The sequence below is a fragment of the Novacetimonas sp. GS1 genome (assembly GCF_036686925.1).
GTDB classification, from domain to species: domain Bacteria; phylum Pseudomonadota; class Alphaproteobacteria; order Acetobacterales; family Acetobacteraceae; genus Novacetimonas; species Novacetimonas hansenii.
In genome coordinates this window covers 597,672-655,342 of record NZ_VSZP01000001.1, presented here as the reverse complement: position 1 = coordinate 655,342, position 57,671 = coordinate 597,672, and the positions used below count along the sequence as shown (strand labels likewise).

At 61.0% G+C, this 57,671-nt stretch carries 49 protein-coding genes, 1 tRNA gene and 1 pseudogene (1 of these 51 only partly in view); 28 read left to right on the top strand and 23 right to left on the bottom strand.

Going from position 1 to position 57,671, the window contains the following annotated elements; genetic code table 11:
• Nucleotides 1–1,155 carry the 5' portion of an MFS transporter gene (locus FYB92_RS02960; protein ID WP_225578742.1) on the bottom strand. 213 nt of this gene lie to the left of the window's left edge, so only the first 1,155 of its 1,368 coding nucleotides appear in the window; its start codon is at nt 1,153–1,155; the stop codon falls past the left edge of the window.
• A gap of 63 nt (nt 1,156–1,218) precedes the next feature.
• The gene (gene panB, locus FYB92_RS02955) at nt 1,219–2,034 is read right to left on the bottom strand and encodes a 3-methyl-2-oxobutanoate hydroxymethyltransferase (protein ID WP_003621464.1); all 816 of its coding nucleotides are present in this window, start codon (nt 2,032–2,034) and stop codon (nt 1,219–1,221) included.
• A gap of 706 nt (nt 2,035–2,740) precedes the next feature.
• Here panB and FYB92_RS02950 point away from each other — a divergent pair.
• Together FYB92_RS02950 and FYB92_RS02945 are read left to right on the top strand one after the other, a co-directional pair.
• The gene (locus tag FYB92_RS02950) at nt 2,741–3,646 is read left to right on the top strand and encodes a formyl transferase (protein ID WP_040510996.1); all 906 of its coding nucleotides are present in this window, start codon (nt 2,741–2,743) and stop codon (nt 3,644–3,646) included.
• Nucleotides 3,647–4,303: 657 nt separating this feature from the next.
• Nucleotides 4,304–5,575: a hypothetical protein gene (locus tag FYB92_RS02945; protein WP_371861423.1), complete on the top strand. Its 1,272-nt coding sequence runs from the start codon at nt 4,304–4,306 to the stop codon at nt 5,573–5,575.
• A 116-nt stretch (nt 5,576–5,691) separates the two neighbouring features.
• Here FYB92_RS02945 and FYB92_RS02940 read toward each other — a convergent pair whose 3' ends face one another.
• Complete coding sequence (locus FYB92_RS02940; protein WP_003621458.1) at nt 5,692–6,357, bottom strand: hypothetical protein; 666 nt, start codon at nt 6,355–6,357, stop codon at nt 5,692–5,694.
• Between the two features lie 472 nt (nt 6,358–6,829).
• Between FYB92_RS02940 and FYB92_RS02935 the strand changes: the two genes are divergently transcribed.
• Nucleotides 6,830–8,917: an AAA family ATPase gene (locus tag FYB92_RS02935; protein WP_332828143.1), complete on the top strand. Its 2,088-nt coding sequence runs from the start codon at nt 6,830–6,832 to the stop codon at nt 8,915–8,917.
• 411 nt (nt 8,918–9,328) lie between these two features.
• Here FYB92_RS02935 and FYB92_RS02930 read toward each other — a convergent pair whose 3' ends face one another.
• A complete protein-coding gene (locus FYB92_RS02930; RefSeq protein ID WP_332828142.1) occupies nt 9,329–10,240 on the bottom strand; it encodes a phosphatase PAP2 family protein in 912 nt (303 codons plus the stop codon).
• Nucleotides 10,241–10,506: 266 nt separating this feature from the next.
• Here FYB92_RS02930 and FYB92_RS02925 point away from each other — a divergent pair, with 266 nt between their 5' ends.
• The gene (locus FYB92_RS02925) at nt 10,507–11,343 is read left to right on the top strand and encodes an IS5-like element IS1031D family transposase (RefSeq protein WP_086558118.1); all 837 of its coding nucleotides are present in this window, start codon (nt 10,507–10,509) and stop codon (nt 11,341–11,343) included.
• Between the two features lie 337 nt (nt 11,344–11,680).
• Complete coding sequence (locus tag FYB92_RS02920) at nt 11,681–11,926, top strand: hypothetical protein (RefSeq protein WP_225578740.1); 246 nt, start codon at nt 11,681–11,683, stop codon at nt 11,924–11,926.
• A 347-nt stretch (nt 11,927–12,273) separates the two neighbouring features.
• Here FYB92_RS02920 and FYB92_RS02915 read toward each other — a convergent pair whose 3' ends face one another.
• Both FYB92_RS02915 and grxB read right to left on the bottom strand, forming a co-directional pair.
• Nucleotides 12,274–12,612, bottom strand: a complete 339-nt coding sequence (locus FYB92_RS02915; RefSeq protein WP_075632251.1) for a hypothetical protein — start codon at nt 12,610–12,612, stop codon at nt 12,274–12,276.
• A 140-nt stretch (nt 12,613–12,752) separates the two neighbouring features.
• A complete protein-coding gene (gene grxB, locus FYB92_RS02910) occupies nt 12,753–13,397 on the bottom strand; it encodes a glutaredoxin 2 (RefSeq protein WP_332828141.1) in 645 nt (214 codons plus the stop codon).
• A 569-nt stretch (nt 13,398–13,966) separates the two neighbouring features.
• On the opposite strand from grxB, the gene FYB92_RS02905 reads away from it, so the two are divergent.
• The 4 genes from FYB92_RS02905 to FYB92_RS02890 are packed head-to-tail and all read left to right on the top strand — an operon-like array spanning nt 13,967 to nt 16,706.
• Nucleotides 13,967–14,119 (top strand): hypothetical protein, encoded by a 153-nt coding sequence (locus FYB92_RS02905; RefSeq protein ID WP_225578739.1) that lies wholly within the window; start codon nt 13,967–13,969, stop codon nt 14,117–14,119.
• A complete protein-coding gene (locus FYB92_RS02900; RefSeq protein WP_371861425.1) occupies nt 14,098–14,907 on the top strand; it encodes a metal ABC transporter ATP-binding protein in 810 nt (269 codons plus the stop codon). The genes FYB92_RS02905 and FYB92_RS02900 overlap by 22 nt, the downstream gene beginning before the upstream one ends.
• Nucleotides 14,904–15,776: a metal ABC transporter permease gene (locus FYB92_RS02895; protein WP_040512646.1), complete on the top strand. Its 873-nt coding sequence runs from the start codon at nt 14,904–14,906 to the stop codon at nt 15,774–15,776. Before FYB92_RS02900 ends, FYB92_RS02895 begins: the two co-directional genes overlap by 4 nt.
• A 15-nt stretch (nt 15,777–15,791) precedes the next feature.
• The gene (locus FYB92_RS02890; protein ID WP_332828140.1) at nt 15,792–16,706 is read left to right on the top strand and encodes a metal ABC transporter solute-binding protein, Zn/Mn family; all 915 of its coding nucleotides are present in this window, start codon (nt 15,792–15,794) and stop codon (nt 16,704–16,706) included.
• A gap of 58 nt (nt 16,707–16,764) precedes the next feature.
• Here FYB92_RS02890 and FYB92_RS02885 read toward each other — a convergent pair whose 3' ends face one another.
• The 3 genes from FYB92_RS02885 to FYB92_RS02875 form a co-directional block, all read right to left on the bottom strand.
• A complete protein-coding gene (locus FYB92_RS02885; RefSeq protein WP_062809580.1) occupies nt 16,765–17,199 on the bottom strand; it encodes a hypothetical protein in 435 nt (144 codons plus the stop codon).
• Between the two features lie 320 nt (nt 17,200–17,519).
• Nucleotides 17,520–17,654: a hypothetical protein gene (locus FYB92_RS02880; protein WP_264986172.1), complete on the bottom strand. Its 135-nt coding sequence runs from the start codon at nt 17,652–17,654 to the stop codon at nt 17,520–17,522.
• Nucleotides 17,655–17,771: 117 nt separating this feature from the next.
• Nucleotides 17,772–18,233: a hypothetical protein gene (locus FYB92_RS02875; protein WP_139313029.1), complete on the bottom strand. Its 462-nt coding sequence runs from the start codon at nt 18,231–18,233 to the stop codon at nt 17,772–17,774.
• A 161-nt stretch (nt 18,234–18,394) separates the two neighbouring features.
• Between FYB92_RS02875 and FYB92_RS02870 the strand changes: the two are divergent.
• Nucleotides 18,395–18,686, top strand: a pseudogene (locus FYB92_RS02870) (integrase); the annotation flags it as partial.
• Nucleotides 18,687–18,752: 66 nt separating this feature from the next.
• Nucleotides 18,753–19,903, top strand: a protein-coding gene (locus tag FYB92_RS02865; RefSeq protein ID WP_237915129.1) for an IS3 family transposase whose coding sequence is annotated in 2 segments (ribosomal slippage) — nt 18,753–19,011 and nt 19,011–19,903 — 1,152 coding nt in all. Because the reading frame shifts where the segments join, the coding sequence is not laid out codon by codon here.
• A 394-nt stretch (nt 19,904–20,297) separates the two neighbouring features.
• Here FYB92_RS02865 and FYB92_RS02860 read toward each other — a convergent pair.
• Complete coding sequence (locus FYB92_RS02860) at nt 20,298–21,752, bottom strand: restriction endonuclease (protein WP_332828139.1); 1,455 nt, start codon at nt 21,750–21,752, stop codon at nt 20,298–20,300.
• 448 nt (nt 21,753–22,200) lie between these two features.
• Here FYB92_RS02860 and FYB92_RS02850 point away from each other — a divergent pair, with 448 nt between their 5' ends.
• Nucleotides 22,201–22,671, top strand: coding sequence for a tyrosine-type recombinase/integrase (locus FYB92_RS02850; protein ID WP_332828138.1), 471 nt, complete (start codon nt 22,201–22,203; stop codon nt 22,669–22,671).
• Between the two features lie 205 nt (nt 22,672–22,876).
• Here FYB92_RS02850 and FYB92_RS02845 read toward each other — a convergent pair.
• Nucleotides 22,877–22,953: transfer RNA gene (locus FYB92_RS02845), tRNA-Arg, on the bottom strand.
• Between the two features lie 58 nt (nt 22,954–23,011).
• Nucleotides 23,012–24,118, bottom strand: a complete 1,107-nt coding sequence (locus tag FYB92_RS02840; protein WP_075595782.1) for an alpha/beta hydrolase — start codon at nt 24,116–24,118, stop codon at nt 23,012–23,014.
• Between the two features lie 70 nt (nt 24,119–24,188).
• On the opposite strand from FYB92_RS02840, the gene FYB92_RS02835 reads away from it, so the two are divergent.
• From FYB92_RS02835 to FYB92_RS02820, 4 genes are read left to right on the top strand one after another with little or no spacing between them, the layout of a single operon-like run.
• On the top strand, nt 24,189–24,404 hold the full coding sequence (locus FYB92_RS02835) for a zinc-finger domain-containing protein (RefSeq protein ID WP_062809584.1): 216 nt from the start codon (nt 24,189–24,191) through the stop codon (nt 24,402–24,404).
• A gap of 15 nt (nt 24,405–24,419) precedes the next feature.
• A complete protein-coding gene (gene polA / locus FYB92_RS02830) occupies nt 24,420–27,206 on the top strand; it encodes a DNA polymerase I (protein ID WP_332828136.1) in 2,787 nt (928 codons plus the stop codon).
• The gene (locus FYB92_RS02825; protein WP_003621426.1) at nt 27,206–27,826 is read left to right on the top strand and encodes an SCO family protein; all 621 of its coding nucleotides are present in this window, start codon (nt 27,206–27,208) and stop codon (nt 27,824–27,826) included. Before polA ends, FYB92_RS02825 begins: the two co-directional genes overlap by 1 nt.
• A complete protein-coding gene (locus tag FYB92_RS02820) occupies nt 27,823–29,490 on the top strand; it encodes an ABC transporter substrate-binding protein (RefSeq protein ID WP_003621424.1) in 1,668 nt (555 codons plus the stop codon). The genes FYB92_RS02825 and FYB92_RS02820 overlap by 4 nt, the downstream gene beginning before the upstream one ends.
• Before the next feature lie 544 nt (nt 29,491–30,034).
• Here FYB92_RS02820 and FYB92_RS02815 read toward each other — a convergent pair.
• Both FYB92_RS02815 and FYB92_RS02810 read right to left on the bottom strand, forming a co-directional pair.
• Complete coding sequence (locus tag FYB92_RS02815) at nt 30,035–30,484, bottom strand: DUF2501 domain-containing protein (protein ID WP_062810045.1); 450 nt, start codon at nt 30,482–30,484, stop codon at nt 30,035–30,037.
• A 322-nt stretch (nt 30,485–30,806) separates the two neighbouring features.
• A complete protein-coding gene (locus FYB92_RS02810) occupies nt 30,807–33,005 on the bottom strand; it encodes an EAL domain-containing protein (protein ID WP_332828135.1) in 2,199 nt (732 codons plus the stop codon).
• 300 nt (nt 33,006–33,305) lie between these two features.
• Between FYB92_RS02810 and FYB92_RS02805 the strand changes: the two genes are divergently transcribed.
• Nucleotides 33,306–35,042, top strand: a complete 1,737-nt coding sequence (locus tag FYB92_RS02805; RefSeq protein ID WP_332828962.1) for an ABC transporter ATP-binding protein/permease — start codon at nt 33,306–33,308, stop codon at nt 35,040–35,042.
• A 361-nt stretch (nt 35,043–35,403) separates the two neighbouring features.
• Here FYB92_RS02805 and FYB92_RS02800 read toward each other — a convergent pair whose 3' ends face one another.
• Nucleotides 35,404–36,360 carry a DMT family transporter gene (locus FYB92_RS02800; RefSeq protein WP_003621418.1) on the bottom strand — a complete coding sequence of 319 codons (957 nt, stop codon included), beginning with the start codon at nt 36,358–36,360 and terminating at the stop codon, nt 35,404–35,406.
• A gap of 112 nt (nt 36,361–36,472) precedes the next feature.
• Here FYB92_RS02800 and FYB92_RS02795 point away from each other — a divergent pair, with 112 nt between their 5' ends.
• Both FYB92_RS02795 and FYB92_RS02790 read left to right on the top strand, forming a co-directional pair.
• Nucleotides 36,473–36,940 (top strand): Lrp/AsnC family transcriptional regulator, encoded by a 468-nt coding sequence (locus FYB92_RS02795; protein WP_003621417.1) that lies wholly within the window; start codon nt 36,473–36,475, stop codon nt 36,938–36,940.
• A 110-nt stretch (nt 36,941–37,050) separates the two neighbouring features.
• On the top strand, nt 37,051–37,959 hold the full coding sequence (locus tag FYB92_RS02790; protein WP_247066297.1) for an ion channel: 909 nt from the start codon (nt 37,051–37,053) through the stop codon (nt 37,957–37,959).
• 86 nt (nt 37,960–38,045) lie between these two features.
• On the opposite strand, the gene FYB92_RS02785 is transcribed toward FYB92_RS02790, so the two are convergent.
• A complete protein-coding gene (locus tag FYB92_RS02785; protein WP_040512631.1) occupies nt 38,046–39,512 on the bottom strand; it encodes a deoxyribodipyrimidine photo-lyase in 1,467 nt (488 codons plus the stop codon).
• Nucleotides 39,513–39,689: 177 nt separating this feature from the next.
• On the opposite strand from FYB92_RS02785, the gene FYB92_RS02780 reads away from it, so the two are divergent.
• From FYB92_RS02780 to FYB92_RS02760, 5 genes are all read left to right on the top strand, one after another.
• Nucleotides 39,690–40,037, top strand: coding sequence for a DUF3147 family protein (locus FYB92_RS02780; RefSeq protein ID WP_003621414.1), 348 nt, complete (start codon nt 39,690–39,692; stop codon nt 40,035–40,037).
• Between the two features lie 281 nt (nt 40,038–40,318).
• Complete coding sequence (locus FYB92_RS02775; RefSeq protein WP_155734243.1) at nt 40,319–40,471, top strand: hypothetical protein; 153 nt, start codon at nt 40,319–40,321, stop codon at nt 40,469–40,471.
• Nucleotides 40,468–41,223, top strand: coding sequence for an SDR family NAD(P)-dependent oxidoreductase (locus FYB92_RS02770; protein ID WP_003621413.1), 756 nt, complete (start codon nt 40,468–40,470; stop codon nt 41,221–41,223). Before FYB92_RS02775 ends, FYB92_RS02770 begins: the two co-directional genes overlap by 4 nt.
• Before the next feature lie 58 nt (nt 41,224–41,281).
• Nucleotides 41,282–41,617, top strand: coding sequence for an antibiotic biosynthesis monooxygenase (locus FYB92_RS02765; RefSeq protein ID WP_003621412.1), 336 nt, complete (start codon nt 41,282–41,284; stop codon nt 41,615–41,617).
• Nucleotides 41,618–41,759: 142 nt separating this feature from the next.
• Nucleotides 41,760–42,968: an SMP-30/gluconolactonase/LRE family protein gene (locus tag FYB92_RS02760; protein ID WP_408902194.1), complete on the top strand. Its 1,209-nt coding sequence runs from the start codon at nt 41,760–41,762 to the stop codon at nt 42,966–42,968.
• Between the two features lie 391 nt (nt 42,969–43,359).
• On the opposite strand, the gene fumC is transcribed toward FYB92_RS02760, so the two are convergent.
• The 5 genes from fumC to FYB92_RS02735 form a co-directional block, all read right to left on the bottom strand.
• Entirely contained in the window at nt 43,360–44,808 is a 1,449-nt protein-coding gene (gene fumC / locus FYB92_RS02755) for a class II fumarate hydratase (RefSeq protein WP_332828134.1), read from the bottom strand.
• A 106-nt stretch (nt 44,809–44,914) separates the two neighbouring features.
• The gene (locus tag FYB92_RS02750) at nt 44,915–47,311 is read right to left on the bottom strand and encodes a TonB-dependent siderophore receptor (protein ID WP_075624633.1); all 2,397 of its coding nucleotides are present in this window, start codon (nt 47,309–47,311) and stop codon (nt 44,915–44,917) included.
• A 764-nt stretch (nt 47,312–48,075) separates the two neighbouring features.
• A complete protein-coding gene (virB10, locus tag FYB92_RS02745; RefSeq protein ID WP_332828133.1) occupies nt 48,076–49,104 on the bottom strand; it encodes a type IV secretion system protein VirB10 in 1,029 nt (342 codons plus the stop codon).
• On the bottom strand, nt 49,101–50,015 hold the full coding sequence (locus tag FYB92_RS02740; RefSeq protein WP_141312824.1) for a TrbG/VirB9 family P-type conjugative transfer protein: 915 nt from the start codon (nt 50,013–50,015) through the stop codon (nt 49,101–49,103). The genes virB10 and FYB92_RS02740 overlap by 4 nt, the downstream gene beginning before the upstream one ends.
• Nucleotides 50,015–50,221, bottom strand: coding sequence for a hypothetical protein (locus FYB92_RS02735; RefSeq protein WP_110550095.1), 207 nt, complete (start codon nt 50,219–50,221; stop codon nt 50,015–50,017). Before FYB92_RS02735 ends, FYB92_RS02740 begins: the two co-directional genes overlap by 1 nt.
• A 125-nt stretch (nt 50,222–50,346) precedes the next feature.
• Between FYB92_RS02735 and FYB92_RS02730 the strand changes: the two genes are divergently transcribed.
• From FYB92_RS02730 to FYB92_RS02720, 3 genes are all read left to right on the top strand, one after another.
• Nucleotides 50,347–51,168 (top strand): lytic transglycosylase domain-containing protein, encoded by an 822-nt coding sequence (locus FYB92_RS02730; protein ID WP_332828132.1) that lies wholly within the window; start codon nt 50,347–50,349, stop codon nt 51,166–51,168.
• A gap of 135 nt (nt 51,169–51,303) precedes the next feature.
• On the top strand, nt 51,304–51,843 hold the full coding sequence (locus FYB92_RS02725; RefSeq protein ID WP_003621403.1) for a DUF1269 domain-containing protein: 540 nt from the start codon (nt 51,304–51,306) through the stop codon (nt 51,841–51,843).
• A gap of 476 nt (nt 51,844–52,319) precedes the next feature.
• On the top strand, nt 52,320–53,477 hold the full coding sequence (locus FYB92_RS02720) for an L-dopachrome tautomerase-related protein (protein WP_332828131.1): 1,158 nt from the start codon (nt 52,320–52,322) through the stop codon (nt 53,475–53,477).
• A gap of 68 nt (nt 53,478–53,545) precedes the next feature.
• On the opposite strand, the gene FYB92_RS02715 is transcribed toward FYB92_RS02720, so the two are convergent.
• Nucleotides 53,546–53,977: an Rrf2 family transcriptional regulator gene (locus tag FYB92_RS02715; protein ID WP_062809591.1), complete on the bottom strand. Its 432-nt coding sequence runs from the start codon at nt 53,975–53,977 to the stop codon at nt 53,546–53,548.
• 552 nt (nt 53,978–54,529) lie between these two features.
• Here FYB92_RS02715 and aroA point away from each other — a divergent pair.
• On the top strand, nt 54,530–55,792 hold the full coding sequence (gene aroA, locus FYB92_RS02710) for a 3-phosphoshikimate 1-carboxyvinyltransferase (RefSeq protein ID WP_075632371.1): 1,263 nt from the start codon (nt 54,530–54,532) through the stop codon (nt 55,790–55,792).
• Between the two features lie 122 nt (nt 55,793–55,914).
• Here aroA and FYB92_RS02705 read toward each other — a convergent pair whose 3' ends face one another.
• Nucleotides 55,915–57,597 carry a SulP family inorganic anion transporter gene (locus FYB92_RS02705; RefSeq protein WP_075595747.1) on the bottom strand — a complete coding sequence of 561 codons (1,683 nt, stop codon included), beginning with the start codon at nt 57,595–57,597 and terminating at the stop codon, nt 55,915–55,917.
• Between the last annotated feature and the right edge of the window lie 74 nt (nt 57,598–57,671).

Below are 57,671 nucleotides of genomic sequence, written 5' to 3'. Positions count from 1 at the left end.
CAGTTTCGACGCCGTGGAGTTGAGCGCCCATGCCAGCCCCGCCGTACGCACGCCGCTGGTGCGGGCGCCCTGCTCCACATATTCCGCCAGCAGTGCGAAGCAGGCCGGATTGCACAGGCCAAGGCACAGGCCAAACAGGCACATCGCCACCACCGTTACCGGCCATGATGGCGGGCACATCCATGCCAGCGCCAGCCACGTCCCGCACAGGCACGTCCCCACCCCCATCAGGCGCCGGTTGCCGCACCGCCGGGCAAGGGCCGCGCCACATACGCTGCCGCACAGGCCCAGCACATTCATCGCGCCCAGTATCCAGCCCGCGTCATGGTCACTGCCGCCAAGCACGAAGCGCACGTAATAAACCAGCGCACCAAACATGAAGGTCGATCCCAGCATGACGAGGATCATCGCCCCCGTCAGGCGCAACCACCCGCCATTGCGCAAAAGCGCACGCGCCAACACGCGCACGGGCTGCCGGTCGCGGTGCGCGCGGGCGCGTTCGTGGCACAGCGTGGCCACAAGCCCCAGCAGGGCGGCGACCACCACCGCAACCATGACCATGAACAGCATGAAACCATGCCGCCGGTCGCCATGGCCCAGCCAGTCCACGGCAGGCAGTGTCAGCACCGCAATCAGCAGCGTACCGCACCCTGCCCCCACCATGCGCGCGCTGGCAAGGCGCAGGCGGATGGCGGGATCATCCGAAATCAGGCTGGTCAGCGCGCCATAGGCTGTGTTGGACACGCTATAGGTCACGCACAGGCCCATATAGGTGAGACAGGCCCAGACATAACGTGCAATCCCCCCCGGGCCGCCAAACGGCACAAAGGTCAGCACGATCATGGCGGCAAACGGCAAAAGCCCGATACGCAACAGCGGCAGCGCCTGACGTCCCGCCGGGCGCCGGTCGATCACCACCCCCACCACCGGGTCGGCCACGATGCTGATGGCGCGCGCGCACAGCAGGATCACCGCCACACAGGCCGGTGGGAACAGGCAGATGTCGGTATAGAAATATTCCAGGTAGCTGAGCATCAGCCCCCAGATGATGTTGAACGCCAGGTCCCCCGCGCCGAACGCCAGCAGTTCACGTCGGCCAAACGCGGGCGTTCGCGCCGCATCCGCCATGGCAGGGGAAAGGGGAAGGAGCTGCACCACACCGTCTCTGCTTCAGCAAGGTATCAGCATGGCATGCTTCCCCCCACCCGTCGATCCTCCTTACCCGCGTGTGCCGAAACACTGCGCATCGGTGGGAAAGCGGCGGTTACGCACGTCATCGGCATAACGGCTGGCGGCGTCCTCGATCACGGACCCCACCTCGGCATAGCGCCGGACGAAGCGGGGGGTGAAATCCCCGAACGCCCCGACCAGATCATCCACCACCAGCACCTGTCCGTCGCAGGCCACCGAGGCCCCGATGCCGATGGTCGGCACCGAAAGTTCACGCGTAATGGCGCGCGCCACGGGTTCGACCGTGCCCTCGATCACAATGGCGAACGCCCCGGCTGCGGCAATGGCGTGGGCATCTGCCGTGACCTTCGCCGCCTGAAGCGCATCACGCCCCTGCGTACGGAAACCGCCCGTGGCGTTGACCGCCTGCGGCATCAGCCCGATATGCCCGCATACCGGCACACCGCGCTGTGTCAGGAAACGCACCGTGTCCGCCATTTCCGCACCCCCTTCAAGCTTCACCGCACCGCAGCCCGTCTCTGCCATGATGCGTGCGGCATTGCGGAATGCCTGCGCAGGGGATTCCTGGTACGATCCGAACGGCATGTCCACCACCACCAGCGCACGCTGCGACCCGCGCATGACCGCGGCGCCATGGGCGATCATCATATCCATCGTAACGCCAACCGTACTCGGCAGGCCATAGACCACCATGCCCAGGGAATCCCCCACCAGCATGACATCCACATGCGCATCAAGCCGCTGCGCCATGGATGCGGTATAGGCCGTCAGCCATACGCCCGGCACCTCGCCCTTGGTCACGTCACGGATGGTACGGCGACGTGTCTGTGTGGTGGTACTCAATCAAGCCTCCTGCCAAAGGGGCGCAAGGAAACCCGGCAGGGCCCGCGCCACTGCACCCGGATATCGCAGCACGAACGTCCTTGTAAACATACGCGAAAACATACGGGCGATGGCAGGGGGCGGGGGCAGGAGGCGGGAGCGGTCGCGCGGGGACAAGCGCCAAGGCTTTCGAATCCCCATGCGAATCCCCATGGCACGTTCCCGTCCCCCATGACGGGATGGCGTCATCGACATCCCCGATGCAGATATGTCCGAGATACCCTGAATAAAGCGACCCGGCCCCCAGCAGCGCCCTTCCCCCAAGGCCCTTTCGCGGTTTTGTCCCTGCCCGACCTCCATGCACAGGGCCACGGCCATGACCACGGCGGGGAAACGCATGACCGCCCCCCCTGACGCACCTGCCTTTTGCCGGACATGGCCTCTGCGCCTTGCCGGTGCGCGGAGGGTGAAATATGTGATAACCGGACATGCGATCCGCGCCAGTCGGCAGTCCGGGCCTTTGGTCGGAACTATGATCAGGGCAAGCGCCCGGAACAGCCGCGCCGCATATCCGGTGCAGGCAGGTCCATGCCCCGCACACCCGCCGCGTGCGGGAAATGACCCGGACACACAACGCCATCGCACAGGGCGCAGAAGGCAGGACGCAGGACGCAGGACGCAGGACGCAACGGTGCCTTCACCTGTCATTTCATGAAAGGACACGACATTGGGACTGGGACGCACCGACATCTGGCGCACAGGGATCATCCATGCCCCCATGACGCAGGTACTGCGCGATGGCGTGGGCGCGCATCCGGTTACATGGATCGACAATCCTGGCCCATTCCGCTTTATCGCCGACCCGTTTGGCATCTGGCGGGGCGACCGCCTGTATGTCTTTGCAGAAGCATATGATTACCGCGTGAAGATCGGGCGCATCGACGTGTTCGTGTTCAACCGCGCGCTGACGCTGCTGGAACATTGCCCGGTTCTGGTCGAACCGTGGCACCTGTCCTATCCCGTGATCGTGCCCGACATGGACGGCACAATTTACATGATGCCCGAATCCGGCCGTTCGGGACGACAGACCCTGTACCGCGCCACCGATTTTCCCTATCGCTGGGAACTGGTGGAGATGTTCGAATTCCCCGGTGCCGCCGTCGATGCCTCCCCCATTTTCCATGACGGACGGTGGTGGATATTCCACGCCCCATGGGGCAATTCCCCCATCGACCGTATCAGTGAACTGCACGTTGCATGGGCCGAACGCCTGATGGGGCCATGGCATCCGCATCCGGGCAATCCCGTGCGCCGCGACATCCGCAGCACCCGCCCCGGCGGCACCCCCATCATGACGGATAACGGGCTGGTACTGCCAACGCAGGAATGCGCCGCCACCTATGGCGGGGCGATCACGCCACTGCATATCACCACCCTGACACCCCAGCGATTCGAGGCCAGGGCCGCGCCGTCCCTGCACGCGCCCGCGGCCTTCGCCCCGTTTACTGACGGGTTGCATACGCTGTCGGCCGCAGGGGATGTGACGCTGTTTGACGCCAAACATACCGATCCCTCCATCGTGCGACGCGCGCTGGTTGATCTTGACCGCCTGCTGCTACGTCGCAGATCATGACCCTGCATTCATGAATACATTGATATGTAATAATAAAGACGTTGCCTTTTCCCCGGACAGGGCAACATCTTATCGCAGCATATGGGACAACGCCGCCCCCAGAACATTTATAATTTCAGCATGTTACTGACACTGTCTTTTACCGGCTTTTACCAGCGCCGTTTTTGTTTAAAGACCGTTTGAAAACAACTCATTGTCCAGAAAATGAAAACATTTTCAGGCGTGACCTGGGTCTTTGTGCAAATACCATGTCTTCCAAAGCTTCGTGGAAAATATCTCCCAAAAAAACTTCATTATTCCATAGGGTTATTGGAATGGACTCTTTATGTAGCCCTTAAACCGCCCCCATGATGCAACAGTTGCCCATACCCGAAGTAGAAATGTCAGGGAGCGGATATTTTTTCCCAATACCGCGACCATGACAGTGGTATATCTATTCCCGGACAGAAAAAGTCAGTGCCTCCTGACCTGATATATTATATCCAATTCATTGGAAATATACCCATCTCGGTCACGCCATGTTTCGCACGGGATACGTCACATTACACAGACATCATGAAAGATCGTGCTGTCTGCATCGACATCTGGCAGGCATGCCCTGACCAACCGCCATTCCCGTGTCAGGTGGAAAGTGCGACCTGTCCTATTTTTAACTTGATGTTAAGAACTGTTATCAATAAATATAGGCAGGCATCCTCCGCAACGGGGTTCCCCCCGTCCGGTTGCTGGCCGCGACGCCATCCGTCGCGCACCTATGTCCCCGGCATCCATACGTCAGGCCATGCCTGCACGCGGGATGCCGCATCAACCGCACACCATACCCACACCATCGCGGGCCATGGCTTCATACCAACCATGCGCCCCGCCAACTCGGCTACTGACCCTCCCTGCCCGCCGGACCAGACCCCATGGGCCAAGAAGGATCTTATGATGCGCGAAACCCACTGCACCCGGGCCGCCTGGCACCTGACCCATTCACGTCCGGAAATGCTGGTTGACTATTTCAACCCGTGGACGCCGATGTCACGGCAGGTCAGCATGCTGACACACCGTTTCAGCGTGGTTGCTGCCCTGTGCGAACAGGTTGGCGCGGATGACGAACTGGTGGTGTTGCGCAATGCACTGGCCTTTCACCTGCTGCGTGCGGCAACCTGGTGGCGCATCGACTTTGCCGCGCCACGCGTCGCAGGCATGCCCACCACGCGTTTCATGGCCCATATCCATGCCCATATCGACCGCGTGGCCGAAGATGAAAGCCTGTTTGACGTCCTGACATGGCAACATCACATGCGCCGTGGCGATATGTCGCATGTCATGGTGCTGGGCACCGACCCGCTGTGCCGGGGGGGGACGTCCATCCTGTACGGGCTTGACGGGCAAAGGCGCTTTCGCTTTGCCCTGCGCGAGGATGGCGCAGGCAGGGGCGTGGCATGGAATGCGACGGCGCACGGGGATTTCGTATCCACCTGCCTGGACGCACGCGCGCGCCACAGCATGGTCGAAACCCGTAACGAGGCATTGGGCGAATGGGAAGACGCACGCATCGAACATGCACGCGCGGCGAAATACCACATGCTGCATTTCCGGCAGGATACCTCACGCCCGGTCATCGACCGCTATATCGAGGTTCTGGGCGAAATGACGCGCTGCCGTTCGCGCTTTGGCCGGTTTGAATTTGGCAACATCCTGAACCACATTGCCTTCCTGCTGGTGCGCGCGGCGCATGAACGGCAGGTGTCCGTCGCCAGTGTCCTGCGTGAAGGCACGGCGCAACCGATCAACCTACGCGTGGCCAACAGCATCAAGAAACGTGCCCGCGCCTATGTCGCACACGGGGTGGACCCGTTATTGCAGGATGGACTTGATACGATGCTTGATAGTGTGGTTTCGGGATATTCACTGTCCGGACAGGTGCAGGAATCCGAATAAAGGCACAGGGTATCGCCTCTTTTCAAAAGGACGATACCCCGCGAAACCTTCTGGAAAAAAGACCCTGCCGCAACCGCCCATAACGGGCGGCCCCGGCGGGGCCGTCATCTGCATTATCAGGGCGTCTGGCGCGGTGCGCTGGCGCCGGGTGCCTGCGTCACGGTGGCGGACGGGGCGATGACGCGGTTCATCACCTCGAACGACACGGCGTCGGTCACGGTGACGTCAACGGTATCCCCCACCTTCAGGGTATTCAGGAAACCCTGCATCGCCTTTTCCCCGATCACTTCCGTGCGGGTGATCTCGTCAGCGTCCTCAAACGTGATCTGGTGCTTGGCGGGGTCCACCGCCAGCACATGCACCCGTTCGCGGCGGTTCGACACCAGCATGCCATGCGGGTGCAACCCGGCATATCCCTTGGCCGAGGTAATGGTCGATTCCGGCGGCTGCGTACCGGGCGGGACGATGGACGCGGCGATCGTCTTGAAGAAACGGATGTTGATCTTGTCACCTGCCTGCAGGCGCGGGACATTGCGGGCCTCGGGCGGGACGCGCACGGTCACGAGATCACCTGTGTGGTCACGCAACAGCACTGTTCCCGTCTCGTGATCCACGCTTTCCACCGTTGCGGAGGACACCTGATTCCCCACGATAACCGACGTGTCGGCCTGTGCGGGATGCGGGGCGGCGACCGTCGCCATCACGCCAAGCGACAGCGCCGCAAGGCCGGGAACAAAAGCGGACGACACATAGCGCGCGACCGCCGGGATCTTGATTTTCATATGGCTCTTTTCCGTCCAGAATCCAGGTTCTTGTAAATGCCTGCCTTCCCCACCATAGAGGCGGGCCAAGGTCTTGATCCAATACCGTATCGTACCGACATAAGGGTTAAGACGCTGTTTGAAAAGTCTGCCTGAAAAACATCACGCATTCACAACCAGGGCTTTTTGCGGCGCTTTTTTCAGGAAGCCCCGCAAAAGACGTCGCATTTTTTGGGGAAAGATGACGTCTGGAGAATTTTTTCTTTTTCTGTCAACAGGTTGTTTCCAAACAGCCCCCGGAACACATCATCCAGGACAACCCCCATGACGGGTGGGGTGCTTCCTCCTTGCTGGCGTGCAAACGTCAGGCATGGCGCCCGGTTCAGTGCGCATCCCGCAAGGCAGCCCCGAGGCGGACGCGGGGGGTGCCTTTTCGCACGACATTTTTTACCATGACCCGTATATTCCACCCAACAGCAGGAGATCCGACCCGATGCCGCTTGCCAAAAGCAGACGCCCGGCCCATCGCCGCGTACCCACCGCGCGCCCGTCGCGGGTAAAGGGGGACATGCGCCGTCTGCTGGACATGCTGTGTGCGTTGCATGGGTCGATCCACCGTGGCGCGCGCGATGCGGGGTCGCTGGTGCGGTGCGCGGTACAGGCGCAACCCGACCTTGGCCTGCCGGACAAGGCCCTGCCCGCCATGATCCGCCGCGACGGCGACGCCCCCCCCACCGCGACCGAATGGAAACGTCTGGGCCATGCCCTGGAAGAGGCACGCGACGCGCAGGCAGGGCATGGCGGCTACCTTGATGCATGGCTGTCGGAACTGCGTCGCGCGACGGGTCTGGACGATGCGGCGACCGATATCCTTGGCCTTGCGATGTGCTATCGCCTCAATGGCCATTTCGAGCAGTTGTGGGACGACCTGTGTGAAAACCGCTCCCGCGGGCCATTCCTGTGCGAGGACATCTCGCTGCTGCACATGCTGCTCAACCGTGCGGAAATGGAAATCGCCGCCGCCCTCGCCCCAGAGGGACAGTTACGCATGAGCGGGCTTATGAGCGTGGACGAAGATGGCGACATCACGCTGCTGCCGCGCCTGATGGCGTTGATGAACCGGCGCGCGCGCGTGGTGGGCGACATCCGTTCCCTCCTGCTGGGACAGCCACGCGGGGCAAGCCTGCCGTGGGAGGCGTTCGCCCATCTTGGCGAACAGGGCGAAATCGCGGCCAAGGTGCTGGCTGCCGCCGTGCGCGACCATGCGCCGGGCATCAACATCTTGCTGTATGGCCCCCCCGGCACGGGCAAGACCGAATTCGCGGCAACCCTTGCGGCACAGATCGGTGCGACACTGTATCCGGTGGGCGAGGCCGACAGCAGCGGCGACGAACCCTCCCGCCATGAACGGCTGGCGGACCTGCGGTGCAGCACGCGCCTGTTACGCAACACATCCTCCGTCCTGCTGTTTGACGAGGCGGAAGACCTGTTCACCACCGGCCTGTTCGAGGCCCCGCAATCCTACAGCCGCGTGTTCTTTCACCGGTTGCTGGAACAGGGGGGAACGCCGGTGATCTGGACGGCCAACGATCTGGAAATGCTTGGCCCCGCCATCGCGCGGCGCATGTCGCTGTGTATCGAAATGCGCCAGCCCGGCGTCGCGGTGCGTGCGCGCCTGTGGCAGGACATGGCGCAGGAGGAACAGGTGCCCCTGACGCCCGATACCGCCGCCCTTCTGGCGCGCGCCATTCCCGCCCCGCCTGCGATCCTGCGCAATGCGCTGCGTTCGACCCGTCTGGCGGGTGGGGATTCCACCATGGTCTGCACCATCGCCACCGGCATCACGCAGGCCGCGTCGGCAGGGCGGGTGGTGATGCCGCCGCCGGGCGGGGATGCGCCGTATGACGCCTCTTTGGTCAATGCCGACAGTGACCTTGCGGGGCTGGCGGCGCGCCTGTCGCGGCCGGGCGCACCGCGCGCGGTGTCACTGCTGCTGTCGGGGCCACCGGGAACGGGTAAAAGCGCATATGCCCGCTACCTTGCGGATATGATGGAGCTTCCGGTCCTGCAAAAACGCGCCTCCGACCTGCTGGACAAATATGTGGGACAAAGCGAACAGAAGATCGCCGCCGCCTTTGCCGAAGCACGCGACACCGGCTCCTTCCTGATTTTCGACGAGGTGGACAGCCTGCTTGGCGATCGCCGCGCGGCCGAACGTAATTGGGAGGTCAGTCAGGTGAACGAAATGCTGACATGGATGGAAAGCCACCCGCTGCCGTTCGTATGCACCACCAACCTTGCCACCCGCCTTGACCCGGCCAGCATGCGCCGCTTCCTGTTGCGCGCACGTTTCGACTATCTCACGCCACAACAGGCACGCCATGCGTTTGAACGGTTCTTTGACCTGCCCGCGCCCGAGGGGCTGAACCGGCTGCGCACGCTCACCCCCTCGGACTTTGCCCTGGTGGTGCGCAGGCAGGCCCTGCTGGACGTGCCTGCGACGCCGCAGGCGATGCTTGACCTGCTGGTGGCGGAAACCAGGGGGCGCGAAGGCAGCCAGACCATCGGGTTTTCGATGTAGGAACGCAGGGGTTGGGGCAGGTGCAGGCGCTGCGGCCCCCGCGCCCCACCAAATGGAGTACCCTTTGCGCCCCACGATCAGGGAGGTTGCGGGACAAAAAATCCCGGCATCACCGCAAGAGGCTGTTTGAAAAATCAGGCCCAATACCATCCTGAAATTATAAAGGTTTTTTGGTGAAGCTTTTTCCAAAAAGCTTCAGAAGACGCCGCCTTTTTGAAAAAAGGCGGCACCCAAAAACTTTTCTGATTTTTTATCAATGATTTGTTTTCAAGCAATCTCTAAAAGTTTTAGGGAAGGTTTTTAAAGATATTTTGTAAGGCATTGCCTTTTTTAAAAAGACCCCACTTTAAAAAGACCAAGCCGCTTAACTTCTGTGCGTCCTTACTGAAAGCGTCCTTACCGGGAACAGCCTTACTGGGGGGAATGGGCTGCGGCGTCGTCTTCCTGCGCGCATTCACCGGGATCGGGCGGCGGCAGGTGGGCGGGGGGATGATCCCGCAGGGCCTCGATTTCCGTGCGGGCGGCGTCAAGACCCTGCGCAAAGTCCGCCTCCTGCCGCATGGCGGTATACAGCACGGCCCCATTCATCCATCCCGCCGTAACATCACTGTGCCAGTGGACGCCACAGATCACACGGCTTTCACCATAGATACGCGCCCGGCGCATGATCTGGGCCGTACGCGTGGGCAGCAGGTCCGACAGTACGGCCCCCGTCATCCATCCCAGCGTGGCATAGTCGGAAGGATAGGACGGCGTATGCGCCACCTCCCCCCGTTCGGCCACGCACAGGGGCAATTCCATCGCGGAATAGGGACGCGGGCGGTTCCATTGCGCCTTTTCCAACGCAATCACGGGTTCAACCCGTGCCTCCATCCGTGTCAGCAACGCTTCCAGCCGTGGCAGATGGGCAGGTGACAGCGTAAAACCCGCCGCACAGGAAAAAGCGGACAGCATATGTCCCACCCCATGCCGGGCATCACGCTGCGCCAGTTTCCACCGCCCGCTGCCTTCCTGCACACGTGTATCGGCAAAGATGCTGGCATCGGCGGCGCTGCCTGCGGTTTCGGCGGCTGGAGGCGGGGGCAGGAACACCCGCCCATCCGGCAAGGGCGGGCCGGACAACGATGGGCCGGACGGTGCGGGATGTGCGGGGGCCGGTGACATCGCCAGCCCCATGCCCACCACCAGCACAGATACCCCCACCACGGCACGCGCACCGGAATGTCCGGGCCGCCAGCCTTTCGATCCCCTATGGTACCGTTCCCGGTGTTGCAGCCCTTTGCGTCGCGCCCCCCTGCGCCGCGACAAAAATCCCCTGTCCATGCTTTTGCATCATTCCTTCAGAAACGCCGAACGGGCTTTATTGCATATTCCCAATCAGAGACTGCCTGAAAAACAGCCCCCGTAACCTACCGGAATCATAAAAGTTTTTGATGCAGCTTTTTTCAGGGAGCGTTGCAAGGACGAGGCATTATCTGGGCAAAAGCAACTCCCCGACAACTTTTATCATTCTTTAGAGCCTGATCCGAAAGTTTTTGAACAATACCAGCATGTTGTGATTCATCCGTCTTTGCGAAGAGATGGAGTGAATGGTGGCATGGACTGGTATTGCCCGACACGAACATAGCCGGGAGGGATTGCGATATCCATCGGATATGACGGATGCCGAGTGGGCTTTGATTATGCCGTTCGTGCCCCCGGCGAAACGGGGCGGACGGCCTCGCACGGCGGATATGCGCGAGGTTGTAAACGCGATACTCTATATCGCCTCGGGTGGGTGTGCGTGGCGTCTGCTGCCGAAATGCTTTCCACCGGTCTCGACCGTCAGGCGCTACTTTTACGCATGGCGTGATGCCGGACTGTTCGAAGCGATGAACACATTACTGGTCATGAACCTGCGGGAGATCGAAGGGCGTGAGGCCTCCCCGAGCGCGGGCGTGATTGATAGCCAGTCGGTGAAAACCACGGAAAGTGGGGGAATTTCCGGTTATGACGCTGGAAAGAAGGTCAAAGGTCGCAAGCGCCATATTCTGACGGATACCTGCGGCTTCCTGATCTTCCTCCTTGTTCATGCCGCTGACATTCAGGATCGTGACGGGGCTGTCGATGTCCTGGCGGCAATACGCAAACACTTTCCATGGCTTCGCCACATCTTCGCCGATGGCGGCTATGCCGGTAATAAACTGCGATCCGCGCTCGCCAGCATGGGAAAATGGACGGTCGAAATCATCAGGCGATCAGACACAGCCAGAGGCTTTGAAATCCTGCCTCGCCGCTGGGTGGTCGAACGAACATTCGCCTGGCTCGGTCGATGCAGGCGGCTCGCCAAAGACTGGGAAAAGTCCATAGCCTCATCAACAGCGTGGACTTTGATCGCCTCAATCCGCATGCTGACCCGCAGAACCGCAAGGCATTGTCAGTGCTGAAAAACTTTCGGATCAGGCTCTTAGAGACTGTTTGAAAAGTCAGGATCGATAACACACTGAAATTATAAAGGTTTTTGGTGAAGCTTTTTCTAAAAAGCTTCAGAAGACGCCGCCTTTCTGAAAAAAGGCAGCACCCAAAAAATTTCCTGTTTTTTATCAATGACTTGTTTTCAGACACTCTCTTATGAACGGGTTGCTTTTAAATAATCTTGGCAATCTGCACCGGCTGAAATTCCTTGTCGGCATCCGCCCTGCCGGATACGCCATGGGACGCGCATATGAAACACACATGGGGCCATGTCATCCCGACCGGTTCAAAGGGCGGAGTTTGTATGGCATGATGGCAACAACATCTGCCAATGGATACGACATGAACCGCAAACCATCGTTGCTGCCGGGGAATATCAGCCCCCTTCGTATCGCACTGTGCGTCGGTGGCGCGATCCTGGTGGTGGTACAGTTCGTACGCTCCGCCCATATGGACCCGCTGGTCGCGATGCCGGGCGACGTGATGTTCCACATCGTCATGATGGCGCTGGGCGCAATCCTGTTCGTGCTGGGCATGTGGGGACCGTCGATGTGATCCGCATCGACATGGACAGGTTCCGGCAGACGCTTTTGCCCGCGCCCCTCCCCAAGACGCCGCCTTTTTAAGAGACTGTTTGAAAACAAGTCATTGATAAAAAAAGGAAAAATTTCTGGGTGCCGCCTTTTTTCAGAAAGGCGGCGTCTTTCGAAGCTTTTTGGAAAAAGCTTCACCAAAAACCTTTATAATTTCAGTGTGTTATCGATTCTGACTTTTCAAACAGTCTCTAACAAGGCGGCACTCAGGGATTTTGGCCTTTTGTAATCCTGCTGTTCTGTCGCAACTGTTCTGTCGCAATTTCTGGGGCCACGATTCCTGGGGCACCCTTGATTCCAAGGCAGGCGTCAGCGCCGTTCGGAATCCGCCCCGCTGCCCCCATCGGTAATACCGGCGCGTGAGGGGGCATCGGAACCGGGCCGCACCTCGCGCGTGGTACGTGCAACCGCGGCGTCATCGCCAAACCCACGGTCGGAGATGCGCCGGCGGGGGGCGGGATTTTCCATCAGCACGTTTTCCAGCGCCTCCGGGTCGGTGCGCTCGGCCTCGTCAAACAATGCATCGGCGCGGGCCTGATCGCCTGCCTGCTCGGCACGGACCCCTGCTTCCGCCAGACGACGGGCGGTTGCGTGCTTGCCCCCGTCCGGATCGTCGGCACGGGCGTTGTCATCAATGGAACGTGGCATTGCGGCCTCCTTCTTACGGGTCCAAAGGCCCCGCGACGGCCATGGCGGCAGGCACCATGCCCATCACGTCGGCCCCATGCCACAAACCACCGCCAGGCGACATGGTTCAATGACGTGGGTCATGCCCGCACACAACGCGCCTATGCGCTGATGGTATCAAACAGCGGGACACCACATGCCTGTGACATGGTGCGGCAGTACTGCGCCACCTCCGCCGGCCATGACAGGCCCGCAACGATGGTCAGGCTGCGTAACAGGGCGAACAGGTGAATATCGTCGCTGGACAGTTCCCCATTGACCGCATGCGGCGCACGCACCAGCGGGACAAGCGCACGCAGGCGCGCATCAACCTGCGCGATCATCCCCGCACTGTCATCAAGCAGCGCGCCAAACGGGCCGACCATCTTTTCCTTGCCACGGATGAAATAGGCACGCGCGGCGGTGGTTGCGAATTCCTCCAGCGGGGCGGCAGCGTCACGCGGCAGGATCAGGCGAAAGGCGATGGCGTTCGTGGCCTGTATCCATTCCCCCACCTGCGGGTTGATCGCCCCCGTCAGGACACGCGCGCCGCCCATGGCATCGACATGATCGACGATGTCCATGCTTTCGCCCATATACTGGCCGTCCTGCTGCAGAATGGGCACCATCTTGGCCCCGATCATGCGCGTGGGCGTTGCCACGTCATCATTCAGCAGTGTCACGACATCCACCGGGATATCCTTCAGCCCGAAGATCATCCGCGCCTTCACGCAGAAAGGACAGTGATCATAGCTATAGAGTCGCATCCTTATCCTTCATGTCCTGTTTGTTGGTCCTGACCTTATATCGCGAAACCTGCCCTGACCGGCGGACTGTTGGCAAGGAACGCCAATTGCGAACGTCATGTGAAAGGCGGTCTGTAAATGATGCCCACGGCAACGGGCTGCCACCATGGACGTTGCTGGCGGGGTTTTTGCAACCTCTCCCCAAAGGCTGCGCATATTCACAACAGCCGGACTGAACACGGCGGCTTTATTATTCCCCGCAGGATCATTATTTCCCGCAGGATCACGATGTGTTTTCGCACATGCTTTGTGGGCGATGGCGGCATGCGGGGGGACGCATGCCAGAGGACGCATATCGGAGGATGCATGCCGGGAAACGATGCCGCGCCGCGCGCGCCCTGCGGGATATGCACCGCACCGCCCCTGTCCGCGCGGCCATCCCCCATGGCCGCATGGCGCGATAAGGGGGACGGGCAGGCTTTCCCGCACAAACCCCGTGCCTTGACCGGGAGGTGGCCGGGGGTGTAATGTGAAAACGTTATAATATAACAATAACGCGGCCCCATCCCACCGCGCGGAATGACAAGACCATGACCTCAGCCCACGGGGCACCGCCCCCTTCCCCCACCGCACCCACGCTACAGACCTGGATGGCCCGGTCATGGGCGTGGCGGCTGGCCTGGATGGGGGTGCCCATCGGATTGCTGTGGGTGGCCATTGCATGGGCGGCGCGCCTGCCATGACCCGGACCGAGGCACAGGCGACGACGGGCGGGATCACACTGCATGACATTGCCGCGGGTTATGAGCGTGTACCGGTATGGCAACATGTCACCGGCACCTTCGCCCCCGGCAGCCTGACGGCCATCGCCGGAGCCAATGGCGCGGGCAAGTCCACATTGGTACGCGCGATGCTTGGTGAAATACCGTTACGCGCGGGGCGTATTGATTACGGTGGGCAACAGCCACGCGACTTTGGCTATCTGCCACAGGCCCGTGACATCGACCGGGGGTTCCCGTTATGCGTGGCGGACCTTGTGCTGTCGGGCGCGTGGCGCACGACCGGCGCGTTCGGCGCGGTCAATGCCCGGCAACGCGAACGCGCGGAACAATGCCTGCGCCATGTCCGCCTGTCGGGGATGGAGGAACGCGGCATCGGCGACCTGTCGGCGGGACAGTTCCAGCGTCTTTTGTTCGCGCGGCTGCTGATGCAGGATGCGCGGGTCATCATACTGGACGAACCTTTCACCGCGCTGGACGCGCCCACGACGCGCGACCTGCTGCACCTTGTCGATCACTGGCGTGACGAAGGTCGGACCGTGATCGCGGTTCTGCATGACCTGCGCCAGATCACACGGCATTTCCCCAATGTCGTCCTGCTGGCGCAGGGTGCGGCGCATTGGGGGGCGACCGATGCGGTGCTGACGCCTGCGCTGCTTGAACGCGCCTATGGCGGCACAGCGATGTTCGCCTGCCCCATGGGGGACACCCCACCGGTTGAGCCGCAGCAGGAGACGGGCATATGGGCATGAGCCTGCATGACCTGTTCATCACCCCATTCGCGGATTTCGGGTTCATGCGGCGTGCCCTTGTCGCGTCACTGGCCCTTGGGCTGGGCGCGGGGCCGGTGGGCGTGCTGTTGCAGTTGCGGCGGATGAGCCTGGTTGGCGATGCGATGAGCCACGCGATCCTGCCCGGTGCGGCCATCGGCTTTCTGCTGGCGGGGGGGATGTCCATGACGGCGATGGGGCTGGGCGGGATTGTCGCGGGGCTGGGGGTGGCGCTGCTCTCCGGCCTTGTCAGCCGCCTGACGCGCCTGTCCGAAGATGCAAGCTTCGCCAGCTTCTATCTGACCTCCCTTGCGCTGGGGGTGCTGATCGTGTCCGCGCATGGATCGAACATCGACCTTCTGCATGTGCTGTTCGGCACCATCCTTGCCATCGACACCCCGACATTGTGCCTTATGGGGGGGGTGACGACGGTGACACTGTGCATCCTGTCGGTGGTATGGCGGCCGTTGGTGATGGAATGTGTCGATCCGGGGTTCATGCGCCTGGTGGGGGGGCGCGGCGGGGCATGCCATATGCTGTTCCTGTTCCTCGTGGTGCTTAATCTGGTTTCCGGGTTCGAGGCGCTGGGCACGCTGATGGCGGTGGGGATGATGATGCTGCCCGCTGCCAGCGCACGCCTGTGGACACGCAGGCTGTGGGTCATGATGACACTGGCCGCCGCCATTGCCGCGCTGTCGGGGCTGGGGGGTCTGCTGCTGTCGTTCCACTGCCGCATGGCGTCGGGGCCGACCATCATCCTGACATGCAGCCTGTTTTACATCTTTTCGCTGGTGCTGGCCCCGATGGGGCTGGCGCGGCGCCTGTTTGCCCCGCGCATGAAACGCGCATGACAAAGGCTTCCTGACATGAAAATCCGTCTTCTGCCCGTTGGTTTCCTGCCTGTTGCCTGCGCCCTGCTGATGACGGGCCTTGTACAGGGGCACGCCGCGACGGCCCGCACGGTCCATGCCGTCGCCAGCTTCACGGTGCTGGCCGATGTGGTGCGCCAGGTGGGGGGCACGTATGTCGCCGTCACCTCCCTCGTGCCCCCCGATGGGGACCCGCATGAATTCGAACCCTCCCCCGCCGATGCAGGAAAGCTCCAGCAGGCGGACGTGATCTTCCTCAGTGGCGAAGGGCTGGAGACATGGTTCGTCCGCCTGTCGCGCGCGGCGGGATATCATGGCACGCCCGTCATCGTGTCCAATGGTGTCCCCCTGCATGAAATGGTGGAGGACGGGCACGATGTGACCGACCCGCATGTGTGGAACAGCGTGCCAAACGTGGAAATCTGGACACGCAACATCCGTGATGCCCTGATCCGTGTTGATCCGCAGGACGCAGAGGCCTTTCGCGCGAATGCCGATGCCTATCTTGTACGGCTGCATGACCTTGACCATTACATCCGCGACCGGATCGCCACCGTCCCTGCCGACCGTCGCCGGGTGCTGACCGGACATGACGCCTTTGGCTATTTCGGGCGTGAATATGGCGTGACCCTGATGGCGCCACAGGGCCTGTCAACGGAAACCGAGGCCTCAGCCGCCGATGTGGCCGCCCTGATCCGGCAGATCCGCACCCTGGGCGTCAGTACATATTTCATGGAAAACGCCGCCGACCCCCGCCTGGTGCAGCAGGTCGCCACCGCCACAGGCGCACGGCCGGGCGGCACACTGTATGTGGAGGCCCTGTCCCCCCCCGGGGGGCCTGCGGCGGACTACATCTCCATGATCCATCACGATGTGGACCTGATGGTCCAGGCCATGCAGGCGGCACACTGACCTGACGCGCCCGCCCTTCACAGGGAAAGGAAGGGAAGGACAGGACGGCATCGCCGCCTCATCCCATGATGGAGGCGGCCTTGCGGCGGATATGGGCGCACAGTTCGCGGCGTTGCGGGATGTCGAGGTCCGTCACCCTTGGGCCATCGGCATCCGCGGGGTGCAGGACGCCTGCCGTGCCATAGGCATATTCCATGTCGCCCCGATGGTCGTCGGACACCGCATGCGTGCGGGCGATCAGATGGTCAAGCAGCGGCGTCGTATCACCGTGCGGCAACAGGCCATTGCCGATGCAGAAATTGAGATATCCCGCCAGACGCGCACCCGGCGCGCCCTCCACCACGCCATGCGCCGCAGATGCGCCAGACTGGGAAACAGGCTGGGGAACAGACGCGGATGCGGCATTGTCGCGATCACGCGCAAGGGCGGGTCCGGTTGCAAGGGCAAACGTCACGACCATGGGCAATGTCAGCCCGGACGGCAGGGAACGCATCACTTTTCATCCTTCTTGCGGGACGTAAAGAGGGTTTTATGATCGCGGGGCCAGCACGACAAAGCCCGTCGGCTGCATCGCCCCGGATGCAGCCCCTAAGCATTTATGCAGGCGGGAGTTGCACGCGGACCACGCCAAAAGCGCGGGGGCGAAACACCCCTGCAACAGGCTCCCGCCCTTCCGGGTCGGCACCCCACGCGCGTCCCCGGGGGGGGATACCGCCCACGGGGATAAACTCACGGGGACGCCCCAAGGATATGCATGCCGGTATAGCCCGGGATTCAAGAGCTGAAGCAGAGCCGGTTTTCGGTGGAAATGCTCTAGTGATGAAGAAACCCCATCCCGGTCTGCATGGCCGTATGCAACACATCCGACCAGACACCACCACCCCGGCCACCGTGATCTCCGCCAGAGGGGCCACCGGGCGGCCCGCTGCCTTCCGACCCATCGGTCATCGGCAGTCCGTCATCATCAAGGGGCGGCCGATGTTCGGCACAACCAGCAAAAATAAGAAGGCATCCCGTTACCAGCGCAAACCGGGACAAAACAAGCCGGGACAAAAAACGTGGCATCTAATCTTTGCCACCAATACGGATTTTTTCCACGTCCACGTCATCATATGTCCTTGCGGACGAGACCTCCGGGCTTTTTGCGCCATGATGCCGATTGGGCGGGGGGCCACAGCGGACGGGCGATGTCTCCATGTCCGGCGGCGGTCTTCCATGATTGCCAAAGCCACCATCAGGCGGCCCGCCATCACCCATACCACCCCCCGTCATCCCGCCGCCCATCATGCCAGCAGACGGACCACCCGCCGACATCATGTCAGTCATTCCCCCACCGGGAGCAGAACTCCCCCCGAACGCACCGCCGCCGAACCCCTCCGTCACAGCGCCATGCACCCCCGTTTCCATGTGCGGGCGCGTTGCGGATGGAGGCCCCCTGCGACAGGCGGCATCAGTGCCCTGACACGCCCCGAGCGCGAATGGAAGCAACAGGCATGCAGTAACGACACGTGGGCGAAGACAGGACATGAGGATTCGGCTTTTCTTTCTGGACTCCTGAATGTTACCGCCCATGCCGGGTCTATATTCGTTACGAATATTTACTTAATGCTTCCAAATGTATGGGGCATGTTCATCGTCACGGCACAGAGGCCGCTATCTAAAGACGTTGATACCGATGTGGTGCCTGCCCTATCTGGACAGACATGGCAGAGACAGCCGGACGGCTGAGGGGCGCATGGAGCGTATACTTGATTATGCGCGGGGCTGACGTGAGGGAGAGAACCAGGCCCGTTGGCGTGGACACCTGTCCGCACTTCTCCCTGCGCCCCTTCCAAAATGTCGAAGGCCCAGCACCACAATGCAGTGGTATGGGCGGGGATTGCATCAGTCATGGCGTCACTGAGCCTGTCGGACAAGCCGGCAGCAAAGGCCACTCGGTTTGCCTGCCTGACAGCGGCGCGATCTGGTGAGGTCCGGTCCTGCTGACGTGCCCCCCGAAAATGTAACCATTTTAAAGTAGAGTCCGATCGAGAAGGATACGGACGAATGAAACGCAGTCGTTTTACGGAAGAGCAGATCATAGGGGTGCTGAAGGAACAGGAGGCTGGGCTCAAGGTCTCTGATCTTTGCCGCAAACACGGGATCAGTGATGCGACGTTTTACAAATGGAAGACCCGCTATGGTGGCCTTGAGGTATCTGAGGCCAAACGACTGAAGGCCTTGGAAGATGAAAACGGTCGTCTGAAGCGTCTCCTGGCGGATGCGATGCTGGATAATGCGGCGTTGAAGGAAATTGTTGGAAAAAAGTGGTGACGCCTGTCGCAAAGCGGCAGGCGGTCCTACACCTTCAAAAGGCTCTGGAGGTGAGTGAGCGTCGCGCCTGTGCCCTTGTTGGTCTTGCCAGGCGTGTTGCGCGGTATGTTTCCACCCGGGCAGATGATGCCACCCTGCGCCAGCGCCTGCGGGATCTAGCGAGCCAGAGACGCCGCTTTGGCTATCGCCGCCTGGGTTATCTTCTGGCACGCGAAGGGTTCAGCCCCAATCACAAGAAGCTGTTCCGTCTTTACCAGGAGGAAGGGCTGAAAGTCCGCCATCGGGGCGGCCGCAAGAGGGCACTGGGGACGCGTTCTCCCATGACCATCCCTCAGGAACCCGGGCAGCGCTGGAGCCTGGATTTTGTCTCGGATGCCCTGATCTGTGGCCGCCGGTTCCGCATTCTGGCTGTTATCGACGATTTCAGTCGCAAGAACCTGGCATTGGTTGCCGACACGTCATTATCAGGTGGACGTGTGGCGCGGGAACTGACGGCCCTGGTGGAACGATATGGCAAACCCCTCATGATTGTCAGCGACAACGGTACGGAGTTCACATCCCATGCCATCCTGAAATGGGCGGATGAGATGAAGGTTGAATGGCACTATATCGCCCCCGGGAAACCGCAACAGAACGGCTTTGTCGAAAGTTTCAACGGCCGGTTGAGGGATGAATGCCTCAACGAGACGCTGTTCACGTCTCTCAGCCATGCCCGACAGGTTCTGGCTGACTGGCGGGAAGACTACAATACGGTGCGTCCCCATTCCCAGCTGGATGGCAGGACACCGGATCAGATCGCCAGACAAGGGTCTCGGGGGCATGCCCCCGAGACCCTTGTCATTCCATCAACCCCAAGCCATAAAAAACGGGAACTCTCCTTTTAAGTGGATACAAAAAAGGGGGCACGTCACTGCCTATGGTCTGAAATTGATATGACCCCATCCGTATGTGGACAATACCGGCGGAGAAGATGAAGGGCGGCCCGGTTACATCGCATGCCCCTTGTCCAGTGCTGCCCTTGCTCTTCTGGATGGCCTGCGCCAGCCTACGAACGGGACCGGCTTTGTCTTTCCCGGATAGGACATGGAAAAGATGATGCATCCAGTTGCGGCTTCCAAGGCCGAACTGCCACCCGCATCGCTCACAATCGGGATCGATATATCCAAGGATCATCTTGGCGCTGCCCGTCACCCCGACGGTGATACCGTCCGTGTCGCCAACACCCGCAAGGGCCAGCCCCTCGGGCTGGGCACTCGTGGTCCAGAGCCCATGTCTCTGTTACGTGCCATAACGATCTCCATCTTCAATCTCGACATCGCGTGCATAATCTTGAAGCTGAGCGTGATTAAGGAGAGTAACTCCGTTTTTACTGGCAAGCTGCCTTGCAGAAGTCGTGAAGCCCGCATTGGATACAACCGCCGAGTGCGTACAGTCATAATAACCCATGGCGGAGAAAGCCTGCTGGACAGCATCATTTCCAACAGGGTTGGAATAGAGCTTGCATTGTAGGACAATCTTCTTGCCGTCCTTATCCGCAATCACATCCGCGCCCTGGTCGCCAGATGCTACCGTGGCGCGAGCGTTCCACCCGATCTGGCGCAGAAGAATGGCGCAGTGTTCTTCATAATCGTATGGATTCATTGTGGGAGAAAAGATTTCGGGACCAGACGTGACCGGTTCCGTCGGGATAATATCAGGTATTGCCTTAGATGCAGTTCGATTAATTTCGGCAATGACTTCTGCTCTAATTATTTCCCATTTATCCAATAGGTTATTTTGTTGTAAAATAGGAACAATTCTACTATTTAAAAAAATAGGTATTTCAGGTTCCCATTTTTTTGTGATAATTGTTCCGTAGTCGTCTTGATAAATATTTTGACGCCACTTCATTGCAAGAATTTTTTCTTTTGCTTTAATCTCTCTAATACATAGTTGAAGGCCATGGGCCGTTCGGGCGTTGTCTGCATCAATTGCTTCACGCTCTTGCCTTTTCCGTTTGTGTCGAGAAATTTCTTGGAAAATTTTCACGCCAGCAAATGCGAGCGCAACAGCGATAACGACTCTCCAGAAAGACGAGAGGCCTGAGTGATTATCGTCTTTCTGCGTGCTGTTGAAAGACAAAGGCGAAGCTGCACTAGCTGGGGAAGTCATAGGCGCAGCGACATCTTCTGTCGGGGACTCAGTCGTCGATATGTGCGGTTGCGCGAAGGGAAGAGGAAGAAGAACTCCGTGTGTGTCTACATATTTATTAAATGCATCAATGGCAACTGAAGATCCGGCGAGGGAAATATGAGGTGTCGTCCCATCACTTAATTGAATGGTGGAAGATGCTGCTGCGGTAAAATTGTGGACGAATGCTTTTGTCTCTGCTGCGGGAACATCCGCACCAAAATGACCGGCTTCATCAGGATCTGGGACAAGGGGGAGAGTATAATCACCTATTTTCCATGATCCACTGGAAATTTTATGTGCGTTGTCAGTTACATCGATATGAACCAGATGACTGCGCGATGCAGAAATTCCAAATTTTAGACCGGATTGATCTGAATATATAATCGGTGCCTCGCCGATAGCCGTGTCAGTTATCTGCCAGTCAACCTGGCCGCTTGCAGGTAACGTGCTGGCAGCATATCCACATTTAATATAAGACACATTAGAAAATATTATAAAAGAAGATATTAATATTAATTTCGGACGCATTTTCCCCTCCATGAGTCCGTGAATGTAGTCCATATCTTTCCATGAATTCCAGATGGGCCTTTTTTCTAGCCGGGCGTTTGCTTGCAGTCACTCTGGGCAATATGCCCATGGACCTGCCGAGTGAGATATAACTCCCCCGTTTCCAAATTTGTCTGCAATGTGCGGTTAATAAGCTAAACGTCGAGGGGGCCTGATCGGCGCGCAATGTATTGAGCTTTGCCTGCGGACACCTCTTCCTTACTCGCTCTTCCTCAACCGCACGCCAGCCCCGCCATTATTCTCAGCGATAAACTCGACCCCAGCCGCCTTCCGGGCAGCGCGTATGGCAGTGGATATTGCCCAAAGCGTATGGTGCATGGGGATGGCGTGGGTATGCAACCCTGCCAGTGACAGACATGCAGCCTGCCAACGTGCGTTTCCTGCTTCAGGAACAGTCCAACAGTCCAACCACAGCAAATCGAAGCGGCTATGGGGGATGCTCATGCAATACGCCATTGACCTGGGGTGGCGTGATACCGATCACACTGTAGATGTTCGGCGGGTTAAAGTGCGTAGCGTGGGTATCCATTCGTGGACAGATGCAGAAATTGCGCAATATGAAGCGCATTGGCCGCCCGGCAGTAACCCTCGACTGGCGCTTGCGATTCTTCTCTATACTGGACAGAGACGTAGCGATGCTGTGCGCATGGGGCCAGCAGATACGATAGAAGGAACGATTCGGGTAAGGCAGGTTAAAACTGGCGCGGGGCTTCTGATCCCGGTGCATCCGGCACTTGAAATCGAACTATCGGCATGGACGGATTGTGGCGCAGGAACCTTTCTGGCAACAGAGCGCGGGCGTCCATTTTCGGTCAATGGGTTCTATAATAATTTCGTATCATGGTGCGCCGATGCAGGATTACCCAAGGAATGTAGTCCGCATGGCCTGCGAAAAGCAGCAGCGCGGCGATGAGCAGAAGCGGGATGCACAACCCACCAGATTGCCGCCATCACCGGGCATCGCACATTGGCAGAAATTGAACGTCATACGCGGGCTGTCGAACAGGCAAAATTGGCGGGGGATGCGATGAGCAGACTGGAACAAATTGGCAAACTACGGAATGAGCCTGGCAAACTTTCCGATAAGTAATTGATATTTGCCTATTTTATCGGAGGTATGGCGGACTCGAAAGGATTCGAACCTTCGACCTTCGCCTTCGGAGGGCGACGCTCTATCCAGCTGAGCTACGAGTCCACTGCCGCTTTCCATACCCTGTCATGACGGCGAACGCCAGCCCTGAAATCATGCAATTTCATTTCCGCACCAGCCCGTCCATCCGTGCGGGCAGGAAGAAGGGAACCTGCGCATCGCCTGCGCGCGCATCATTCCAGGTGCTGGCGGCGATATCTCCGCCCGATGGCAGGAAATCATCTGGCCGCCCGATCCAGGAAATGATGTCACGCGTAACCTTATCCCCTTCGCGCCCGCGCAACAGCAGGTGATACCCCGCCGGGATGAAATCGCGCCGCGCATCGGGGGGCAGATGCGCCCATGCCCGATTCATCGCAGATGCGGGCACAAGCTGGTCCCGCCCGCCATAGATCGCAAGCACCGGCCCCTGCATATGCCCCACATCCTGCGCCGCGCGATGCATCAGCAAAGCCAGCCCAGCCAGGGCCGTCGTGCGCGTGGTACGCAACGTCAGCGGATCGTAATACAGCCGCGCCAGCGCCAGCATGTCATCCGACGCCGTGACATGTACCGGCAGTTCGCGCCCCGTCAGCCGCCATCGCGGCGCAAGCATGGCCATCGCCCCCAATGTCGCGTCCGTCCCCACACCAAGGTCCCACACCGCCGGGGCCAGCAGGATATAACCCGCGACATCCGATGCCTGTCCCGACATCCGTGTGTGCGCCGCCTCCCGCGCCGACATGCACACGGCCACCGCGCCCCCCATGCTTTCACCCGCCACATACAGGGGGATGTCGGGATTTTCATGGTGGATGGCCGCGGCCTCCGCCGATGCGGCGGCGACCATCGCATCCGTCCCCGCCCATCCGCCCCGATCCGGCATCGCGCCGAATCCCGGCTGGTCCGGGGCATAGACCGTGATGCCATGCGCCGCCAGAACCGGGCCGGGACGTTCCCATGCATCGCGGCTGTCGTTGAACCCATGCAGCGCAAGGATCACCGCGCGCGGCATCCCATGCGCGCGCCAGACACGCAGGGGCACACGCCCCGTGCCGGGCACGTCCATCACCCTGTCGGGCGGCACGACACGGCCCAGCGCCGCATGCCGTGGCGGCGGAAGCGGCGTGGGGGCATCATGCATCACACATCCCGCCAACAGGAAAAGGAACGCCGGATAAAGCAGGCGTGACAGGCGAAGGTTTGAAAGCACGGCAATCCTGCGTATCATCGTCACCGACGCCACGGGTCCACCGGGGCATCGCACTCCATGCCGGACAACAAGCCCGAGGTTCACCGAAATGCAAGCCCTGACCAAAAACCCGACGCCACGCCCCGTACTTGGCCTGATCGAAACCATCGTGGTCGATTCGCGCGTCCTGTCATGCGACGGCGGCCTTGGCGCGCTGGGCCACCCGCGCGTTTTCCTGCGCATCGCGGACCACCAGACCTTCTGTCCCTACTGCTCACGCCTGTTCGTGCTCAACCCCGAGGCAACGCCCGGCGACGCGCACTGAAAACCCCAGATCCCGATGCACACTGACGCGCAGGTCCGCCTGATCCTTGTGGATGGTTCCGGTTTCATTTTCCGTGCCTTCCACGCCTTGCCCCCCATGACCAGCCCGGACGGAACGCCCGTCAATGCGGTATTCGGGTTCACCAACATGCTCGCCCGGCTGCTGCGCGAACATGCGGGAACACATCTGGCGGTTATCTTCGACGCGGGACGCCACACGTTCCGCAACGACCTGTATGACCAGTACAAGGCCCATCGCCCCGAACCGCCCGAAGACCTGCGCCCGCAATTCGCGCTGGTGCGTGATGCGACGGCGGCCTTCAGCGTGCCCGCGATCGAGGAGGCAGGCTGGGAAGCCGATGACCTGATCGCGGCCTATGCGCGCAAGGCGACGGATGTGGGGGGCACCTGCACCATCATCTCCTCTGACAAGGACCTGATGCAGCTTGTGCGTCCGGGCGTGTCGATGATGGACCCGATCAAGCAGAAACCCATTGGCGAGGCCGAGGTGATGGCCAAGTTCGGCGTCGCCCCGGCACAGGTCATCGACGTGCAGGCCCTGATTGGCGACCCGGTGGACAACGTGCCCGGCGTGCCGGGAATCGGGCCGAAGACGGCGGCCGCGCTGATGGAGGAATATGGCTCGCTCGACGCCATCCTTGCGGGTGCCGCGCGGATGAAGCCGTCAAAACGGCGTGATAACCTGATCGCGCACGCGGACATGGCGCGCCTGTCACGCAAGCTCGTCACCCTGCGCGAGGACGCGCCCTGCCCCGTGTCGCTCGCCTCCCTCGCCTGCTGCGACGTGGACGAGGCGCGACTCGGCCCCTGGCTGGAGGCGATGGGCTTTCGCTCCCTTCTGCAGCGCATCGGCCTGAAATCCATGGGGGCGGAGCGGCGCGGAACCCCGTTCATTCCCCCCGCCCCCCCGCCGCTTGCGGATGATGCCGCCCACACCGCAGGCACCGTGCCCGATGCGCCGTACGGGACGTATGACACCATCACCGACGCCGACACGCTGCGCGCATGGGTGGCACAGGCGCGGGACGCGGGCGTATGTGCGGTGGATACGGAAACCGATGGGCTCGACCCGCTGCGCGCGGGACTGGTGGGGATTTCGCTGGCGACCGGGCCGGGCCGCGCGTGCTACATCCCGCTGGCGCATGAAGGCGACCTGATGGACAGCGCCTCTGTAACGCAGATGGATGTCGCCATCGCGCTGGAATGCCTGTCGGACCTGCTGGTGGACCCGTCGGTGCTCAAGGTCTTCCAGAACGCCAAGTTCGACCTTGAGGTACTGGTGCGCGCGGGCGCGCCACAGCCCACGCCCATCGACGATACGATGCTGATTTCCTATGCGCAGTTCGCGGGCAAGCATACGCAGGGCATGGACGAACTGTCGCGGGTGTATCTGGGCCATACGCCCATCCCCTATGACGAGGTGACGGGCACCGGGCGTAACCGCATTCCCTTCGCCCGGGTGGACATCGCGCGCGCCACCACCTACGCCGCCGAGGATGCGGACGTGACGCTGCGCCTGTGGCATGTGCTGCGCCCGCTGCTGCGCCCCAACCAGGCCCTTGCGCTGTATGAGGAACTGGAACGCCCACTGGTTGCGATCCTGGCGGACATGGAACGCATGGGCATCGCGGTCGATGCGCACGACCTGCGGGCCATGTCGGTCGAATTCGCAGGGCGCATGGCCATGATCGAGGCACGTATCCATACCCTTGCGGGGCGGGAGTTCAATGTCGGCTCCCCCAAGCAACTGGGCGAGATCCTGTTCGACGAAATGGGCCTGACCGGGGGCAAGCGCATGAAGTCCGGCGCATGGGGGACGGATTCGTCCGTGTTGCAGGACCTTGCGGACAAGGGGCATGACCTTCCGGCCGAGGTGCTGGCATGGCGGCAGCTCGCCAAGCTCAAAAGCACCTATGCCGATGCGCTGGTCAACCAGGTCGATCCCGCGACGGGGCGGGTCCACACCTCATTCCAGATGGCGGTGACGACCACGGGGCGGCTGTCGTCGAACGATCCCAACCTGCAGAACATCCCCGTGCGCACAGAAGAGGGCGGGCGCATCCGCCGCGCCTTCATCGCGCCTGCGGGACAGGTCCTGCTGTCGGCGGATTATTCACAGATCGAACTGCGGCTGCTGGCGCATGTGGCGGACATTCCCGCGCTGAAGGATGCCTTTGCGCTGGGGCAGGATATCCATGCCCGCACCGCGTCCGAAGTGTTCGGCATCCCGATCGAGGGGATGGACCCGCTGACGCGCCGTCGCGCCAAGGCGATCAATTTCGGCATCATATACGGCATCAGCGCCTTTGGCCTCAGCCGGCAGCTTGGCATCGCACCGGGGGAGGCAAAAGGATATATCGACGCATATTTCGCGCGCTATCCCGGCATCCGCGATTATATGGAGCGCACGCGTGAAGAGGCCCGCGCCAACGGATATGTCGTCACCCCCTTCGGGCGGCGCTGCTGGGTGCCGGAAATCAACGGGCGCAACGCCGCACGCCGCAATTACGCCGAACGCCAGGCCATCAACGCCCCGCTGCAGGGGGGGGCGGCGGACATCATAAAACGCGCGATGGTGCAGATTCCTCACGCAATGCGTGATGCGGGGCTTGACGGACGCATGCTGCTTCAGGTCCATGACGAACTTCTGTTCGAGGTGCGGCACGAAGAGGCGGACCGTCTCGCCGCCCTTGTAAAGCAGGTCATGGAATCCGCAGCGACCCTTTCCGTGCCGCTGGTGGTGGAAACCGGGACCGGAACGAATTGGGCGGACGCACACTGATGCTGAGTAAACGCGACAGGTTTATCCTTATCGTCACGCTGGTGATCGTGGTGGTTTCAACACTGGCGGGGTATGTGGGCTACCGCATCTTTGACCGGATGCCCCCGCCGCTGACGACCTATGGCAATGAGGTGGGCGGTTCCTTCCGCCTGATTAACGGGGCCGACGGGTCGGTGCTCGACAGTGATTTCCGCGGGCGGTGGATGCTGGTCTATTTCGGCTCCACCCACTGTCCCGATACGGTCTGCGGCGCGACGATGGCGTCCATGGCCAAGGCGATGGACATCCTTGGCCCGGCAAAGGCGCACCATGTCGCGCCGATCTTCATTTCGCTTGACCCGATGCGCGACACATCGGACGTACTGCGCACCTATACGCTGCGTTTTGGCCCGCGCCTGTTCAGCATGACAGGATCGCCCAAGATGATCGAGGCCGTGGCCCGTGAATATCATGCCCCCTATGTCCGGCAGCCGCTGGAAGGTGGGGATTACATGATGGAACCGGCATCACAGATCGTCATCATGTCCCCGACCGAGCGGTATTCCGGCACGATCCCCACAACCGCCACGGGACAGGAAATCGCCGACCGGATCGAGCAGTTGATGGCGAACGGTAAATGAAGCTGCCCGGATCGTGCCTGGCGCTGGCCATCGCGGGCATGGCCTGCCTGCACGGCGCGGGGACGGCGCATGCGGCGGACCACCGGGGCGGGACGCTGCGGCTGACGGCGCGTGCCTCTGCCGGGACGCTGGACCCGCAGATCGACTATGCCTCCATGTATATGCAGCTTTTCAATGTCGTCTATGACGGGCTGCTGAACTTTCGCAAGGCACAGGGACCGGCGGGAAGCGAACTGGTTCCCGACCTTGCCGAATCCCTGCCCGATACGCCCGATGGGGGGCGGACCTGGATCTTTACCCTGCGTCGGGGCATCCATTTTTCCGATGGGCGCGAGGTCGGGCTTGATGACGTGGTGGCGTCGCTGCGGCGGATCTTCATCGTCGGCAGCCCGACCGCGGGTTCGTTTTATGGTGGTATCCTGGGCGCGGATGACTGTATGCGCGATGTTGCGCGCTGCACCCTGGCCGATGGGGTGCAGACCGACCCCGCGACACGGCGCATCACCATCCGCCTGAAGGAACCGGATGCGGAATTCCCGCAAAAGATCGCCTTTCCCCACGCCTCCATCCTGCCTGCGGACACGCCGTTGCATGATGTAGGCAATACCCCCATCCCCGGCACGGGGCCGTATCATATCGTCGCCTATGACCCGCAGCAGCATATGCGGCTGGAACGCAATCCCTATTTCCATTCATGGAACGACGCGGCACAGCCCGATGGGTATGTTGACGCCATTTCCTATGATTTCGGCCTGTCGGATGAAGATGCGGTCACGGCGGTGGAAAATGGCCAGTACGACTGGGCCTTTGGCAACAAGCCGCTGGACCGCCTGGGTGAACTTGGCGCGCGTTACACAGCACAGGTGCATGTACATCCGTTATTCGGGCTGTATTTCATGCCCCTGAATGTCAACCTGCCGCCATTCAACAACATCAAGGCCCGCCAGGCGGTCAATTACGCGCTGGACCGCCGCGCCATGACGATTCTGGCCGGTGGCGGCGCGCTGGGTGCGCCATTATGCACCATGGTGCCGCCCGGGTTGCTGCCCAATGACGGGCAATGCGCCTATACCCGCGATGCCTCTCCCGACCATCCCGCGCCCGCATGGCGTGGGGCCGACCTTGAACGCGCCCGACAACTGGTACGTGAAAGCGGCACGGCAGGGCAGGATGTCACGCTGGTGGTCGCGGCCAATGCGGTGGATATGAGCATGGGAACCTATGTGCGCGGAATGTTGCAGGCCATCGGCTACAACGCGCATGTACGCAGCGTGTCACAGACCATCCATTCGGGGTACATCGAAAACACCGACAACCATGTGCAGATCAGCCTGCGTGAATGGTACGCGGATTATCCCTCGCCCTCCAACTTCCTCGATACCCTGTTCGGGTGCGAGAATTTTCATCCCCATTCCGACAGTTCGATCAACATCCCCGGCTTTTGCAATACACAGGTGCAACAGGTGATGGATCGTGCCCGCGCAACCGTGGACCCACAGGCCGCGCAGGCATTGTGGATACAGGCCAATGACCTGATCACCCGCCAATCCCCAGGCGTGCCGGTCATCCATATGAATTATGTGGACCTAGTGTCCAAACGGCTTGGGAATTATTTCTATACCACACTGTACCACATGATTTTTTCACAGGTATGGGTGCAGTAAAGGCGCAGGCAGGGGGACACAGGTTTTCCCGCATACTGCGTGGAAATTCCCCATTGATAATAAGAGAGTGTTTGAAAACAACCCATTGATAAAAAACAGGAAAAGTTTCTGGGTGCTGCCTTTTTTCAAAAAAGCAGCGTCTTTCGAAGCTTTTTAGAAAAAGCTTCACCAAAAACCTTTATAATTTCAGGATGTTATTAAGACTCGCTTTTCAAACAGTCTCTAAAGCACATATCGGTTTTCAGATGTTGCTTTCTTAAAAGAACATCACAAAAAACTTTTATGGGATCATGGCTTTTCAAAAACGTTTTGAAAATATCCACCTGACAGGAAATGGAAAAAACCTTCAGGCACCATCCCATGTTAGAAAAATACCCTGCCTCGCAAAGATTTCTGAAAATCTTTGTCAAAAGCTTTCATTTTTCAGTGGGGCATTGATACAGGTTTTTAAACATCCCCTTTAAAAAACCTGAACCCCCCGAAAGACTTTATCCCTTACGCAACACGGGCGCATCCAGAAGGATACGCCCGCCAGACAGGACGATCAGAGCAGAGATTTCGCCCGTGCCTCGACCTTTGCGCAGGCCGCACGACGGATATCGGTCGATGCATCTTCGAGCGATATCGGCGCCTTGCCACCAACCTTCAGCAGCCCGGTGGACCCATCGGCATAAGACATGTTGCCCTTGCTGTTGGACGGGACATCATTGGTCTTCTTGTTCAGGGCCGCAAGCACGGGCCATGCCTCGGACGCGGTCAGGTAGTTGGACTGAATGCAGTAGTTGAGAATACCGCCAAGATCGGCCGGCTTGGCCGAAGACACGGCCGACATCACCGTCTTTTCCGACAGCGATCCCATCTTGATCTGTTCAACCTGATTGGCAACGCCAGCACCCGTCGGCGGGGATGTTTCCGCATGCGCCAGCACGGGCGCGGCGGCAAGCAGGGTTGCAACGGCACCGACGGACAGGACGCGACCGAGACACGAGATCATTTTGTTCACCTTTATTCAATTATTGCGCGACCAGACGCAACGGCATGCGTGGCTGGCGTGTGTCAGTAGATGTCATGTTACCATGGGATGCCCGCCCCGGTCCCCTGCACCGCATATGCCAGACATTCGTCTTTTGGATATATGGCAGCAATGCCGTGGATGCAGGCCATGATCCGACACAACATGAATGCGCAAAGTCATTCCCGTATCAAGGTTTTTTCAGACCATGACATGACAGGCAGTCAAAAAACATTTCGGATCAGGTATAATCGGACGTTGTCGGGCTCAAGATTATGTGACCCAATATTGCGGATACCGCGCCTCAGGCGCGGGGGGTACCCGCCTGCATCGCGTCGGCTTCACGCGCGCGTATCCATTTTTCCAGTTCGTCTGCGGGCAATGGACGCGCGAACAGGTACCCCTGCATCACGTCGCATTTCAGATCCTCCAGCAACTGACGCTGCTGCACGGTTTCCACACCTTCGGTCACAACGGTCATGCCAAGGCGGTTGCCAATGCCGATGACGGCGGTGGTCACGGCCTGCGCATTGGTGTCATGTTCGAAATCATTGATGAAACTGCGGTCGATCTTGATTTCCGTCAGCGGCAGGCGCGTCAGGCGCGACAGCGAGGAATAGCCCGTGCCAAAATCGTCCATCGACAGGCCCACCCCGATATTGCGGATGGCCTGCAACACGTCATGCGTGGCCTTGCCACTTTCCATCATGACATTTTCCGTGATTTCCACCGTCAGGCGGTCCGGCGTCAGGTCATAGGTGCGCAACAGGCCAGTGATATATTCCGGCACGCTGTGATCGCCGAAATGCGCGGCCGACAGGTTGACCGCAACGGTGGGCACATGGATGCCATCGCGGTCCCACTGTCCCATCTGGCGGCAGGCTTCCTGCAGGGACCACCGGCCGATGGCCGCGATCTGTCCCGTTTCCTCCGCCACCGCGATGAAGCGCGAGGGGAAGATGTTGCCAAGATGCGGGTGATGCCACCGCGCCAGCGCCTCCACACCGTACAGCGTGCCCGTCATCGTGTCGATCTGGGGTTGGTAATGCAGGTGCAGCAGTCCCTTGGACACACTTTCATGCAGCGCACTGCCCAGCAGCAGGCGGTCCTGCGCCAGGCGGTTCTTGCTTGAATCCGCGAATTTATAGGTACCGCGCCCTTCGTTCTTGGCCTGTTGAAGCGCGACATCGGCATGGCCAAGCAGGGATTCGCCATCAGGCCCGTCATCGGGAAAACACGCGATCCCGATGGAAACCGACAGGGTGATGGCGCTGTCATTGATTTCGATGGGTTCGGCAATGGTGCGGATAATGCGCGTCGCCTGTTCCATCGCCACAGCGCGGGGGCAATGGGGCACCACGACGATGAATTCGTCACCACTGCTGCGGCTGATGATGAACCGCCCGGCCGACAGCTTTTGCAGGCGCTTTGCCACCTCACGCAGGAAGTTGTCGGCATGGACATGGCCAAGTGCGTTGTTGATGTCGCGGAAACTGTCGATATTAAGGACCATGACCGTGAACACGGCATCCTGCCGATCCGACGTCATCGTCTCAATATAACGGTTAAGCGACGAACGGTTCAGCAACCCCGTCAGCGTGTCGCGTTCCGACAACTGGGCGATCCGCTGCCGCGCGGCATCGCGACCAAGCGCCAGGGTGCAGAACGGGGTTGCAGCCTGCATCACCGCCTGCGCCCATTCCTTCATCGCGGGATCACGCAGATAGATCGCAAGCACCCCCGCCGGCGTGCCATCATGGGTGGTGACGGGGGCCGCCACGCACATGACGAACCCGAACGCGCGCGCCAGCACCGCATGGCGCGTCCACGCCACATCCAGCGCGGCATCAGGATTGTCCCGCAGGGCCGCGATCTCCGCCGCGTCGGGCACGCATGTCGCAAGTGCATTGCGCATCCGGCGTGGCAGGGTGGTCGTGGCGGTCACATCCATCCGCCCGTCGCGCCCACCGGGATGCAACAGCACCACGCAGCAATCGGAAATCGTGTTTTCGATCCGGTGGCACAGGAATTGCCCGCTCTGGTCCAATGGCAGCTTTTCGGTCGTCAGGCTGCGCAGCAGGTCATTGCGAAGCTGAAGGATGCTTTCGGCAAGGCGTTCTTGCGTCACATCGGTCATGATACCCATGTAAAAGACGCCCGGCACGCCCGGACGCACCACCTGTGACAACGACAGCCGCCCACGCCGCGCTTCCCCACTGGCGGTGACGAATTCCACATCGCGGGTGGTGCCGACATTATGGTGGCTCCCGTCCTCGCGATGGCGGGCGATGAAGCTGTCATGGTCCGCGCGATAGGCCACCGGCACGAGGCAACGGACATTGCGGCCCATCACCTCCTCGCGCGAAAGACCCCACAGTCTCTGTGCGGCATCATTGTAGAAAACGATATCGTTACGGTCGTTTATCAGTACCACCGCCTCGGGGACATGCTGAAGCGCGAGGTCGGAAAACTGCAGGTCCGGAGAATGCGTATAGGTTGTCATATCGTCGTTTTTCTTCTGCCATCCGCTGCCGGCGCGGGGATGTCCGGGCCAGAAACGGCCATGACCTCCCCGCTTTGCGACATTACCGGCACTTGGGGCCAGCGATACGTGCATGTGCGCCGCACAGGGTCATTCAACCGGTTCTCCCTAACCGTTTATCCCCTTGGCGGGGTTCATACAAGAATGCAACACCACCCCCATGCCGCGTACGTGACGGAGATTGAGTCCCGCCCCGCTTCGTGACACACACGAAGGCAGGGGCGGCATTCACGCCTGCTCCCGTCGCGCGGACCCTGAATGATGCAGCATTTACGCCTCGTGCTCAAAGATGTCTGGTACCTGACACGTCCCTATTTCATGTCGGAGGAACGCGGCCGTGCATGGGCGCTGCTGATTGGCGTACTGGCGCTGACATTCTCCCTGGTGGGAATCGACCTGGTACAGTCGTTCGCGCGCAACGTCTATTACACCGCGTTGCAACAGCGCGACGTCAAGACCTTCCTGCGTGGCCTGTTCTGGTATGTGCGCGGCGAAAGCGGCAACATCATTCCCGGCTTTTTCCCCATCGCCACGCCCGCGCTGGTGATCGGGGTCTACCTGCCCTATCTGCAACAGATGCTGCAACTGCGCTGGCGGCGGTGGCTGACGCGGCGGATGACGGCGCAATGGCTGGAAAACCAGACCTATTACCGCATCGCCCTTGTCACATCCGGGCTGGAGGCAGGGGCCGACAACCCGGATCAGCGCATACAGGAGGATATCAACAGCTTCGTCACCGATACCCTGACGCAGTTCGTCAACCTCGTGACCAATATCGTCACGCTGTTCAGCTATGCCGGGCTGCTGTGGGCGCTGTCGGGGCCGCTGGTGGTGCTGGGGATCACGATCCCGGGCTATTTCTTCTGGGCGGCGCTGCTGTATTCGATCTTCGCCACATGGATCACGCATCTGGTGGGGCACCGGCTGGCGGGGTTGCAGTTCTTTCAGCAACGCGCGGAAGCCGACCTGCGGTACGGGCTGGTGCATGTGCGCGACAATGCCGAAGGGATCGCCCTGTATGGTGGCGAAACAGAGGAGAAGGCCGGGCTGGAGCATGCATTTTCCTCCGTCTATGACAACTTCCTCGCCATCATGCGGCGCACGCGGGGGCTGGGGCTTCTGACGACGGGGCTGGAGGTGATATCAGGCAATTTCGCGCTGCTTGTCGGCTCTATCCGCTATTTCGCCAACAAGATGACGTTCGGCACGCTGATGCAGATGGTCATGGCGTTTTCACGCGTGCAGGGGGCGATGGGGTGGTTCTCCACCTCCTATGCCTCGCTTGCCACATGGCATGCGGAGGTCGCGCGACTTGCCACGTTCCAGCGCGTCATGGATCGCGCACATGCGATGGAGGGGGAATGCCGCATCACCCCTGTCGCCGCCGGGGCGGACATGGTGGTGCGTGACCTGACGGTCCTGCGCCCTGATGGCACGACCATGCTGGACCATGTGTCGATGACATTGCGCCACGGGGCGATGACGGTCATTTCCGCACCATCGGGCACGGGCAAATCGACCCTGTTCCGGGTCCTGGCGGGGATCTGGCCCTTTGCCCGGGGTGAAATCGAACGTCCCGACACCGCGATGATGTTCGTGCCGCAACGGCCCTACCTGCCGGTGGGCAGCCTGCGCCGGGCCGTGTGCTACCCCATGGCCGACACGCAGGTGTCCGATACAGCCGTGCGCGCAGCACTTGCGGCGGTGGGGCTGGCGCAGCTTGAGGCGCTGCTGGATGAGGAAGCCCCCTGGGCGCAGACGCTTTCCCCCGGGGAGCAGCAACGCCTGGCGTTTGCACGGATTCTGGTGGCGCGTCCGGCGTGGGTCTTCCTCGACGAATCGACCTCCAGCCTCGATACAGTGGCGGAGGGCATGCTCTATACGGTGCTGCGCCGGGAATGCCCCGATATCACCCTCGTTTCCATCACCCATCGCGCCACCTTGCTGGAGGCGCATGACACCTGCATCACCCTCCACCGCGCGGGGGAGGCCGCCTAGGCGCGATATCAGGGCAAGGGGAAAAACAAGGGGAAATAACCTGGCTGGGGCCATAAAAGATTATTTGAAAACACATCATTGATAAAAAATCATAAAAGTTTTTAGGTGCCGCCCTTTTCCCAAAAAGGCTGCGTCTTCTGAAGCTTTTTAGAAAAAGCTTCACCAAAAACTTTTATAATTTCAGGATGTTATCGAGCCTGATTTTTTAAACAGGCGGCAAGGGCTTCACCAGCGCCTTTTATGGTCGCGATGGGTTATAAGGGGGGCTTGCGCAAAACACCACGAAAACCACCCCCGAAATTTTTCGTCATTTCCCCAATACAACAGGGGGGAAAGTGTACTTTTAGGTACATCAATCCCCCTATTGCGCGGCAGTATCCGGTACGCACGTATCACACATGGCCGCCGGCCTGCGTCCGGTGCGCAACAGGTCATCCGCGCTGACCAGTACGATGCCCCCCATGATCATGACCGCACCGCAGATGAAGGCGGTATCCAGATGTTCCCCCAGCACCGTCATGCCGAACACCGTCCCGAACACGGGCGCCAGAAAGGAAATCACCCCAAGACGTGACGCAAGATACACCCGCAACAGCGAAAACCATGCAAGGTAGCTGGCGAAAGACACGATCACACTTTGGTACAGCAGCCCCGCCGTCAGCACCGGCGTCCACGTGACCCGTACTTCCCCCAATGCCACCGCCGCCCCACAGGCCAGCACGAACCCACCCACAAGCTGATAGAGCAACGTGACCGAGGCCGGGGCACGCGACAGGGCGGAAACCCGCACGACCGTCGTGGTCGCGCCACTTGCCGCGCCCGCCGCAATGCCCAGAAGATCGCCCAGCCATGTCATGCTTCCCGCCGGGGCCGCCCCCCGGCCCGCGAATGTCGCAACCACCCCGGCAAAGGCCAGTCCGATGCCACACCATTGCAACGGGGCAAGGCGTTCCTCCGGCAGGCTGACCCCAAGGCCGAACGCCGCAAAGATGGGCGCGGTATAAAGGAAAATCGCGATGTGCGAGGCCGTGGTAAAACGCAGCCCCTCCCCCACCAGCACGAATTCCGCCCCGAACAGCACCCCCGCCAGGATGCCGCCGCGCAATGTCCAGCCCGCCAGGGCGCGATGCTCACGCCGGTACAGCACCACCAGCGCGACAAGCGCTGCGGCCACACCCGAACGCACCCCCACCTGCAATAATGGCGCCATGGAGGACGCCGCCAGTTTTATAATGACCTGCTGCGTGCCCCAGATCGCGCACATCACGACCATGCAGGCCGTGGCCCGCGCGTCAACGGGTCTGCGTTCGTTGCCCATGACCTGCCCTGTGTTTCATGTGTCCAAAGAAATAACTTGAGCATGATGGGAAGTGTGCTCTTTTTTAAGGGTATATGTGCAATTTTCGCTCATGAAACCAAAGGAAAGAGCAATGTCCGCTCACAAGCTGGACCAGCATGACCTGGCCATCGTGCGCCTGTTGCAAGAAGACGCGGGCCAGCCACAGCGCGAAATCGCGCGGCGGGTCAACCTGTCGGCCCCTGCCGTGCAGCGCCGCATCGCCCGCATGCAAAAAGAGGGCGTCATCCGCCGGACCGTCGCCATCGTGGATCAGGCCGCCGTGGGCTTTCCCATCACCGTGTTGGTGGATGTCACGCTGACGGACGACCGCTCGGCCACGGTATCGGCCATAAAGGCGTTCTTTCGCGACGCGCCCGAAGTACAGCAATGTTACTGCGTCACCGGGACGGCGGGGTTCATCCTGATCCTGCTTGTCCCGTCGATGGAGGATTATGAACAGCGTACTGCCCGGCTGCTGGCGGATAATGAACTGGTGCGGTCCTATCGCACCGTCGTTGTGCTGGACCGCGTCAAGACCGGCACCGGCGTACCGCTATAGCCCGGGCTGTCACGCAGGTTTTGCATGGGACACCGGCAGGGAGGCTGACTGGCACGTCGTCATAAGCCATGACACACTCTGTCACGTTCGTGCCACGGTGAAACCTTTCCATGACCCAGACCGCCCCCATTATCCCCGCAACCACCACCCGCCATCCCCACGTGCTGGAGGACAAGGGACACGACACCATCGTGCGCGTGGGACAGGCGGACCGCATCTGGTCCGACTTCTATCACCATGCGCTGACGGCACGGTGGAGCCATTTCCTCTATCTCTCCATCACATTCTATGTCGCGATCAACGTGGTCTTCGCACTGGCGTACATGGTCGTGGGATCACAGGTTTCGGGCGCACGGCAGGGGGATTTCCTCGATTACTTCTTTTTCAGCGTCCAGACCCTGTCCACCGTGGGATATGGGGTCATGGCCCCGGTGGGGCGCGTGGCGAACCTGCTTGCGACGACAGAGGTACTGGGCGGCATGATGATCAACGCCGTGGCGACGGGCCTTGTCTTTGCCCGGTTTTCACGACCACGCGCGCGTATCATGTTCAGCAAGCGCGCCGTCATCTTAAAGGACAACACCGTCCCCCGCCTGGACGTGCGTGTCGCCAACTGCCGCCGCAGCCCGATCCTGAGCGCGGATATCGAATTTTCGCTTGCGCGCCTGATTGCGCAACCCGACGGCCATGTGACGCGGGAATTCGACTCCCTTCCCCTGCGGCAATCACATATTCCGGTCCTGCGCTTTGCGTGCCTGCCGGTTCATGTCATCGACGAAAGCAGCCCCCTGCACGGTGTCACGCTGGAGATGCTCAAGGCGGAGGAGGCGGAAATCATCGTCACCATCACCGGTACGGACGAAGCCTCCGGGCAATCGGTATTCGCCCGCACGGCGTACGGGTTTGACCGGATGCTGTATGACCACCATTTCGTGGACATCATCAATACCAATCCCGATGGCAGCATCACCGTCGATTATACCCGCTTCGACGAACTGGAAAAATGCTCCCGCCCCTGATTCCCCCTGCCCCCTGACCATCCCGCCTGAAGGCCATAGTCACAGGCGGGAAATCTCATGATGGATCTTCTTTCCAACAGGTTGTTTCAGGCGTCCTCGTGCGGTGCATCCGACAGGCCCTTCCACGCGGCAAGCGCACGGGCGCGACCGCCCTGCAGGTCAACGATGGGGGACGGGTACGCCACACGCGCCCGGATCGCGGGGTCGCATGTCCATGGGGCATGCACGCATGATGTCGGCACACCCGCCAGTTCGGGCACCCAACGCCGCACATATGTCCCGTCCGGGTCGAACCTGCGCGCCTGCAATACCGGGTTGAACACACGGAAATAAGGGGCGGCATCCACACCGCACCCCGCCACCCATTGCCAGTTAATGACATTACTTGCGATATCGGCATCCACCAGCGTGTCGCGAAACCATGCCTCCCCCATGCGCCAGTCGCACAGCAGGTGCTTCGTCAGGAAGGACGCGACAATCATCCGCACCCGGTTATGCATCCACCCGGTGCGCCATAACTGCCGCATGCCCGCATCCACGATGGGATAACCCGTGCGCCCCTGCTGCCACGCGCACAGGTCACGGGCATCATTGCGCCATGGCATCGCATCGAATTCCGTACGGAAATTGCACGATACCAGTTCAGGCTGCGCATAGAGGAGGGATACCGCGAAGTCGCGCCATCCCAGTTCCGACAGAAACTTCTCCAGGTCCTGTTCCCCCATTCCCCCGGCTGCACCGCCACGCACGGCGGCGACGGCCGCGTGCCATGCCTGCCGGGGGGAGATGTGGCCAAACCGCAGGTCCGGCGACAGTCGCGACGTTGCAGGCAGGTCGGGCCGGTCGCGCGCGTCGGCATATCCGCCAAGCCCGCCATCGACAAAGTGGTGCAGCCGGTCGCGTGCCTGTGCCTCGCCCGGTTGCCAGGCCTCACGCAGTCCCCCGGCCCAGTCGGGCGAGACCGGCACGAGGCGCAGCGCATCAATCCCCACACAACACCCCTCCCATGCGCCGGGGGACACCGCAGCATGGACATGCCCCGGCGCAGGCAACGGCGGCAGCGGTTCACCCGACGCCCGCGCGGCACGCCACCATGCGGTAAAGACGCGAAACGCATCGCCCGCGCGGGTGCGCACGGTCCATGGTTCATACAACACGCCTGCGGCAAAGCTGTGTGCGATGACGCCTGCATGCTTCAACGTCGCCTTGATGGCGGTATCGGTTTCACGGCCCAGGGGATCATACCGGCGGTTCCACACGACCTCTGCCGCGCCTGCCTGCGCCGCCATGCGCGGCACCAGCGCAAGCGCATCGCCACACGCAACATGCAGTACCGCCCCCATTCGCGCCAGATCCGCATGCAGTGCCCGCAACCCGCCATCAAGCCACCATTGCGCGGCCGCCCCCAACGCATGTTCGCGCGCATGTTGCGGATCATGCACAAAAAGACACAGCACCGGCCGCCCCGATGCCACGGCATGCGACAGTGCCGGATTGTCCGACAACCGCAGGTCATTACGGAACCAGACAATGACCGGCGCATCGGCCGGCATGTCGGCAGAGGGCGCATCATCGACAGAAGGCATGGCGGTGGCGACAGGACGGCGGGGTATGGAGGAGGGGGACATGTCCGTTCCGGCAATGATGGCAGGGCCTGCCGGTGTGCTATACCCTTGCGAACCGTGGCAAGTGAAACCTGCCCCCTTCATCTGGATGACCGGCACGCCCCCATGTTCTTCATCTTCAAAACCGCCCTGTCCGGGCTGATTATCGCGCTGGTCTCCACCATCGCGCGCCGCTATCCCGCGCTGGGTGCGCTGGTTGCGTCCCTGCCGCTGATTTCAGTGTTCGGGATGCTGTGGCTGTGGGCGGAAACGAAAGACCCGGCACGCATGGAAACCCATGTGGAGGCAACATTCTGGTATGTCATTCCGTCGCTGCCGATGTTCCTGCTGATCCCCTGCCTGATGCGCCATGGGGTCGGTTTTTATGTCGCACTTCTGGCGGGATGCGTGCTGACGGCCGCACTCTACCTCTGCGTGACATGGTGTGCCGCACGCATGGGCGTGAATCTGTAAGAGAGTGTTTGAAAACAGGTCCTTGATAAAAAAGAAAAGTTTTCGGGTGCAGCCTTTTTTCAGAAAGGCGGCGTCTTCTGAAGCTTTTTGGAAAAAGCTTCACCAAAAACCTTTATAATTTCAGTGTGTTATCTAGCCTGACTTTTTAAACAGTCTCTAGGCATGAGGCATGGATCACCATATGGGCGGGAATTGTAAAAGGTCGGGGACATTCCCGAACAGTCGCCACCCATTCCCCTTCGGACGGGGCCTTCACATCCGGCGGCCATGACAGGACCGGCATGACCGCCACCCCACATGCCGTGGCTGTAATACCGGGGCACCATCGCCGCGCGGAGGAAGGTGGGATGCAACCTTCGCCCTTGCGTGGCGTGGTCATTGACGCAACCGTATGCGCCATACGACAGACCGACGCATCAGGGAGACGCGCATGACCACCACCGACACCACCGCCCCACGGGCCGTCATCGTAACGGGCGGCAGCCGTGGCATCGGCCATGCGATCTGCCGCCTGCTGGCGCGCCATGGCTATCCCGTGGCGATCAATTACAGCCACACCGCCGCCCCGGCGGAGGAACTGGCGGCAGCCATCCGCGCGGAGGGTGGCCATGCGGTGGCGATCGCCGCGAATGTGGCCGACCCGGCGCAGATCACCACCCTGTTCGATCAGGCCACACGCGCACTCGGCCCGCTGGGCGGACTGGTGAACAATGCGGGCGTTACGGGAACAAAGGTCCGCGTGGATGAACAGACGGCCCAAACACTGGATGCGCTGTTCGATATCAACGTGCGTGGCAGCATGCTGGCGGCGGGTGAGGCGGTGCGCCGCATGTCCACCCGTCATGGCGGACAGGGGGGCAGCATCGTCAACCTGTCCTCCGTCGCGGCGCGCCTGGGTGGGTTGCCGGGACTGGTGCCCTATGCCGCGACCAAGGCCGCGATCGAAACCTTCACACGCGGGCTGGCGAACGAGGTCGCGCGTGAGGGCGTGCGCGTCAACGCCGTCGCGCCTGGCCTGACGGCCACCGACATGGTTCCCCCGGAAACCGAGGCCCTGGTGGACAGGGTCGTGCCAATGGGCCGCACCGGCCATCCCGACGAAATCGCACAGGCGGTCCTGTTCCTGCTGTCCCCGGCCTCTTCCTATATGACCGGCAGCATCATGACAGTTTCCGGCGGTCGCTGAAGACAGTACCGCCCATTACCCATATCCGCACCCATATCCACAAAGGAAACCGCACCGCATGTATATCGCCATGAACCGATTCCGCATTCCCCCCGAAAACGAGGACGCCTTTCGCGATCGCTGGCTGGGGCGTGAGGTCCACCTTCATACCGTGCCCGGCTTCATCAGCTTTCAATTGCTGGCCGGTCCACGCAGCGACGAATGCATCCTGTATGCTTCGCACACCGTATGGCAATCGCATGCCGCGTTCGAGAACTGGACCCGGTCAGAGGAATTCCGCGCCGCCCATGCCAGCGCAGGCACGAAAAAGCCGCTGATGATCGGCCCGCCCGTCTTCGAAGGGTTCGAGGTGGTGCAGAACATCATCGCCCGCATGCCCGATACCGAGGGCTGACCCATCCCGGGCATGCCCCCTCCCGCGTCACGTTTGCGCGTGGAACGGGGGGTGTCACATTCCCATGCCGACACGCATCCTTTATGCTTTCGCCCTGTCGCGGGACCATAGATTCCGCCCCCACGGACATACAGGTGCCCCCATGCCGCCAGCCCGCCTTTCCCGCCGTGGCCTTGTCCTTGGGGGTGCCATGGGGATGGCGGGGGCCGCCATGGCACGGGTTCGCATGGCGGCGGCCGACGCGCCCGCATCCCTGCTGGCACACCCGCCAAGCGTGGTGACGGACCCGCCGCGGCAATGGGGGCCACAGGCCCCGCCCCCCTACCTGCCGGACCCGGACATCATTGCCATCGACCCGTCATTTTCCAACCTTGCCTATGGCAACGCCAACATCCGTCTGGCATGGCGGGGCGGTGACTGGCTGGAGGGACCGGCATGGAGTACGCAGGGACGCTTCTTACTGCTTAGCGATACGATCCGCGCGCAACAGTACCGTTACCTGTGGGAAACGGGAACGGTTTCGGTCTTTCGTGATCAGTCCTATAACAGCAATGGCAACACATTCGATGCCGAAGGACGCCTGATCAGTTGCGAACATGGCATGCGCCGTGTCGTGCGCTGGGAACATGATGGATCATGCCGTGTGCTGGCAGACCGTTATCAGGGGGCACCGCTTAATTCCCCCAACGACGTGGTGGTTCACCCCGATGGTGGCATCTGGTTTACCGATCCCGGATATGGCGACACCATCGTGGAGGGACACCCCGACGCACCGGGCGGCAGGGCCAACCGCATGGGCCGCGAACTCTGGACCAAGGACGGGGAGATCGTAGCCCGGTTCGCGGGACATGCCCGGCAGGACGACCATGTCTTTCGCATCGACCCACGCACCGGCGACGTGCGCGCCGTCCTGACGCAACAGCAGCTTGCCAGTCCGAACGGACTGTGCTTTTCCCCCGACGGCACGATCCTCTATGTGATCTCCAGCGGTGCGGGACCGGGACAGAATGGCCCCGGCGGGGACCAGCGCATCCATGCCTATGACCTGATGGACGGGGCGGCACGTAACGGCCGGGTATTCGCGGACATGATGCTTGACGGGCACCAGTTGGGACCGGATGGCATGCGCGCGGATATATTTGGCAATTTATGGTGCGGCGCAGGCGGGCCACTCGGCCTGTGCGGGGTTGTGGTCTATAACCCCGCCGGGCACATGATCGGCCGGTTGCGGCTGCCGCGTGGGGTGTCGAACCTGACCTTTGGCGGGCCAAAGCGCGACACCCTGTTCATGTGCGCCGCCGATGCACTGTTCACACTGGTGGTCAATCCGCAGGGCGCGGGCCTGTCCTGACCTCCTGATCCATCTGTTTCCAAAAGGCTGCGCTTTTTGACGCGGGAACACGGCAAAGCCCCTGGCATGCCGCACACCCAACGCAAAAACGCCCAGATGCCGCACGGACCCGCCAAGGATCACGCCCCCTGCCTCCTGATACATTTAGAGACTGTTTGAAAAGTCAGGCTCGATAACACCCTGAAATTATAAAGGTTTTTGGTGAAGCTTTTTCCAAAAAGCTTCAGAAGACGCCGCCTTTTTCGATCAAAAGGCAGCACCCAAAAACTTTTCCTGTTTTTTATCAAGGACCTGTTTTCAAACACTCTCTTATTTTCAAACACTCTCTTATAAAGTCACGGTTCCCAAAGGGTGCGCCTTTTGGGGGGCTACAGCCTTTGGCCTTCTTCGCTTATGCCCCGCCAACCCCATGCCCAACCATCGCCATCGGGTTGACCAGGCGATCGAACGTCGCCCCATCCACCAATCCCGACGCCAGCGCCGCTTCACGCAGGGTGATGTCCTGTTCCATCGCCCGGTGCGCAATGGCCGAGGCATTGTCATAGCCGATTTCAGGACTCAGCGCCGTCACCAGCATGACCGATCCTTCGACATACTGCCGGATGCGCTTGAGGTTCAGGCGCGTCCCCTCCACCGAGAACACGCGGAAATTGTGACACCCATCGGCAAGGATGCGGATCGCATGGATGACATTCGCGACGATCACCGGCCGCATCACATTCAGATCCAGTTGCCCCTGGCTTCCGGCAAAGGCAACGGTGGCGTCATTGCCCATGACCTGCGTACAGATCATCACCATGGCCTCGCACTGGGTTGGGTTGACCTTGCCGGGCATGATGGACGAACCCGGTTCGTTTTCCGGCAGGTGCAGTTCGCCCAGACCACAGCGCGGGCCGGAACCAAGCCAGCGCATGTCATTGGCGATCTTCATCAGCGACACCGCCACCCCACGCAGCGCGGCAGAAACACGCACCATGGCGTCCAGCCCGCCAAGGGCTGCGAACTTGTTGGGGGCGGTGACGAACTCCCGTCCCGTCAGGGCCGCGATCCGCTGTGCGATGGCATGGCTGAATCCCGCCGGTGCGTTCAGGCCGGTGCCAACCGCAGTCCCGCCAGCCGCAAGCTGCAGCACGCCGCCACGCGCGGCCTTCACCGCATCAAGCGCGTCCTCCAACTGGCACGCCCAGCCGGACCATTCCTGCCCCACCGTCAACGGCACCGCATCCTGCAGGTGCGTGCGCCCGATCTTGACCACGTCATGCCATTCCTCGGCCTTGGCGCGCAGGGCAAGGATCAGTTCCTCCACACGCGGCATCAGGCGGTCATCGATTTCAAGCAAGGTGGCGACATACATGGCGGTGGGAAAGGAATCGTTGCTCGACTGCCCCATATTCACGTCATCATTGGGATGGACCGGGGATTTGGACCCCAGAACACCCCCCAGAAGCTGGATCGCACGATTGGCGATCACCTCGTTAACGTTCATGTTGGTCTGCGTGCCGGACCCGGTCTGCCATACGAACAGGGGGAATTCGGCATCCAGCGCGCCCCCCGCGACCTCGTCCGCGGCACGGCAGATGGCGTCAGCCTTCCATTGTACAAGGCGACCATCAGCGGCGTTGACCTGGGCGGCCGCCTTCTTGACGATGCCATAGGCGTGGCACACCTCGATCGGCATGTGATCGCGGCCGATGGAAAAATGCACAAGGCTGCGCTGTGTCTGGGCGCCCCAGTAATGGTCGGCGGGGACATCGATATCGCCCATCGAATCACGTTCGCGGCGCAGGCCGGTGGCCGTGATGCCAATGGGGCAGTCGGTCAGTTTCGGCGGCTGGGTCATGGATGGCGTTCCTTCCTGTGGTTTTCAGGAAATATGGGAACACCTGACGCCCAATACGCCCCCACGCACCATCACAAGCAGGTGCGCGGGGAAAAGATACAGCGGATCAGAAATCCGCCTCCAGCGTGAAGTGATAGGCACGCGGCATGCCGGCATAGGCCGCACTGGTGCCTGCGGCCGTGACCGACGTGCCTTCGGCCGTGCCGTTATAGACCGAGGACCAGTAACGTTCGTTTGCAACATTGGTTACACCAAAACGCGCCATCCACGGATGCCTGCCGGCGCGGAACGGATATCGCACCCCCATGTCCAGCGTGACATAGGACCCGGCAAAGGTGGAGTTATAGACATCCGCCGCACGGCGGCCCGTGTAATGGACATTGGCATTGACCGCCAGCCCGTTAAGGGCGAAGCCCTGCGCAAAGGGTACGCGATAATCCAGCAGCACGTTGGCCTGCAACGGGGCGACGCCCACCGCCTGTTTGTTGGAGGTCGCGGCCGTGCCGGTATTGAGCACCTGCGCATCGATCCATGTCATGCCGCCGATCACCGACAGGCGGGGCGTGATATGTCCCATGGCCTGGAATTCAACGCCATAGTTACGCTGCGTGCCGTAATTGCCATAAATATCGGTCTTGGGGTCGATGAAGGAATAGCTGCGGGTCGCACGGAAACCTGCAATATTGAACTGCATGTTGCGATACATGTATTTATAGCCGACCTCGAACTCCTCGCTGCGGACGGGGGCGGTATATTCGTTATTGTTCAGCGCGCCCGCCGAAACCGATGACCCCGCCTGCAACGAACGGCCATAGGTGAAATAGGCCGTCTGGTTGTCGGTCGGCTTGTACACCAGGCTGGCCGTCGGGCTGAACGCCGCATCCACGTCGGGCATATGCTTTGTCGCGCCCTTGGACAGATGCGTGGTCGTGACGGAATAACCTTCGATCTCCGAAATGGTCGGTTTCCCCGCCACCGTCCCGGTCGATTCCGCGTCAAGCCAGCTCCACGCCAGCGTGCCGCTTGCGGACCAGTGCCGGTTGAAATGCAGCGTATCGCCCAGGATCATCGACTGGTAACGCACATATTGCGATTCATATTTGCCATGGTAATAGGGCTGCGGCACATCCTTGCCCACCGGGTTATAGAGCGAGGCGGACTTGATGTCCGTATAGCTCTGCCCACTCAGCGGGTTATAGCCACCTTCCATATAACCATTGGTGCCGATCACCAGGTCATGCGTGATGAAACCGGTATGCACACGCCCGTTGATATAGGCCATGTTACTGCCGACCTTGAAATCATTGACCGTGGTGGCCGCGGACATCGTCTGTTTGTAATCACCCCTGTTGTTAATCAGGGTATCTGCCGCTTCGAATACCTGACGGCCGGAATCCTGATACAGGCCACCGATGACAAAGCTCCAGTTATCATTGATCCGGTGCTTTACCTTTGCCAGGAAGACGTTGTTTTCGGAATTGAAACCCGCATTGTCCTGCCCCATATGCGGCTTGCCCAGGTCGGGGGCCGTCGGCAGGTGATATCCGGCCAGGTTGATGCCCGCGGGCATGCCACGTTCATCGAAGGTGTAATGGCTGGCGTCGAGTTCAATGACAGTGTCACGGTCGACATGGATATCGAAATCCGCACTGACCATGTTACGGCGCACCCAACTGTCCTGCACATAGGACGTACCGTCACCATGCAGCAGGTTGATGCGATAACCCAGCCAGCCATGTTTGCCCACGCGCCCTGATGAATCGACATTTTCCATCAGCGTGCCAATGGAATCCACGCCCACCGCCAGACGGTTGATCCGTTCGTCCGTCGGGCGTTTCAGGCCATATTCGAACGTCCCGGCCGGGTTCTGCGGCCCATACAGCGCACCCGCAAGGCCATTGAGAACCTGCACGTTATCGAACTGTTCGGCAGCATACGGGGTGACGGTAAAGGCGTTCAGGCCATCAATGCGGCTGTTGGAAATGACGTCCGCCTCGAACCCGCGCGATTGCGGGCGGCTGGTGCCCGGATCGCCGCGTGTTTCCAACTGGACCGATGGCATATACTGCATCAGGTCGTTGACGTTGCGCGCCTGCTGGTTGACGATCACGTCATGCGGGACGGTCATGATCGACATCGGCGTATCAAGCGTACGCCGCGTGCCCAGGGGGCCGAGGTTCGCCATCTTCTTGTTATAATCAGCGGCGGCGCCGGATGCCATGCGCCGGTGCCCGATCACGGTCATGTCCTCTGCATTGGTGGAGGCGACGGCATTGCGCGTGGCACTGTCACCGGCGGGCAGTGCCGGCGTGGCCTGCGACGTCATTGCCGGCGTCGCGGTGCGCTGCGGGGCCGGGAGGACACGCGTCGGGGCCGGTCCCTTTGACAGGGGCTGCGCGACGGGGGCGGCGATGGCGGGCCGGGCCAGGGGCGTCAGACCCAGTGACGTCAGGCCGAACCCCGCCGAAACAACATAAACCACCGTCCCTTTGACCGCGCGCATTCGGCTACCTTTTGAAAGAATTATGATTGAAAGATATCCCGGCGTATATAATCGCGGTCACGATATGTCTATATTCGTTCGTATATGTACGACATTTTTTTGTGAAGCATTCTGGTGTCCGCCCTCTGGCATGAAAATAAATTCCATAGCCACACCAAACGTTTCTTCCTATTGTTCAGCATTACATCCAACAGGCGGCGCAAGCGCCCACTGTTGCAGTAAAGACACATGATATTCTGGATTTTATATCATCCAGCACTTCTGCAACATCCGGGGCAGGGCCGGTTCGCGTAATATCAGGGGCATCTTTGCACAGCCCACCATGCCCCATGACCAAAAATAACATGGTCCCGTGATGTCCCCATCAGTGCATGACGGTGGCGAACAGTCTTCATTACTTTGCGAATGCAAACCATTTTCATGTCATGCGCCTGTCGCAATATCTCGTATGGGCATGATACAGGGGACAGAGACAGCCAATGCAACCCGGCCACCGGTATGCCATGGACGATGGTCCAGAACTGCATTTAATAAGTGCAGGATTGGCCATCCACTGAAATTATGATATTTTATAGAATAATTTTAGGGAAAATACTTATAATTAATGGTAAATTTTACTTTTTATTCCGCAATACACCATCTCTCAAAGCTTTTTGAAAAAAGCTTTACCAAAAACTTTTATTGTTTCAGTGCAGCACTGGTGTACATTTTCAAACGGTTCCTATGGTTATGCGGGAGGTGTTTTTTACAACAGTCTGCCGGCCTTATTGCACCGACAGGGCATAGACATTGGTGAAATCAAGGTCGCGGGCGACATAGATCCCCACCGCATTGCCCTGCGGCACACGCAGCGTGGGCGGCACGTTCGCGGTCTGGGCCAGGATGACCTTCTCCACCTCGTCAGAAACGGTGGGGGTGGTGGAACTGGTGGAAATGCTGGTCGTACCGGGTTTGGAGGCAAGGTTGGTAATGGCCTGCACCATCAACTGCCCCACATCGGTGATGACCGATACCATGATCGCATCGCCAAAACGCGCCCAGAAATGCCTGTTGACCTTGCCCGTCACACCACTGCTGCCCAACGGGGTGGTGCCGGGGCTGGCCAGGTCGATGCTGACGCCGTCGGGATTACGCAGGCGCAGCCAGTTGATGAAGATCCGGCTCTGTCCATATTGCAGCGCCGAGGCGACCTCCCCCTGCACCATCGCCCCCTTGTCCACCAGACGCACTTTGCCATTCACGGAATATACGTCGTGGCTGACACGGCATGTCACCAGTCCGGGCAGGGTGGTGTCGATTTCAGCAAGGGTCCCGCATGGGATCAATGTCCCCTTGCTGATCGTCAGGTTCTGGTCGCGCATCATGGTGGCCATGGCGACAGGCGTGACCTCCGGCTGAAGGCGCGAAGTCAGAAGGTTCTTGTCCGCTGCGGCGGGGGTGGCGGCAGCGGGTGTGGTGGGCGTGGCGCTTGTGGTCGTGCCCGTGCCAGTGCCCGGCGCCGATGGCTGTTGCGCGAAATCATGGCCCAGACGCCGCTTCATCGCCGCATCCACCACCGGGTCCGCCGACAGTACCGGGTCAGGGGTGGCCGGGGATGCGGGCGGGGTCGCCACCGCGCACGATGTCTGTCCCTGCGCATCGATGACAAAGGTGCTGCCGGGGCATTTCAGGGTGATCCGCCCGCCATCATCCGCGCCGCGCGCGCACCCTGCCCCCATGACACTACCCGCCATCATGCCCGCCACCAGGACACTCAGCACAGCGACATGATGGCGCGCCGCGGGGCCGGTCATTGCGCCACGCTCCGCGCCACCCGGCGCACGCCCGGTGCAATGGTCGCGCCTGACCCGCCGATGACCGACGGGTTATAGCCGTCATTGACGATCCCCACCACAAGGGAGCCATATCGCACCCGCCATTGGCGCGCCGTCATCTGTGCGGCGAGGATATTGTGATTTTCACCCAGCACGACCGCATTGACCACGGATTCCTGCCCGCTTTCATTCATGACGAACAATGTCGGCAACACCCCGTTTTCGGCAAAGCGGAAATAGGTGAAACGATAATCGTCCCAGACATTGAGCGGGGCAATCACCTGGTCCGCTGCGGTGGTGGAGCGACGGTATGACAGGTTGCGCGTGGTGGCGGCATACGGGTTCGACAGGGCGTCACGCACGCGGCTGTCCTGCGCCGCCCCGGCCTGCCTGCGCGCCGTATCGTCGGGATAGGTATAGGTCAGTTCCACCGTGGCCTGCCCCAGCGCCCATGGCGTCGGCGCGAAGGCGACATGCACCTTGCCATCCGCGCCCTTTTGCTGCGTCCCACCCACATAACGCAGCAAGATGTGATAGACGCGCCGGTCGGTCACGATGGTCAGGTTGGTGTCGCTTTCCTGCGCCTTGGGCCGGATGAAGTAATGATTGTCCTTATAGGCGAAGGCCCAGCCCCCTTCCTCGCCAAAGGCATGGGTCACGTAATGCTCCCCGGGGGAGACGGTGATATGCGTCGCGATCCCGGCGACACCGTCAATCTCCACCGTATCGAGGGGATTATAGACAGCGGACTTGATACGATAATCGTAAGGGGAGGACGTCTTGCGTTCCGTCGCGCGGGCATCGCCCCCCCACAACGCGACCAACACCATCCCCCCCGCCACGCACTGCCGTGGACGCACGGACGCCCGCGCCAGCATGCCCCCCCTCACTATTGCGTTCCGGTGGTGGTGGACAGGGTTGCGCCATGCCCCATCAGTTCAGGCGGCAGGGTCTGGTTGACCGCGACAAGGTGTTTCATGTTCGGCTCCGGCGGGACATGCATGGAGGCGCACCCGCACAGGACAGCCGCCGCGCCCCACAGGCAGGGCATCGCGCCCATCCATGACCGGTACCAACCCCGTGTTGCGCGCCTCATTCAGGCGATGGTCCCGCATATCCTGTCATGCCGGTTCCCATCCCCCACTTGCATCTTGACACCCAGATCATGACAAAAGGATAAACGGAGCTTTCCGCCTTTTGCAAGCGCCCGGGAGGGACCGCGTGCCTTATTCCACCCGGCCTGCCATCGCCATCATGCTTGTCCTCGGCGCTGCGGCGGTTGTCGCGTCGTGGGGCGATGAACGGGCGGCGGCGGCGGACATACGCACCCTTGCGGCACGATGCGCGCCTCTGGTCTCCCCCCTTACAATGGAGGCACTGGCCCGTGCGGAATCGCGGCTGGACCCATGGGCGATCCACGTCAATGGCGGCTATGCCCTGCCCCGGCCACCCGCGACCCTGGCAGAGGCACAGGCCACGGCAGCGTGGCTGTCACAGCATGGATACAGTTTCGACATCGGCCTGATGCAGGTCAATTCCGCCAATTTCGCCCGGCTGGGCACCTCCGCGAATGACCTGCTTGACCCTTGCACCAGCCTTGCGGCCGGGGCGATGGTCCTGCGCGAATGTTATGGGCGGGCCGTGGCACGCTTCGGCCCGGGGCAGGAGGGGCTGCATCATGCGCTAAGCTGCTATAATACGGGGTCGATGACACAGGGGATGGACAATGGCTATGTCGCGCGCCTTGTAAACCCGGTCGCGGCAGGGCAGACGCCACAGGTCCTGCGGGTTCCCGCGCTGGAACACCCCGCCGCGCCATCACCTGACCGGAGGGGAAAAGACGCCTCCCCCCCCGATAGGCCAGCAGATACGCCCAGCGACAGGCACGCCCCCGCGAACGGCACGCCCGACGCATTCGACCATGCACCGGGCGATGTCTTCTCCCCACCGGAACCGGCACCGCCCCCTGAACCGGCCCCCCCCCATGGGCAATCACACGCGCAATCGCCTGTGTCGTCGCCCACCGCGGCACAAGGGGGATAGACCTGCATTCACACGGGGGCTCCCATTCTGAAAAATGTCACGGAACCCTGAGGGAATACAGTAGTGTTACAACACCGCATCCATTGGATGCCCCCTATGCTGGTTCCATGACCAAAGCTGACTGAGGAAACACAGATGTCCGACCTGATTGTCATTGGTTTCGACGCGATTGACGAAGCCACCGCTGCCCTGACGGAATGCAAGGCGCTGGAAAAGGAATACCTGCTTGATCTGGAGGACGCGGTCGTCGTCGTGCGTGACGCGGCGGGCAAGATCCACCTGCAGCAGAGCGTGAACCTCGAAAAGGTCGGGGCCTCCTATGGCCTGTTCTCTGGCGGGTTCTGGGGCGCGCTGGTGGGTCTGCTGTTCCTCAACCCGCTGGCCGGGTTTGTCGCGGGCAGCGTCGTGGGTGCGGGTGCAGGTGCCCTGGCCGGGTCGATGACCGATTACGGCATTGATGACAAATTCATCAAGTCGCTGGGCGCCACCATTCCCGCCAATACGTCGGCCCTGTTCGTGCTGGTGCGCAAGTCACAGCCCGATAAGGTTCTGGCCGACCTGAGCCAGTTCAAGGGCCATGCCCGCGTGCTGCAAACATCCCTGTCCCCGGCTGATGAAAACAAGCTGCGCGCCGCCCTGGGCGATGTCGCGGCAAAGGCCACCACGGCAGCCTGAGGAAAGCGGCCGGGCGACAGGGAAGGAAAGGGATCCCCGGGGGCCGCGTCTCCTGACACGGCCGCCCGGACCTGCCCCCTGAGGGCCTTGCCGCCGGGTTAGAGACTGTTTGAAAAGTCAGGCCTGATAACATCCTGAAATCATAAAAGTTTTTGGTGAAGCTTTTTCCAAAAAGCTTCAGAAGACGCCGCCTTTTTCGATCGAAAGGCGGCACCCAAAGACTTTTCTTGTTTTCTATCAATGCGTTGTTTTCAAACACTCTCGTAAAGATCCTGATTAAACACAGTCAGGTTCCTGACGGGCGCAGTTTCCCCCAAAGCCCTGGCCAAGGCTTTGCCTTCTTGTTGGCGGCATAGACCGGGCAGGCTGTTGCGGCAGCCGTCTGACATCCCCCTCACCATGGCGTGATGCGCACATCCGGTACGGAATGATAGGATGATTTCACATCCCCTCCCGTCATTGCCCGAGGAAACCGCATGCGCCCGTTCCGTCCCCGCACCACCGGCCATCGCGGCGTCCTGCCGCCCCTGCTGCTTGGCCTTGCGCTCTGTCTTGGCGCGGGCGTCACGCAGGGCGGGGCCGCCACCCCGACACGCACCGAATCCCCCGCACTGAAGGTCGCCTATACATCCCAACGGGTCATGAACGCGGTGGCCGTATCCGATGACGGGCGGGTATTTGTCTCCTTCCCTTACTGGGGCGGGGGCGATACGCCCGGGCCGACGGTGGCCGAACTTTCCCCCGACGGCACGGCCCACCCCTATCCCGATGCGAAATGGAACGACTGGGCCACGTCGCATGACAATGACCATGCGTTCGTGCGCGTCAATGCGATCCGCTTTGGTCCCGACGGGAAATTATGGGTCGTGGATTCAGGGGAGGCCAATGTCGGCGGCGCCCCCAATCCCCCCGCCGGGGCAAAGGCCAAGCTGGTGGTGATCGACATCACCACCGGGCAGGTCGTCCGCACCATCAGCCTTGCCGCCGCCAGTACGCCCCATACCTATATCGACGACCTGCGCTTCCACGGTACAACCCTGTTCCTGACGGATGCGGGCGATCCGGGGCTTGTGGTGGTGGACATGAAGACCGGGCAACAACGGCGGGTGCTGGAACATGCACGTTCCACCACCGACGAACGCCCGATGTATGCCGAAGGACAGCTTCTGATCAGCAACGGCAGGCCCGCGCGCGTCCATGCGGACCAGCTTGAGGTCTCCCCCGATGGGACCAGGCTTTATTTCCAGCCGAGTTCAGGCCCGATGTGGGTCGTCCCCACCGCCGCGCTGGAAGATGCACATCTGTCGCCCGCCGCGCTGGAAAAGCAGGTACGCCTGTTCCATGACACCCCCACCACCGGGGGGACAGCCATTGACGGGGATGGCAACCTGTATGTTTCGGACACCAACCTGTTGCGGGTCCTGCGCATCACGCCCACGGGGCAGGTTTCGACGCTGGTGGCGGACAGGCGGCTGGTCTGGGCTGATGCCATGTGGATCGCCCATGACGGCGCGTTGTGGATTCCTGCCGTGCAATTGAACCGGACGGCCACGTTCGAACGCGATGGCCGGTCGCATCTGGAACTGCCTGTCACGATCTATCGCATGGATCTGCACCTCCGTCCCGTGCGATAGGGTCGGCCGGGATATCACCACCCCATAAACGCGTCCGGGCATCACCCACGGGTCAGGAATACGGTGCTTTACCCCGGCACCAGAACGGAAACGCCATGCAGGCCAGGGACAAAACCGGCACCCGTGGCCTCCCCCCCGGACAGGGTGGCAAGATCCGACAGGGAATAATCGTTCAGCGCATCGACGAAGGCCGCATGCGCCATATCGAACATCGGCGCAAACGCGCCCTCTTTCGGGGTCATGGGGCGTACGGCCTCGATACTGCGGATGACGTCCCCGATACGGACACGCGCGGGGTCCTTGCGCAGGCGCAGGAAACCTTCGCCTGTGGTGGCATGTTCAATCAGGCCACAATGGTGCAGGTCCTGCAGGACGCCTGCGACCTCACGCGCGGACAGGCCGCACCTGCCCGATATCTCCTGAACACATGCAGGCATGCCGGATTGCGTCATGCAGATCAGGAATTTCACTGCATGGTCTGTGTGTAAGGAAAGCTGCATCTAATTTTGCATCTCGCACGCAATGACTGAGCCTGCGACGCCATGTCGCAAGGGCACTATTTATATAAAATCCGCCAACAGACAACACATTAGACCAGTCTCTTATAACCGCGCCGATCCATCCGCGTCCCTGCCGCCAGATCCACAGAACAGGACTTTACCGCCATAACCCGGCAGGATTCGGGCAGAGACACACACATCCTCATGCCCGTCCGTCCGGCTTCGCGCATTTTGTAATATCCACGTGACGGACGCTGCATGACGGACGCTGCGGGGGGCCTATCGACCGGGATGCACCGCTTTCTTTCGCATGCGCCACGATCCCTGCGCGGATGTCCCCCGGCCATGCCACCGTGCGGGAACGCGGCGATCCGTATCACGCCCGGACGTGGCGACGGGCCTTGGTAAAACGCGCCACGCGGTGATATGACCGCAGCACGGATATCGCCAGATCCAGACGAAAAAGGACCATCCCTCCCCATCCCCTGCCGCCGCGACGGCGGGGAGGGCGCTGGCATGGCCCGCCCCATCATGACGGAAAACGGACTTTTCATGAACGCGCCCCCTCCCTGCCTGAGCATCGAGCCCATCACCGCACCGCTGAAGGGGCGCGTGGTCCTGCCGGGGTCGAAATCCGTGACCAATCGCGTCCTGCTGCTGGCGGGACTGGCGCGCGGCACGTCGCAATTGACCGGTGCCCTGAAAAGCGACGACACCCTGTACATGGCGCAGGCCCTGCAACAGATGGGCATCAGCGTGGAACAACCCGACGCAACCAGCTTTGTCGTGCGTTCAGACGGAACGCTGCACGCACCACAGGCCCCGCTGTTCCTGGGCAATGCGGGCACGGCGGTACGCTTCCTTACGGCGGCAAGCGCGCTGGTGCGCGGTACGGTGGTCGTGGGGGGCGACGCCAACATGGCGCGCCGCCCCATCGCCCCGCTGGTGACTGCGCTGCGTGCGCTGGGCATTGACGCCAGCGCGCCAAGCGGTTGCCCCCCCGTCACCATCCACGGCACCGGTCTGCTGTCGGGGGGGGAAGTGGAAATCGACGCCAGCCTGTCGAGCCAGTATGTCTCCGCCCTGCTGATGATGGCGGCATGCAGCCGCACCCCCGTGCGCATCAGCCTGTCCGGACCGCATATCGGGGCACATGGCTATATCGGGCTGACCATCGCGGCGATGCGCGCCTTTGGCGCCAGCGTCACATCCGGCGACGACGCGTCATGGACGGTCGCACCGGGCGGATATACCGCAACCGATTTGCGCATCGAACCCGATGCCTCCGCCGCAACCTACCTGTGGGCGGCGCAGGCCCTGTCGGGGGGGGAAATCGACATCGGTTTCCCGATTGGCGATTTCACACAGCCCGATGCCGCCGCGTGGCACGTGATCCAATCCTTTCCCCACATGCCCGCCGTAATCGACGGATCGCAGATGCAAGATGCGATCCCCACCCTTGCGGTCATGGCCATGTTCAATGAAACGCCGGTGCGCTTTGTCGGGATCGAGAACTTGCGCGTCAAGGAATGCGACCGCACGCATGCGCTCGCCACCCAGATGCAGCGCATCAATCCCGCCTATGCGCGTGAGGAAGGCGACGACCTTCTGGTCTTTCCGCATCCCGACCCCGCCAACACCGCAAAGGACGTGCGGATCGAAACATATGACGATCATCGCATTGCCATGTCCTTCGCCCTGGCGGCACTGAAAATCCCGGGGCTTTCGATCCTCAATCCCGGCTGCGTGGGCAAGACGTTCCCCGCTTACTGGGATACGCTAAGGGCACTTGGGGTAAGCATCAGCCCCGGCTGATGACAAAAGCTGATGACAAGACAGGGGTTTACCCGGATGTAACCTGCGGTGGGGGCGGATGCCGAACTTTCAGGGGCCTTGCCCCCGATCCCCCACCAAAGGGCGACGCCCTTTGGGAACCATTACTTTTCCTGTTTGATGATCGCTTCTGCTGCGGCGACGGCGGTATGCAGTTGCATATGGATATTGGAAAGGCCCACCACCGGGGTTATCCGGTGGCGATCCATATCGGCCCGCAGATAGGGACTGACCCTGCCAAAGATCACGCTTACACCACGCGTGCGCAGGGCAGTGAACAGGTCACGCAGGTCACTGGCAGCGGAAAAGTCGATATCCGTAATGGCGCTGGCATCTACCACCAGACATGACAGCGGCACCGGCGTCCCCTCCACCATCATCCGCACATCCCCGACAAATCGCGCGGAATTGGCATAAAACAGGTCCGCACAGAACCGATAGACCACCAGCCCCGGCGATGTCCGCACCCCGGCGGCAACAGCGCGCGGTTCCAAAAGACCCGAATGCGGGTCATGGCACAGGATCATGGTGTGGGGTTCATAACTGTGACGCACATGGCGAAACAGTGACAGCGCAATGGCGAGGAAGATCCCCTGTTCCACCCCGATCCCGACCACCGCCGCCGCCGTCATCAGCGCAAGCCCACATTCGCCCGGACTTTCACGCCGGATGGCACGGATGGCGCGCAGGTCAATCATCCCCACCGCCACCGTAAAGACGATGGAACCCAGCACGCAACGCGGCAGGTACCGCAGCGGCCCCGTCAGGAACACCAGCACCACCGCCGTCACGGCGGCGAATGTCAGTTGCGCAAGCTGTGTACGTGCCCCCGCGCGCGCGGCCATCGCGGTCTGGGTCGGGCTGCCATTGACGGTGAATGTACCACTTAGCCCCGCCACGGCATTGGCCGCACACAGGCCAAGGATATCCGCGTTATCGTCAACCGGATCGTGAAAACGCATGGCAAAAGCACGCGATGTCGCCGCACTTTGCGCAATGATGACAAACACGCACGATGTGGCGACAGGCAACAGCGCCAGCATGTCGTTCCATGACACATCGGGCAGGCGCAAACGTGGCAGGCCACGTTCGATCGGACCAAGCGTCTCTATCCCATGATGCGACAGGTCGAACATCATGCTGGCGATGATCGACCCCACCACCGTCACAAGCGCCAGCGGCGCACGCGGCGCCAGCCTGTCGCCCGCCATGATAAGCCCCACGACACAGGCCGATAACGCCATCGTCGGCAGACTGGCCCGGGGCACATGCATCAATGTCTGGAATATTTGCAAAAGCGGATTATGCGCGGTGGTTACAATGCCCAGCATGTCGCGCGTCATCGCAAGTGCAACCTGTATCCCCACCCCGGCCATAAATCCCACCAGCACGGTGCGTGACAGGAAATCAGCCAGGAAGCCAAGGCGGAACAGACGCGCAACCAGCAAGAATCCCGCGCTGAGCAACGCGACCATGCTGACAAGCGCCATGTAATGCGGGCTGCCCGGTGGGGCCATGCGGCCCAGCGCACTGGAGAAGATGGCGGCGGTGGCGGAATCTGCGGCGACCACCAGATGTCGTGACGAACCAAAACACGCAAACGCCACCAGCGGCAGCAACACCGTATACAGCCCTGTCACCGCCGGCATGGCGGCAATACGGGTATAGCCAAGGACCTGCGGGATGTTCATCGACGCAAGCGATATTCCCGCGATAACGTCACGCAGGCGCGCATGCCATCCCGGTCGGGGCGGCATCCCCCCCAAGGGGCCTGTTTTTACATCCATGATACCACCATCGCCCGCAATCCAGCCGCCCGCATCCCAACGTCGTCCCACACCACAATGTCGTGGCAGGAATC

Bases quoted from the DNA above. Each gene is read 5' to 3' on its own strand.
- FYB92_RS02945 (WP_371861423.1), top strand. From the start codon at position 4,304: ATGTTAAGAACTGTTATCAATAAATATAGGCAGGCATCCTCCGCAACG.
- FYB92_RS02940 (WP_003621458.1), bottom strand. From the start codon at position 6,357: ATGAAAATCAAGATCCCGGCGGTCGCGCGCTATGTGTCGTCCGCTTTT.
- FYB92_RS02935 (WP_332828143.1), top strand. From the start codon at position 6,830: ATGCCGCTTGCCAAAAGCAGACGCCCGGCCCATCGCCGCGTACCCACC.
- FYB92_RS02930 (WP_332828142.1), bottom strand. From the start codon at position 10,240: ATGGACAGGGGATTTTTGTCGCGGCGCAGGGGGGCGCGACGCAAAGGG.
- FYB92_RS02925 (WP_086558118.1), top strand. From the start codon at position 10,507: ATGGTGGCATGGACTGGTATTGCCCGACACGAACATAGCCGGGAGGGA.
- FYB92_RS02920 (WP_225578740.1), top strand. From the start codon at position 11,681: ATGATGGCAACAACATCTGCCAATGGATACGACATGAACCGCAAACCA.
- FYB92_RS02915 (WP_075632251.1), bottom strand. From the start codon at position 12,612: ATGCCACGTTCCATTGATGACAACGCCCGTGCCGACGATCCGGACGGG.
- grxB (WP_332828141.1), bottom strand. From the start codon at position 13,397: ATGCGACTCTATAGCTATGATCACTGTCCTTTCTGCGTGAAGGCGCGG.
- FYB92_RS02905 (WP_225578739.1), top strand. From the start codon at position 13,967: ATGACCTCAGCCCACGGGGCACCGCCCCCTTCCCCCACCGCACCCACG.
- FYB92_RS02900 (WP_371861425.1), top strand. From the start codon at position 14,098: ATGGGCGGCGCGCCTGCCATGACCCGGACCGAGGCACAGGCGACGACG.
- FYB92_RS02895 (WP_040512646.1), top strand. From the start codon at position 14,904: ATGAGCCTGCATGACCTGTTCATCACCCCATTCGCGGATTTCGGGTTC.
- FYB92_RS02890 (WP_332828140.1), top strand. From the start codon at position 15,792: ATGAAAATCCGTCTTCTGCCCGTTGGTTTCCTGCCTGTTGCCTGCGCC.
- FYB92_RS02885 (WP_062809580.1), bottom strand. From the start codon at position 17,199: ATGCGTTCCCTGCCGTCCGGGCTGACATTGCCCATGGTCGTGACGTTT.
- FYB92_RS02880 (WP_264986172.1), bottom strand. From the start codon at position 17,654: ATGACCGATGGGTCGGAAGGCAGCGGGCCGCCCGGTGGCCCCTCTGGC.
- FYB92_RS02875 (WP_139313029.1), bottom strand. From the start codon at position 18,233: ATGTCCTGTCTTCGCCCACGTGTCGTTACTGCATGCCTGTTGCTTCCA.
- FYB92_RS02860 (WP_332828139.1), bottom strand. From the start codon at position 21,752: ATGGACTACATTCACGGACTCATGGAGGGGAAAATGCGTCCGAAATTA.
- FYB92_RS02850 (WP_332828138.1), top strand. From the start codon at position 22,201: ATGCAATACGCCATTGACCTGGGGTGGCGTGATACCGATCACACTGTA.
- FYB92_RS02840 (WP_075595782.1), bottom strand. From the start codon at position 24,118: ATGATACGCAGGATTGCCGTGCTTTCAAACCTTCGCCTGTCACGCCTG.
- FYB92_RS02835 (WP_062809584.1), top strand. From the start codon at position 24,189: ATGCAAGCCCTGACCAAAAACCCGACGCCACGCCCCGTACTTGGCCTG.
- polA (WP_332828136.1), top strand. From the start codon at position 24,420: ATGCACACTGACGCGCAGGTCCGCCTGATCCTTGTGGATGGTTCCGGT.
- FYB92_RS02825 (WP_003621426.1), top strand. From the start codon at position 27,206: ATGCTGAGTAAACGCGACAGGTTTATCCTTATCGTCACGCTGGTGATC.
- FYB92_RS02820 (WP_003621424.1), top strand. From the start codon at position 27,823: ATGAAGCTGCCCGGATCGTGCCTGGCGCTGGCCATCGCGGGCATGGCC.
- FYB92_RS02815 (WP_062810045.1), bottom strand. From the start codon at position 30,484: ATGATCTCGTGTCTCGGTCGCGTCCTGTCCGTCGGTGCCGTTGCAACC.
- FYB92_RS02810 (WP_332828135.1), bottom strand. From the start codon at position 33,005: ATGACAACCTATACGCATTCTCCGGACCTGCAGTTTTCCGACCTCGCG.
- FYB92_RS02805 (WP_332828962.1), top strand. From the start codon at position 33,306: ATGCAGCATTTACGCCTCGTGCTCAAAGATGTCTGGTACCTGACACGT.
- FYB92_RS02800 (WP_003621418.1), bottom strand. From the start codon at position 36,360: ATGGGCAACGAACGCAGACCCGTTGACGCGCGGGCCACGGCCTGCATG.
- FYB92_RS02795 (WP_003621417.1), top strand. From the start codon at position 36,473: ATGTCCGCTCACAAGCTGGACCAGCATGACCTGGCCATCGTGCGCCTG.
- FYB92_RS02790 (WP_247066297.1), top strand. From the start codon at position 37,051: ATGACCCAGACCGCCCCCATTATCCCCGCAACCACCACCCGCCATCCC.
- FYB92_RS02785 (WP_040512631.1), bottom strand. From the start codon at position 39,512: ATGCCGGCCGATGCGCCGGTCATTGTCTGGTTCCGTAATGACCTGCGG.
- FYB92_RS02780 (WP_003621414.1), top strand. From the start codon at position 39,690: ATGTTCTTCATCTTCAAAACCGCCCTGTCCGGGCTGATTATCGCGCTG.
- FYB92_RS02775 (WP_155734243.1), top strand. From the start codon at position 40,319: ATGACCGCCACCCCACATGCCGTGGCTGTAATACCGGGGCACCATCGC.
- FYB92_RS02770 (WP_003621413.1), top strand. From the start codon at position 40,468: ATGACCACCACCGACACCACCGCCCCACGGGCCGTCATCGTAACGGGC.
- FYB92_RS02765 (WP_003621412.1), top strand. From the start codon at position 41,282: ATGTATATCGCCATGAACCGATTCCGCATTCCCCCCGAAAACGAGGAC.
- FYB92_RS02760 (WP_408902194.1), top strand. From the start codon at position 41,760: ATGCCGCCAGCCCGCCTTTCCCGCCGTGGCCTTGTCCTTGGGGGTGCC.
- fumC (WP_332828134.1), bottom strand. From the start codon at position 44,808: ATGACCCAGCCGCCGAAACTGACCGACTGCCCCATTGGCATCACGGCC.
- FYB92_RS02750 (WP_075624633.1), bottom strand. From the start codon at position 47,311: ATGCGCGCGGTCAAAGGGACGGTGGTTTATGTTGTTTCGGCGGGGTTC.
- virB10 (WP_332828133.1), bottom strand. From the start codon at position 49,104: ATGACCGGCCCCGCGGCGCGCCATCATGTCGCTGTGCTGAGTGTCCTG.
- FYB92_RS02735 (WP_110550095.1), bottom strand. From the start codon at position 50,221: ATGAGGCGCGCAACACGGGGTTGGTACCGGTCATGGATGGGCGCGATG.
- FYB92_RS02725 (WP_003621403.1), top strand. From the start codon at position 51,304: ATGTCCGACCTGATTGTCATTGGTTTCGACGCGATTGACGAAGCCACC.
- FYB92_RS02720 (WP_332828131.1), top strand. From the start codon at position 52,320: ATGCGCCCGTTCCGTCCCCGCACCACCGGCCATCGCGGCGTCCTGCCG.
- FYB92_RS02715 (WP_062809591.1), bottom strand. From the start codon at position 53,977: ATGCAGCTTTCCTTACACACAGACCATGCAGTGAAATTCCTGATCTGC.
- aroA (WP_075632371.1), top strand. From the start codon at position 54,530: ATGAACGCGCCCCCTCCCTGCCTGAGCATCGAGCCCATCACCGCACCG.
- FYB92_RS02705 (WP_075595747.1), bottom strand. From the start codon at position 57,597: ATGGATGTAAAAACAGGCCCCTTGGGGGGGATGCCGCCCCGACCGGGA.